The organism is Streptomyces sp. MRC013 (assembly GCF_023614235.1).
Classification (GTDB): Bacteria; Actinomycetota; Actinomycetes; order Streptomycetales; family Streptomycetaceae; genus Streptomyces.
The window spans coordinates 2,453,954-2,510,706 of record NZ_CP094264.1; the positions used below are offsets into that span (position 1 = coordinate 2,453,954).

The window sequence follows — 56,753 nt, forward strand, 5'->3', positions numbered from 1 at the left end:
ACCGCGTCGTCCCGGCGCGGGTCGCGGCAGATGCCGCACCGCTCCTCCTGGGCGACGTTCCCGCAGACGGCGCAGAACCGGACCTTCTCCTTGACCTCCAGCAGCGCGTGCGCCAGCCGGCGCACGTCCGTCGGCTCGGCCTGGAGGACGTGGAAGGCGATCCGCTGCGCGCTCTTGGGACCGACGCCGGGCAGCCTGCCCAGCTCGTCGATGAGGTCCTGGACCACGCCTTCGTACAACGGAACGCCTCTCCGGGAGTGCAGTCTTGCTCGTTACGGTAATCGCTGCGGGTGCGCCGCAGAAGACTCGGCGTGAACCCGCCGCGCCGGCGGGGTGGGCGGCCCGCGCCCGCCGCGTCAGAAGGGCAGGCCCGGCATGCCGCCCAGCCCCTGGGCCAGCGGGCCGAGCTTCTGCTGCTGGAGCTGCTGCGCGTTCTCGTTCGCCGCCTGCACGGCCGCGACGACCAGGTCCGCGAGCGTCTCCGTGTCCTCCGGGTCCACCGCCTTCGGGTCGATGACCAGCCCCCGCAGCTCGCCCGCCCCGGTGACCGTGGCCTTCACCAGGCCGCCGCCCGCCTGGCCGTCGACCTCCGTGCGGGCCAGCTCCTCCTGCGCCCGCGCGAGGTCCTGCTGCATCTTCTGGGCCTGCTGGAGCAGCTGCTGCATGTTGGGCTGGCCACCACCGGGGATCACGGTCACTCCTGCGCGTCGACGATTCTTCGGTCACGGCCGAGCCTACGTGGTCACCGCGCGACGCGCCCCACGCGCATTGGCTCACTCTTTCGGGTGAGTCACTGGCGCGCCCCCTACCTGATCACGGCCCTCTTCCGTGCGGAAAACCCGTGATTCGGCCACCGGTGCCCTCCATTCGGCGGTAGGAAGGGCTCCGCACGATCCGCACCCCCCACCACAGCCCACGTCCGCCGATCCCTTCCCCACACCACCCACGTCATCGCACGTCACGCAGAGTCACGCAGAGCGCAGAGGAGTGCCCCGGTGAGCCAGCCGGAGATGCAGCCCGGGGGGCCCGCCCGGGGGAGGACCTGACGGGACGGCCGTTCCCGCTCGGCGACTGGGGGAGCCGGCCGAGCGGCTGCACGAGCTGTACCGGTGGGTCGAGGCGAACGCCCTGCGCACCACCGACTGGTACCTCGCCGACCGGCTGTGGAAGCGCCGAGGCGCCCGCGCCCTGCGGGCGGGTACGGCGTTGGGCGGTGTCCTGGGCGCCGCGCTGCCGCTGCTGGACCTGACGGGCGCCCTGGACGGCGCGGCCGGCTGGGGCTACCTGTCGCTGCTGCTCTCCGCGGCGTGCCTGGCGTGCGACCGGTACTTCGGGGTGACGTCGGGCTGGATGCGGGACGTGGCGACGGCGCAGGCGGTGCAGCGCCGTCTGCAGGCCCTGCAGTTCGACTGGGCGTCGGAGAGCGTCCGGGAGGTGCTGGGCCCCGCGGAGGGCACGGCCGCCGAGGCGGCGGAGCGCTGCCTGGGAGTGCTGCGGCGGTTCTCCGAGGACGTGACGGAGGTGGTGCGGGCGGAGACGGCGAGCTGGATGGTGGAGTTCCGGGCGGGCCCGGCGTCCCTGGTCACCCAGGCCCTGAACAGCGCGCCCACGCGTTCCGAGGCGGGGTCCGGCCAGACGGGGGGCCGCTTCCCGCTCCCCCCGGCGGCCCGCCCGAACATGCCCCGCCAGCGCCCTCCGGAACCCCGCTGAGCCGCTCCCTCAGCTGAAGACGATCATCGACCCCTGGCCCAGGCTGCGGGTGACCGCCGCGTGCAGGCCCAGCCAGACGTGCCGCTCCCGCGCGAAGGGGTCGTCGTCGTGCGGGACGGGCGCCGCCGGCTCCTCCAGCGACGTCGGGCGGTCGGGCGGTCGGGGCGCGGCCGGCGGGTTGGCCGGGTCGATGCCGATGGACGGGGCCACGTACTCCAGCTCCCGCAGCAGCCCCTGCGCGGAGCCGAGCGGGCCGCCCCCGGCGAGCAGCTCCTCGGTGGAGAGCGGCGCGGGGAAGTCCACCGGCACGTAGGCGCCGGCGTGGTCGTAGTGCCAGACCAGGTGGGACCGCTGGGCGGTCTGCTCGAACATCTCCAGCAACTGCCCGTAGTCGCCGCCCAGTTCGTCGACGGGCGTCACGGCGAGGCCGCAGACCTGGAGCAGGTAGGCGCGGCGCAGGAAGTGCAGGGCGTCGTAGTCGAACCCGGCGACCGGCGCCACGTCGCCCGACAGGCCGGGCATGTAGGCGAAGACGGGCACGGTCGGCAGGCCCGCCCCGGCCAGCGCACGGTCGTACGCGGCGATCTCCTCGGCGAAGGGGTTGTCGGGGCTGTGGCACAGCACGTCGACCAGGGGGACCAGCCACAGGTCACAGGCCAAGGTGGGCTCGCTCTCGGATCGGGGCGTCTGCCGGGGCGGCGGCACAGGCCGGTCCTGTGCCGCGGGCGTAGGGTCACAGTGATACCCGGCGGCACGGCCGCCGAAGCACCGGCGCTACGCGGGGTGTTCGGGCGCCCCGCGGGGCACCGGGAGCTGTTCCAGGTGGTCGGCCCAGCTCAGCGAGTGGGCGTAGTACGCGTCGAGGACGGCGGCGACCCGCCGGGCCGGGCCCGCCGCGACGGCTTCCGCCAGCTCCTCGTACCCGCACCACAGACGGTCCCGCGACCGCCGGTCGCCCCTCAGGTACGGGACGGCGAACACCCACGCCTGAATGTGCAGCCGGTGGAGGAAGTCGGCGATGCAGCGGTTGGCGACGAACCCGCTCAGCTCCCGCCAGAACCGCACGTCGTAGCCGATCAGGACGTCGAGGTCCCCGGCGCGCGCGGCCCGCGCGGCCGCCTCGGCCCGCCGCCGTACGGAGACGAGCACCTCGTCCGGCACGCGCCCCCACCCCGCACCGCCCTCCATGTGGCGGCGCAGGACGCCGTCGACGACCAGGGAGCGGGCCTCGACCATCGCCCGGTAGTCGTCGACCGTGAACCGGTGGACGCGGAAGCCCCTGTGCTGGTCGGAGTCGAGCAGCCCCTGCGCCGACAGGTCGACCAGCGCCTCCCGCACGGGCGTCGCGGACACGCCGTACTGGTCCGCGATCTGCTTGACCGTGAACTCCCGGCCCGGCTGGAGACGTCCCGCGAGCACCTCGTCACGCAGCGCGTCCGCGATCTGCTGGCGCAGGGTGCTGCGGGTCACAGGTCCGCTCACGGGCATGGGCAGGTCCCCTCCGTCCGGTTTCGGACACCTTAAGCCAGCCGACGGGGACCGCCGTGGGAACCGGGTGGAACGGGGCCGCCGCAGCCGGGCCGCGCCGGGGGAGGGAGCGGGTCGGGACACGGGTGGGGCCGGGCGGCCGGGTGGGCCGGGGGAGGGCGGGGCCGGGCCGGGAGTCCCGGTGGGGGCGGTAGGGGCGGGGGCCGGGCGGCTCCGACGGGGCGGCGGGGTGAAAAGCGCTCGCCGCACCGGGAGGGAATCGGGTTTCGTGTGCGGTGAGCGCCAGGCCCGGCACGGTGCCGGGCCGCCCGTTCCCCACGGACGGCACACCACCGCCCGCGCGGTGGGGACGCGGGCACCGGCGCGGCATCCGGGAGGCCTCCGTGACCACCGCCACCGCTCCCCGCGGGACCGTCCACCTCGCCGTCTACGACACGTTCGCCGACTGGGAGACCGGCCACGCGACGGCCTGGTCGGCCCGCGGCGGCTACGCGATCCGCACGGTCGGCCCGACGGCCGGCCCGGTCACCACGATCGGCGGCCTGCGGATCACGCCCGATCTGGCCCTGGCCGACCTGCGCCCCGAGGACAGCGCGATGCTGGTCCTGACCGGTGCCGACCGGTGGGACGAGGGCGACGAGCTGGCCCCGTTCGCGGCGAAGGCCCGCGCGTTCCTCGACGCGGGCGTGCCGGTCGCGGCGATCTGCGGTGCGACCGCCGGGCTGGCCCGCGCGGGGCTGCTGGACGGCCGCCCCCACACCTCGTCCGCCGCGGCCTACCTGGCGGAGACCGGCTACGGGGGCGGCCGGCACTACGTGGAGGCGGACGCGGTGACCTCCGGGGACCTGATCACCGCCGGGTCGACGGAGCCGGTCGCGTTCGCGCGCGAGGTCCTGGGCCGGCTGGGCGTGTTCGAGGGCGAGCGCCTCGACGCCTGGTACCGGCTGTTCCACCACTCCGACCCGGCCGCGTACGAGCTCCTGGACTCCGGGGATCCGGCCGGCGCCTGAGTGGGTGCGGGCGGGGGCGGCCCGGGCGCGCTCCGCCCGGACCGGCCGGTCCGGCCGGCGGGTCCCCGCCGTCGGGTAGGGTGCCCGGGACGCCACGAGGGCGCACGAGGACCGAGGGGTGGGACGCATCGACGCCAGGCAAGGACGGGTGCTCCCCTCCGAGGGCGGTACGGCGATCACGCCGCGGCCGTAACAAGACCGCCGGGAGCACACCGCGTACGCGGCCCCGAGAGGTTTCCACGTGTCCACGACCCCCGCATCCCGCCTCCCCCACGGACGCACTCCCGGTACCGCCCCGGCGCACGGTGCCGCTTCCGCTCCCGGTACCGCCCCGGCGCACGGTGGCACGACCCCGCATCCCGGGCCGGCCGGTGTGGTCGACGCCCTCCGCACCGCCGGGTGCGTGTTCGCCGAGGAGGAGGCGGAGTTGCTGCTCGCCGCCGCCCGGACCCCCGCCGAGCTGACCGCCATGGTGGCGCGCCGCGCCGCCGGGCACCCCTGGAACACGTCGTCGGCTGGGCCGACTTCGGCGGTCTGCGGATCGCCGTCGACCAGGGCGTGTTCGTCCCGCGCCGCCGCACCGAGTTCCTCGTCGAGCGGGCCGCCGCGCTCGTTCCGCGCGCCGGCCGCCCGGTCGTCGTCGACCTGTGCTGCGGTACGGGCGCGCTGGGCGCCGCCCTCGTCGCCGCCCTGGACGGCGCCGCCTGCCTGCACGCCGCCGACATCGACCCGGCGGCCGTGCGCTGCGCCCGCCGCAACCTCGCGCCCCTCGGCGGCCGGGTCCACCACGGCGACCTGTACGGCGCCCTGCCGCCCTCCCTGCGCGGCCGGGTCGACCTGCTGCTGGCCAACGTCCCGTACGTACCGACCGACCAGATCGCCCTCCTCCCCCAGGAGGCCCGCCTCCACGAGTCCCGCGCCGCCCTCGACGGCGGCGCCGACGGGCTGGACGTGCTGCGGCGGGTGGCGGCGGAGGCCGCGCGCTGGCTGGCGCCGGGCGGGAGCCTGCTGTTCGAGACCAGTGACGCCCAGGCCCCGGCGGCCGTCCGGATCGCCGAGGCCTCCGGCGCACTCGCCGCCCGGATCGCGACCTGCGAGGACCGTCACGCGACAGTGATCGTCGCGACCCGGGCGTGAAGCCGACGCCCGGGGGACCGGATTCGGCGCCCGGGGGACCGGCGGTCCCTGCCCAGCCCACCGGTCCCGTCCTGCGTGCCGGTGCCTCGATGGGACCGGCACGCCGGCGGAGCCGGCGAACGAAAGGAGCGACTCGCGCCATTCACCGGGGGTTTCAGGACGACCACCCGGCTTTGTGATCACGCCCACAGGGCGGCGGCCGGAGGCGGACCAGCGCCGGCGGACGACCGCGGGTGGTGGGCGCCGCACCGGGGCCGCGCGGACCGGCGCCCCCGCGAGCCGCGCCCGCGGTCACGCCTCCGCCCACGAGTGACCGGTGAGGACGTGTCCGTGGAAAGCGACAGCACCGCGACCGGCACCACGCCGGCCGCGGCCGTCGGGGGCGCCACCGTCCGCTACCGGACCGTGGTCGCCCTCGACGGGGCGCACGTGGACTTCCGCCCCGGCACCACCGCCCGACCGGCCCGCCCCGCGCGGAGGCGCGACAGGGGGCTCACCCTCCGCCCGGCGAACCGGGGCGGTTCAGCAGCAGCGCCACGACCGCGCTCTGCAGCAGCAGCGGGTGCACGAACCGCCCCGGCTCCGTCGGCGGGCACCGCCACGTCAGCGGCCAGGTGGACCCCTCCAGCGCGGGCACCGGTACGTAACTGATCCGGCCCGCCTCCCCGTTGAACCGCACGGCCACCCCCGGCCAGGGCCGCCGGTGCGTGCTGCCCGGCGGCAGCAGGAAGTACATGTCCTGCCGCCCGTTGACCCGGCGGACGATGGGCCCCGGATCGCCGTCCGTCACGGCCTCCAGGCAGTCGGCCACGAGCCGCCCGCCGAGCCCGTCGAGCCGTACGGCGTCGAAACGCACCCCCGCTTTGTGGAGTTGATGTCCCGAGAGCGGGACCCAATCGAGCTGTTCGCGGCAATTCCTCGAAATCACCAAGCCAGTGAGGTTTTCTCAGCGGTGTTCACTTCCAGATTTCGTTGAGGACGAGGGCGGCTCGGGCGATGTCGCCGATCCGGTTGGGGCTGAGCGTGACGTGCTGCAGGGTGCGCCATCGCTGCTTGAGTTCGGCGGCGGTGCGCTCACCCAGCGCCCTCACGTGCCGTACCAGGGCGTTGAACATGCGGGTGTCGGCGTGGAGTGCCTGTTCCGACTTGCCCTTCGGGCGACGGACGGGGACGCGGATGCCGATACCCGCGCCGGTGTAACCCTTGTCCGCCAGGGTCGGCAGGCCGCTGGCCGCTGCTTTGTACAAGGCGGGCAGGGCGTGGGTGCGGGCGGCGGTGATGTCAGGGGTCGAGCCGGGTTCGACGTCGGAGACCCACAGCGGGGTGCCGTCCGGAGCGGACAGGAACTGGACGTTCCCACCGAATGCCTTGTGCTTCTGGCTGAACCACAGGTCGTTGCCGTTCTCACGGACGCCGGCCACGCGGTCGCAGGGGATGAGCGTCCCGTCGAGGATCACGTGTGTCATGCCGGCGCGTCGGCAGCGGGAGAGGACCTCGTGCAGGTCCGGGGCCTTCTCGGCGAGGACGTCGATGCCTTCGTGCAGGTAGCGGTAGCCGGTGGCCTGGGAGATTGCGGCGTCACGGGCCAGACAGTGCACACACCCCCGCTCGCGAAACCAGCGCAGCACCAGCACGGCCTGGCGGAACGGGCCCAGCGCCCGCGAGCCCTTCGGCGTGCCGATGCGCCGCCGGTGCGCGGCCAGCAAGCGGGACAGATACTCCACGACAGGGCGCGGGACGTCGAGCGTGGCAACATAGGTGACCAACGTAAAGCCTCTGGTTCAGCGGACATGATCTTGGCAGACCTGTTCCTACCAGGGGCTTTACGTCTGTCCAGAGCCGGGGCCGCCTGGCCCGATCCACCCGGACATGCATCGATCAGCCCGCTTCGCGGAGATCATTCCGCTGAGAAAACCTCAGTGTGCGCGCCGGAGCTAGCGTTTCCCCATGACTGCGGAGGAACCGCGGAAACGGTTCCGACCTGGGAAAACACCTTGCCGTGCAGTCGAATTCGGCGGCGATCAGTTGAGATCGGTCGAGACCGGTCGAGTCCATGCGTGGAGCGAATATGGCTGGGCGAGAGAACAAGGAAAAGGCGACCCCGACGGCACAACTCGTCGCGCACATGACGCGCACCCTGCGGAAGCAGAAGGGGCTGACCCAGGAGCAGCTCGGTGAGATGTGCGGCTTCTCCGGAGGGGCGATCAGCGGCGTCGAGACGTGCGCCCAGCCGGCCAGCGACCAGATGCTGGTCAAGCCGGAGGCGGCCATCGGCGACGGGATGGGCTTCTTCGAGGAGGCCCGGTTGTACCTGCGGATCGAGAAGTACCCGGTGCAGTTCAAGGAGTACGCGCTGCTGGAGCGCGCGGCGGTCAATCTGTACCTGTTCGCGACCCCGGTCGTCCACGGCCTGTTCCAGACGGAGGAGTACGCACGGGCACTCATCGCCGGTGGGTTCCCCATCCTCACGGAGGAGCGGGTGGAGGAGCTGGTCGACGCGAGGATCGCGCGGAGGGAGGTCTTCGACCGGGAGCCGCCCACGCTTGTCGAGCTGGTGCTGGACGAGGCGGTACTGCTTCGGCCCATCGGTGACCGGGGCGTCATGCACCGGCAGCTGGAGTTCCTTCTGGAGTGCGCCCGCAGGCGCAACGTAACGATTCAGGTGCTCCCCCTCGACTGCGCGCTGCACGGGGAGTACGCAGGAGCACGTGGCGAGCTCAACGTCCTGGAGACACAGGAGCACGAACACCTGGTTTACCTGGAGATCCAGGACGAGAGCCTCCTGGTCAGTGATCCGGCAAAGGTGAGCACGTGTATGCAGCGGTATGCGAGGATCCGTGGGCAGGCCCTTACCGCACGTGAATCGCTGGGCCTCATCGAGCGGTTGGCAGGAGAACAGCAGTGACCAGCACCCTTCAGTGGTTCAAGTCGAGCTACAGCAGCTCCAGCGGCGGTGAGTGCGTCGAAGTGGCCTTCGACTGGCACAAGTCGTCATACAGCAGCGACGCGGGCGGCAACTGCGTCGAGGTCGCCGCCTGCCCCCACGCCGTTCACGTCAGGGACTCCAAGGTCCCCGACGGCGGTTCGTTCGCCGTCGCGCCCTCGGCGTGGGCGGCGTTCCTCGCGGACGCCACCGCCACGCCGTGAGAACCGTCATCGCCGGGCGGCTGGTCGAGCTGCCCGGCACCATAGCGGCGATCCGGGCGGCCCTGGACGAGGACCGGGCGCGGGCGTTCGACGCGGAGATCCCGCACGTCCCCGTGGCGGAGCTGCCCATCGCGCTCGCCCGGTGGGCGCTCTCCACGACGGACGCCGACCGGGAGGACGCCGAGCTGTTCGACCGCCTGGCACGCGGCGAGGGCGTACGGGAGTGAACTGCTACCGCCTCCAGTACGCGCCCCCGGCAGACCTCGCCCTCGACTCCATGGACACGTCCCTGCGCACCCGGTTCGACGCCGGAATGCACGGCCGGCTGGCCCCGGACCCGTACGGGTCCGGCTCGGTGCCGATAGGCCCGGACGAGGACCGGCGGGAGGCGACCGTATCGGGTGTGGTGATCCGGTACTACGTGAGCCGCGGCGTCTCGACGGTCACGGTCGTCCGCGTCGTGTACCTCTGAGGGGCCCTTTCCTGCGGGCCCCGGCGGGGACGGACGGGCGGGACGGCACTTCGCGCACCTCACCTCCGACTCATCGAAGGACCCACAGGTCACGCCCGTGAGCATCCGTACGACGCATCGAGCTTTGCTGAGCCGCCTGCTGCCCGGTGACAGGACGGACGACCTGGCAGTACGCCAGGGGCAGTTCCACACCGTGGTCATCGGCTCGGACCGTGTCGTGTGCCTGCCCCGCACCCGGGCAGCGGCCGCCCGGCTGCCTCAGCGGGCGGCCGCACTTCACGCGCTCGCCGGCCTCGGCCTCGGCTTCCGCACACCCGAGCCCCTGCTCCGGGGCGGCGCCGAGGAGGTGCCGTTCCTGGTGCTCGGCCGCATTCCCGGGGAACCGCTGGAGGCCGACGCCCTCAACGGTGCCCGGGTGGTCGACACCGTGGCGGCGCAGTACGTCACGCTGCTGTCCGATCTGGTCCGTGCCGGCACCGACGAGACGGTACGAGCGGTTCTCCCCCGGGCACCGGAGGACCGGTGGCGGCGGTTCGCGGGGAGCGTGCGCGCGGAGCTGTTCCCGCTCATGTCCGACAGCGGGCGCCTGCGGGCCGAACGGGAACTCGCAGCACTCGACGGCCTCCCCCGCATCACCCGAGCCGTGGTGCACGGCGACCTCGGTGCCGAGAACGTCCTGTGGGAGTGGACGCACGGCCTGCCGCACGTCTCCGGCGTGCTCGACTGGGACGACGTCGCACTCGGTGACCCGGCCGAAGACCTCGCAGCCATCTGCGCCGGCTACGGACCCGAGTTCCTGGAGCGGGTGCTCGCCCTGGGCGGTTGGTCGGACCGCGGCCTCCTCACCCGCATCACCGCGATCCGCGGCACATTCGCCCTGCAGCAAGCCTTCTACGCCATCCGCGACGGCGACGAGGAAGAACTCGCGGACGGTCTGGCCGGCTACCGCTAAGACACCCCGGCGCCTCCCGCTTCACCAGCACTTCGCGTCGACGGCGGCACGGTGAGCCCGTGCGGTCACGGCGTTGGCGTCGCATCGGACCGCGCCCGCCCGCTCCCACACCCGGGAAAAGGGCCGCTGCGGCCGGGAACACCGCGTAGCCTGCGCGGCTGTGGACAGGGAACGCAGCGCTCGGCAGCTCCGGCTGATCGGTGAGACGGTGGAGATCGCGAAGGCCCTCGGGGTGGAGGTGTGGCTCCGCGGGGGTTGGGCCATGGATTTCTTCATCGGCGAGGTCACGCGTGACCATACGGACATCGACTGGTTCGCCTGGGCGAAGGACGCCTCTCCTCTGACCGCAGCTCTGCTGCGTTCCGGCTATGAGCCCCTGTCCGGGCCACCTGCCGACCAGCAGCTCGATTTCCGCAAGCAGGGCGTGGAGAGCAGCTTCGCGCTTCTGGCCGAGGACGGGCTGGGGCGCGTCGTGGTCGCCGGTGGTCCCTGGGCCGGGGAAGTGTGGCCGGAGGGCATGCTCGACGCTTCCGTCGGCCGCGTCGGGGCGCTGCGGTGCCGGGTCATCAGTCCCCGTGCCCAGATCGAGATCAAGCGGATGATGCCCGTCTGGGTCCCGGGGCTGGTCCGCCGTACGAAGGACGCCGAGGACATCGCCCGGTTGGAGGCGGCCCTGCGCGAGCAGGGCACCGGTCCGGCATGAGGGCTTGAAGGCGCGTGGTCGCCTCCGTCTCCGCGAGGACCTCTCCCCCTTCGGAACACCGCGAGGCCAAGAGGACCGCCGAGTCCGGGCCGACCGGGCACGGTCCGCCCCGGAGCCTGACCGGGCCTGCCGGCTTCCTGGTATCCGGCGGCGCCCGGGGGTTGACCGTACGGGCGCCGAAGCCTCCGGGTGCGGGGCGGACGCGCGGGGCTGGACGGCCGGACGCGAGGGGCCTCGGCGGGGGCGGATGAGCCGGATGAGCGGAAGACCGGAGGGGGCCGGATGAGCGGGGGTGCGGGGGCGCGGGAGAGCGGGGGCGCGGGATAAACCCTGCGGGCGGTCCGGGGGTGCGCTACGGTGCACCCATGAGACGAGACGGTACGTCTCGTCTAGATGGTGATCCGATCACCTCCGAGGGGAGCACCCGTGCACCGTGAGCACTTCGTCGACGCCGCGCCCGGCGTCCGGCTGTGGGTCGAGGAGCGGGGGGACCCCGAGGCGTCCGCGCTCCTGCTGGTCATGGGCGCGCAGGCGTCCGGACTCGGCTGGCCCGACGAGCTGGTGGACGCGCTGGCCGCGCACCACCGGGTCATCCGGTACGACCACCGCGACACCGGCCGCTCCACCTGGTCGTACGAGACGGAGCCGTACGCGATCACCGACCTCGCGGACGACGCGCTGGCGGTGCTGGACGGGCTGGGGGTGGGACGGGCCCACGTCGTGGGCATGTCCCTGGGCGGCATGCTGGCCCAGCTCCTCCTCGCCGACCACCCGGAGCGGGTCCGCACCGCCACCCTCATCGGCACCTGCGCGCTCAGCACCACCCCGTACACCGCGCCGGACGGGACCGCCACGCCCGTCGAGGAGCTGCCGCCCGTCGACCCGCGCATCCTGGAGATGTGGGCCCGCCTGCCCGAGGGCCCCGGCCCGGAGGGCGGTCCGGAAGGCGACCTGGACCGGCGGGTCGAGCACTGGCGGCTGCTGAACGGCGACGCGATCCCGTTCGACGCGGAGGCCGCGCGGGACATGGAGCGGCGCGTGCTCGCGCACACCGGGCACGCCCGGGTCGGTACCGCGCACGGACGGGCCGACCACTCGGGGATGCTCCGCACCGAGGCGCTCGCCGCGACCGACGTGCCGACGCTGGTCGTGTCCGCCCCGGCCGAACCCGTCTTCCCGCCGCCGCACGCGCAGCACCTGGCGCAGGTGATCCGCGGCGCGGAGCTGGTGGAGATCCCGGGCATGGGGCACGCGCTGCCGCGACCGGTGCTGGAGCCGCTGGCGAGGGCCGTCCTGCGCCACACGGCGGCCTGACGGTACCGGCCCCGGCCGGGGCCCCGGCCCCGCGCCGACGGGTCCGCCCGGTCGCGCGGCCGGGGCCGGCGGAGCGGGGGCGCGGGGTGCGGGGCACCCGCCGTGCCGGGCCGGCAGGATGCGCCGGGGACCCGCCGCCCTCGGCGGCCCCGGGCGGAACCGCGAACGGCACGGGACGGCGCGGAGGCGGGCGGCCCCGGTCGTGGGACCGCCCGCGGCCGGGACCGCGGTCCGGCTCAGCAGTACAGGTTGGCGCCCGGGGCCACGCCCAGGATCTGCGCGAACTGCTGGTACTTCGTCACCCGGCTCTGCACCTGCGCCGGGTTCCTCCCGTCGCACTCGAGCGCGCCGTTGATGGAGCGGATCGTCTGGCCGAAGCCCGCGCCGGTCACCATCGCGTTGTGCGGGGTCATCGTGCCGGGGCCGTTCTGGGTGTTCCAGTACCACAGGCCCGTCTTCCAGGCGATGGCCGCCTCGCGTTCGACGCGGTACGGGTTGTTCAGCAGGTCGATGCCGAGCGCGTCACCGGCCGCCTTGTAGTTGAAGTTCCAGCTGAGCTGGATCGGGCCGCGCCCGTAGTAGGCGGCCTGGCCGGCGGGGCAGCCGTAGGGCTGGCTCCGGTCGCAGTAGTGGGGGTAGTTGGCGGTGTTCTGCTCCACGACGTGGACGAGGCCGCCCGTCTCGTGGCTGACGTTGGCCAGGAAGGCCGCCGCCTCCTGCCTGCTGACCGTGGCGCCGCCCGTCGTCGCGAAGGCCGGGTACGCGCCGAGCGCCGCCTTCAGCCCGCTGTAGGTGTAGAACGGGTTCCTGTTCGGGAACATCTGGTTGAACTGCGCCTCGGACACCACGAACCCGGACGGCGACGGGTCCGGTGCGGGCGTCCCGTTCCCGCAGACTCCCTGGTCGGCCCAGACCTCCGCCGTGCCGGGGCGCTCGTTCTGGGTCCACCACTTCGCCTGCCAGTTGTGGCCGCCGTACGAGGCGACGCCGCCGCCCCAGTAGACGGCCGACGAGTTCCAGGGTGTCGCGCAGTCGACGGCGGAGGCGGGGGCGGGCGGCAGGAGGGCCGTCAGACCCACCGCCATGGCGAAAGCGGCCAGCAGGGAGCCTAATCGTCGCGACATGACATCGCTCCTTCGTGTAAGGGAAGACCGCGGCCACTCCACCGCTTCGACGCGAACCCCGTCAAGGACGCCGAACCGGACAGAACGCCCCCGGCGCGGCGCGGAAGGAACGCCCCGGCACGGCACCGGAAGGAGGGCCGGAGCACGGAGCGGCGGAGGACGGCCGGGAACGGCCGGTCGTCCTCCCCGCACCCGGGCACCCGCACCGGGCGCACGCGACGGCATGGCCCCCGGCCGGCGCCCGGACCGCCCGCGGGGGAACACCCCCGGTCGCTGCCCCGACCGCCCACCGGCCCCGGCCCCGCGCGGGCACCCGGTCCGCCCGCCGGGGAGCGGGCTCCGGCCGGGGCCCCGCCGCCGGTCAGCCCGGGATCCGCAGCACCAGCAGCGCCACGTCGTCCTCGTTCTGCTCCGGCCTGGCCCGCTGGAGCAGCTCGTCCGCGAACGCCTCCACGGGCCGGCGCGCCAGCGCGGCGGCGTGCCGGCGCAGCCGGTCCAGGCCCTCGTCGAGCGAGCGGCCCGGCTCCTCGATCAGGCCGTCCGTGTACAGCAGCAGCGTCGATCCGGGCGGCAGCTCCGCCCGCGCGTCCGTACGGGCCGTCCTCCCCCGGTACTCCCCGAGGCCCAGCAGGACGCCGTGGCCCTCGGAGAGGTACCGCGCCATCCCGTCGTGCGTGACCAGCAGCGGCGGCGGGTGCCCGGCGTTGGTCCAGGACAGCTCCCACCGCCCGTCGTCCGACACGGCCATCCGGCCGAAGACCATCGTGGCCATGGTGACCTCCGCGATGTGCAGCGAAGCCTGGTCCAGCCACTCGACGATCTCGCTCGCCGGTCCCTTCTGCGCCCAGGCGTACGCGCGCAGCATGTTGCGCAGCTGCGCCATCCCCGCCGCCGCGTCCAGGTCGTGGCCGACCACGTCCCCGATGGCCAGCGCCAGCACCCCGTCGCTCAGCGTGAAGGCGTCGTACCAGTCGCCGCCGACGTGCGAGGCGTCCGGCGCGGGCAGGTACCGGGCCGTGATCCCCAGCCCGGGCACGGTCGGCATCTGCGGCAGCAGGTGGCGCTGCATGGTCTCCGCGACCTTCCGCTGCCGCTGGTAGAGGCGGGCGTTGGCCAGGGCGAGGCCGGCCCGGCGCGTGATGTCCTCCAACAGGGCCACGTCGGCCGCCGTGAACGCCTCCGACCGCTCGGACCGGCCCAGGGTGAGCGCCCCGAGGATCTCCCGCAGACCGCGGATGGGCGCGATGACCGCCGAGTGCATCCCCGTCGACTCGAACAGGCGGCGCTGCTCCAGCGCGATCCCCGAGTCCGGCGGACCCTGGTACGTCTTCGGGCCCGCCAGCGCCGACGACTCCCCGCGCAGCGCCCGCGACAGGGGCATCGGCGACTCCCCCGGCACCGGGGGCATCGGGCCCTCCAGCTCCTCCACGTGCACCAGGGCGTCGCCCCTCGCGTGCACCACGGCGGTGCGCCACACCTCGTCCGGCTCCCTGAGCAGGTCGATGACCGCCCAGTCCGCGAGCCGGGGCACCACCAGGCCCACCAGCCGGTCGAGGGCCTCGTCCACGTCGAGCGTGGACGTCAGCGTCGTGGTCGTCTCGGCCAGCAGCGCCAGCCGGTCCAGCTCCGACATCGACGCGGCGGGCCGCCGCGGGAACGGGAGGGTCGACGGGGCGGACTCGGAGGCGTCGAAGATCACCAGGGTGGCCGGTTCGCACCCGTCCCGGACCCAGGGCGTGGCCAGCCACGACAGCAGGAGCAGCGACCCGTCGCCGCGTTCCGCCCACTGGCCCGGGCCCTGGGCCGTACGGCCGGCGAGGGCGGCCTGCCGCAGCGCGCAGTGCGCCCTCGGCGTGGGGTCGCCGTGCCGGTCGCGGTGGAGCAGCTCGTGCGCGTCCCAGCCGACGAGCTGCGCGGCGGGCCGGCCCAGGAGCCGCTCGGCCGAGGTGTTGACGGCGGTGATGCGACCGCTGTCGTCCAGCAGGCAGGCGCCCGCCGTGAAGGAATCCAGCACCGGGGCGAGCACTTCCCCCGGGGGGCCGGGAACCCCTCACCGGACACGCCCGCCGTCTCCGCGGCCGTCATCTGCTCGCCTCCGCCCTGCCCGGGGACGCGCCCCGGTGCCTCTTCCCCCACTCTTCCCTACCGCCGGACGCCGACGCCCCGGCCCCTCCTCGGCGGGGACCGGACGCCGGCGCCCGCCTCGACGGAGTCGAACCCCGTACGAACTTACGGCACCGCCGCCCCCCACAGGCCCCATCGTGACCCGACGCATACCGCCGAACATCCGCGGCGGGCGAGCGGAGCGCTCGTGGAGGCCTTCGAGGGCGGACGTGGGTGCGGGGGACCTCCGACGGGGGAGGCGCGGGTGCGGCGACCCTCCGGCGGAGGGTGGGCGGAAGCCCCCCGTCCCGGCGGTCCCGGGGGACCCGCAGCACGGAGGGCTTCGCGCGGGCCGCGCCCGCGATGCCTACAGGAACGAGTTGATCTCGATCGTCTCGGTGCGGCCGGGACCGACGCCGATCGCGGAGATCGGGGCGCCCGACATCTCCTCCAGCGCCTTCACGTACGCCTGCGCGTTCTTCGGCAGGTCCGAGAAGGCCTTCGCCTTGGAGATGTCCTCCGACCAGCCCGGCAGGTACTCGTAGACCGGCTTGGCGTGGTGGAAGTCGGTCTGCGAGTACGGCAGCTCCTCGACGCGCCGGCCGTCGATCTCGTACGCCACGCACACCGGGATCCGCTCCCAGCCGGTCAGGACGTCCAGCTTGGTGAGGAAGAAGTCCGTCAGGCCGTTCACCCGGGTCGCGTAGCGGGCGATCACCGCGTCGAACCAGCCGCAGCGCCGGTCGCGGCCGGTGGTGACGCCCCGCTCGCCGCCGATGCGGCGCAGCGCTTCGCCGTCCTCGTCGAACAGCTCGGTCGGGAACGGGCCGGCGCCGACGCGGGTCGTGTACGCCTTGAGGATGCCGATCACGCGGCTGATCTTCGTCGGGCCGACGCCGGCGCCGGTGCAGGCGCCGCCGGAGGTCGGGTTCGAGGAGGTCACGAAGGGGTACGTGCCGTGGTCCACGTCGAGGAGGGTGCCCTGGCCGCCCTCGAAGAGGACGACCTTGCCCTCGTCGATCGCGTCGTTCAGGATCAGCGTCGTGTCCGCGACGAACGGCTTCAGCCGCTCCGCGTACCGGAGCATCTCCTCCACGACCTTGCCGGCCTCGATCGCGCGCCGGTTGTAGACCTTGGCGAGGAGCTGGTTCTTGACCTCCAGCGCCGCCTCGACCTTCTGGGTGAGGATCGACTCGTCGTAGAGGTCCTGGACGCGGATGCCGACGCGGTTGATCTTGTCGGCGTACGTCGGACCGATGCCGCGACCGGTCGTACCGATCTTCCGCTTGCCGAGGAACCGTTCCGTCACCTTGTCGAGGGTGACGTTGTACGGCGTGATGAGGTGGGCGTTCCCGCTGATCAGAAGCTTGGAGGTGTCGACGCCGCGCTCGTTCAGCCCGCTCAGCTCGGAGAGCAGGACGGCCGGGTCGACGACGACGCCGTTTCCGATCACGGGGGTGCATCCGGGAGAGAGGATGCCGGAGGGGAGGAGGTGCAGCGCGTACTTCTGGTCGCCCACGACGACCGTGTGGCCGGCGTTGTTGCCGCCCTGGTAGCGCACCACGTAGTCGACGGATCCACCGAGGAGGTCGGTGGCCTTCCCCTTGCCCTCGTCACCCCACTGAGCACCGAGCAGCACAAGTGCGGGCACAGGCGTACACCCCTTCCGGGCGGGGCATGTCCAAGGGGCCAGGGGCGGAGGACGTCGTACGGCGGTGTACGACGGCAACCCGAGCCGCTGGACCGGTGCCCCGGAATAGACGAAGCCCCTGGCGCAATAGCGCAAGGGGCTCTTGCACAAAGATGCTACCCGAGGAAGGACCGAGGTGTCGGCTCCCGACCAGCTCCTGGTGGTCATCGACCCGGTCGCGCGCCGCTGCGACGGCGAGTCCGTACGGATCGCGAGGGATGTGCTGTGCGGTGGCGCGGCCGCGCGGGTGTGCCTGCCCGACACCCCGCAGGAGTTCGCGCGGGCCCTGGCGCGGCGGGGCTCCCGGCGCCCCGTGGTGGTCGGCGACGACCGGGCGCTGGTGCGGGCCGTGGCCCTGCTGCACCGGGGCGGCGAGCTGGGCGGGCAGGCCCTGTCGCTGGTGCCGGTGGGGCCGCGCGAGACGGTGTGCCTCGGCGTGTCGCTGGGCGCGCCGCCCGGTGCGGTGACGGCGGCGCGGGCGGTGCTGGACGGGGTGGCGCGGCGGCTCGACCTGCTGGTGGACGACGGGGGCGGGGTGGTCGTGGGCGGGGTGCGCGTCCCGGAGGGGGCCCCGTCGCCGGAGCCCGCGGCGGCGCCCGAGGACCGCTTCCGCCCGTCGGGCGGCCGGGCGCCGGTGCCCTCGGTGTGGGGGACCTGCCGCTCGCTGGTGCGGACGCTGGTGGGGCCGGGTGCCGGGCGGGCGCCGCGGGTGTGGGGGCAGCGGTTGCGGGTGGAGGCGGACGGGCTGCTGCTGGCCGACGGGGACGACCCGGTGGAGGGCGTGACGGTGGTGGCGCGGGACGGGGCGGCGGAGGTCGTGGTGCGTTCCCGGTCGGCCGCGCCCCGGTGGTCGGCCGCCCGCGCGGTCACCGTGTCGGGCCCGGCCGGCACGGGCTTCCGTTACCGGGCGGACGCCGAGCCGGCCGGTCCGGTGCGCAGCCGCACGTGGACGGTGCGCCCGGCCGCCTGGTCCCTGCTGGTGCCGGCGCCGACGTCGTAGGGCGTCCGGGCACGGGACCCGCTCCTCCCGGCCGGGGCACCGCTCCCGCCGGGACGACCGGGGCCGGGCGCGGGACGGCGGGGGCGGGCACGGGACGGCGGGGGCGGCGCCTGCGGCGTGCGTCACGGGGGAGGCTTTGTCCCGTCGCGCCCCCCGCGTCCCGGAACGTCGGCTTCGAGGATCGGGTTCCGGCCTGTGACCGGGGAGGCCGATCCCGGTCCCCCCTTGCTACGTTGGCGTCTGAGAAGGATCTCGCAGGCAGGGACGGAATCGAGCCACGGCACGGGGGAGGCGCCTTCATGGCATGGGACGAGTGGGAGCGGCTCAAGAGCGAGGCCGCCGGCAGACCGTCGACGGCGATGCGGCTCAATCAGGCTCCCCCGGGAGGGGGGCCCGGACCGCAGGGCGACCTCAAGGTCAACCAGCAGGATCTCGCCGCGGTCGGCGACAGCGCGTTCAAGCTGTTCGACAGGCTCGGCAAGCACGGCCGCGACGCGTGGTCCGTGAGCCAGTCCGCGGCCAAGGACCTCACCACGCAGGGCTTCGCCCTCGGCGGCGCCCTCGACCACGTGCAGGAGCGCTGGGAGAAGCAGCTCCAGTCGCTGCTCGACGCCTGCGCGCACATCTCCAACCACATGGACTTCACCCGCAACGCGCACGCCGGCGACGAGTACCACATCGCCACCACGGTCAGCAGCATCGCGACGCTGGACGAGGGCTTCACGGAGGGGACGCGGCGCCGATGAACCTGGACACGCTGCGCAACGGCGACTTCGCCCGGCTCGACCAGGCCATCACCGCCTGGTCCGGCGTGGTGGAGAAGCTCAAGGGGCTGGAGACGGACGCCCGGGACGACATGAAGGCGAAGGCCGACAAGGCGAACTGGGCCGGCGTCAACGCGACGGTCACCCGGGAGTTCGTCGGGAAGACGGCGGGCGAGTTCTCCGACGCCCACACGCAGGCCAAGACCGTCCACGACATCCTCAAGGACACCCGCGACGAGCTCCAGGGCTACAAGGAGGAGCTGGAGCAGGTCCTCTCCCGCGGCCTGAAGAAGAACCTCACCGTGACCCCCGCCGGCAACGGCGGCTTCACGGTCACCATGAACATCCACCCGGACCGGGCCGCCGAGGGCCACGAGGTGCCCGACCACTCCCAGCAGGACGTGGACCACCTCCGCGACGACGTGGCGCGCATACTGGGCCGTGCCACCGAGAGCGACGAGTCCGCGGCGCGGGTGCTGCGCGCCATCGTCGACCAGGCCGAGCACGGCTTCTCCGGCGCCGGGTACCGGGACCGCGACACCGCGGCCGACGCCCTGAGGAAGGCGGAGGAGGCGGCGAAGCTCATCGCGGAGAAGGGCGACGAGATGTCGCCGGAGGAGTTCCGGAAGCTCAACTCCACCCTGTCGCTCTACAAGGACGACCCGCTCTTCCAGGAGAAGTTCGCCACCGCGCTCGGCCCCAAGCGCACCCTGGAGTTCTGGGCCGACCTCTCCAGCCCCGACAGCCCCGGCGAACTGTCCCGCACGCAGCTCGACCAGCTCGGCGACTTCCAGAAGAACCTGGGCGTCGTCCTGGGCGGCGCCACCCAGTCGGACAGCCCCGCCATGCGGCAGTGGGAGAACGACATGGTGAAGCTGGGCGGCGAGCGGTTCAACTCGCGCCACGGCGACGCCTACGGCTTCCAGATCATGAGCAACCTCATGCGCACGGGCGACTACGACGACCGGTTCCTCAACAGGTACGGCGCCGAACTGGTCGCCATGGAGAAGAAGATGAGGATCCCGGACCGCTTCTACCAGATGGAACCGGTCCCGAAGATGAACTTCATAGGCGACGCGGAGTTCGGCCGCGACCCGATGACCGGCTTCATGACCGCCCTCGCCAACAGCCCCGGCGCCGCGACGGACTTCTTCAACGCGAAGGAGCCGCAGGACAACGCGGAGTGGGTGCTGAAGGAGCGCCCCTCGTTCGACGACTCGCCCCTGAAGGACGGTCCGAACGAGGCCCTCGACGCGACGGGCAGGGCCATGTTCGCGGCGGTGTCGGGCGTGTCCGACCCGAAGGCGCCGAACGTCGAGTTCCCGCCGCACTCGCCGGAGCACCGGGAGGCGATGAAGCGGACCCTGGGCATTCTCGCCGGCGCGGGCAACGACTTCCCGCCCGAGTTCCGCGACGACATGGCACTCGCCCTGGGCAACCACGGCGACTGGGTGCACAGGGCGATGAGCGACCCGGTCGGGCGGCACGAACTGGACGCGGGCCATCTGATGGAGGTCAGCAAGCAGATCTCCCGGAACCGGGACGACTACCAGACCCTCACCCAGGTCATGCACCAGTCGATCGTGTCCGACATCATCACCGAGAAGACGCATCCCGAGGACAGCCTCGACCGTGCCGGACGCACCGTCGGCTTCCTGGAGGAGGCCCGCTACCAGGCGACCAACGGCGAGAAGGGCGAGAAGCTCGCCGACGCCTCCTGGGAGAAGTCCTGGCGCTACCACATCGTGGGCGGTCTCGTCACACCGTGGCACCCGGCCGGCGACGCGCTGCAACGTGGTGTGGACCTGGTCACCGCGAAGATGCTGGAGGACGAGCAGAACAGGATCAACGCCCAGGCCACCGCAGACCACACCGAGACCTACACCCAGCGCAGCGGGGAGCTGCGCATGCTCGCCGACGTCTGGTACGAGAACAACAAGGAGTGGGCGGAGAACCCGAACCACGAGGGCTTCTCGAACCAGCACGGCGTCTACGGGAAGATCGAGTCGGCCGCGAACGACGGCAACAAGAAGGGCGAGGGGGTGGCGGGAGTCCAATGAGCGCGAACCCGTGCCGTGTGGCCGCTTCACTGGCCGCCGCATGCCTGGTGGCATCCCTCGCCGGGTGCGGCGGCGGACGCGCGTACACCGTACCGGCGGAGGCGTGCGGCGTGCCGATCGACGCGAAGAGGATCGAGCCGTTCCTCTTCGACGGCCGGAAACTGGAGGTCGCCGGCGGTTCCGTGATCGACACCGGGGAGAAGAGCTGGGGCCGGTGCTGGATCCGGGTCGACGGCAGGCAGGTCGTCGGTCTTCAGGTCGAGAAGGTGGACCGGCTCCACGACCCGATGGACGAGTCGGAGGAGTTCCGCTTCCGCAACCGGACGAAGATGGCGGACCTGCCGTTCCCCGGCCTCGGCGCGCTGGGTGACGCCGTCTCCATGGTGAGCACCGCCTGCGCCGCCCCGAACGCCGACCACCTCATCACCTACGTGCACGTCGACGGGGAAAGCGGCGGGGACGTGGCTGAGCGGCGCAAGGACCTCCGGGCGCTCACCCTCGACATCGTCCCGAAGGTGAAGAAGGCCATGGGCTGCACCAAGTGACCGGACGGGCCGCCGCCCCGCCGCCTGGGCGGAGGGGCGGCGCCTCCCCGCACGACGAACGCCGTCAGCGGCGCCGGACTGCACGAGTCCTCCGGCGCGCCCGGGAGCCGCAGGGGACCGCGGACACCCGGTACCAGCAGAACCAGGAGTGGGCCGAGGACCCGGCCCACGAGTGCTACTCGAAGGAGCGCGGCATCCACCAGCAGATCGACGGGGCCGCCGACGACGGCGACGAGAAGGCCGAGGGGGACGCGGGCGTCCGGTGAACGGGAGGACGACTCGTCTCGTCACCGCGTCCGCGCTGGCCTGCCACCTGGCCCTGGCCCTCACCGGGTGCGGCGGGGGACGCCAGTACACGACGCCGCCGGAGGCGTGCGGCGTGCCGGTCGCCGAGGAGTCGCTGGACCCCTTCCTCGTGGACGGCGAGGAGGTCGGGGCGGTGGGCGATTCCCTGGCCGACCCCACCGGGACGTATCCGGGGAACTGCGAGCTGCGGGTGGACGGCCGGCTCGTGTTCGGCGCCCATCTCTACGCGGAGGAGGAACTCGTCGACCCGATGAGCGGCGGTCCCTGGACCCGGCGGTTCGACGCCCCCCAGAAGATGGAGAACCTCCCCTTCCGCGGCCTCGGGGCGGTGGACGGCCGCAGGGCCATGATCAGCGCCGCCTGCGGCGCCCCTGCGGTGGACCACCTCGTCCTGGACCTCTACACCAGTCCCAGGGCCGGGGGTGACGAGGCCGAGCGCCGCAGGGACGTCACGGCCCTGGCCCTCGGCCTCGTCCCCGAGATGAAGAAGCGGCTCGGCTGCACCGAGTGACCCGGCGGGCCGCCGCCCCGCCGCTCAGGCGGAGGGCGGCGCCTCCTCCCCGCGCCGCCGCCATCGGTCCATGATCTGCCGCAGCTCCCCGTGGAGGAACTGGAAGAACTCCGCCGTCTCCGCCAGCCGGGCCCCGGCCGCCGTGTCCGGCCCCAGCGCGTCCGCGCCCTCGCGGGCGGTCTTCTGCCAGCGGTTGAGGAACTCGTCCCGGCGGGTGAACACCTCGTACCACATGCCCTCGTGGAGCACGTACCGCTCGCGCCGGGAGCCCGGATCGCGCTCGCGGCCGATCATGTCGACCTGCGCCAGGTAGCGCACGGCGCCCGAGACGGCGGCCGGGCTGACCTTCAGCCGCTCGCCCAACTCGGCGGCGGTCATGGCCGCCTCCTCGGAGACGAGCAGCGCGGCGAAGACCCTGGCCGCCATCCGCTGCATCCCGGCCTGCGCCAGCTCCCCGGCGAAGCGCTCCACGAAGCGGCCCACCGCCTCCTCGTCGCGTTCCGGCCGCTCCGCGAGCCCGTCGTCGGTCCCCATGCGTCCATCGTCTCCCGTCGTCCTGCGTCCGGCCGATTTTATACTCTTTCTTAACTTCACAAATCTGTGAAGGAAGGCGTAGCGTCGAAGCATGACGAACGCCATCAGCGTCACCGGACTGCACAAGTCCTTCGGGCGCGCCCACGCCCTCACCGGGCTCGACCTGACCGTCGCGGCCGGCGAGGTCCACGGCTTCCTCGGCCCCAACGGCTCCGGCAAGTCGACCACCATCCGGATCCTCCTCGGACTGCTCCGCGCCGACTCCGGCACCGCCCGCCTCCTCGGCCGCGACCCCTGGCGGGACGCCGTCGAACTGCACCGCCACGTGGCGTACGTCCCCGGTGACGTGACGCTCTGGCGCAACCTCTCCGGCGGCGAGGTGATCGACCTGTACGGCAGGCTGCGCGGCGGCCTGGACCGGACGCGCCGCGCCGAGCTGGTCGAGCGGTTCGAACTGGACCCGACGAAGAGGGGCCGCACGTACTCCAAGGGCAACCGGCAGAAGGTCGCCCTCGTCGCCGCGTTCGCCTCCGACGTGGACGTGCTGATCCTCGACGAGCCGACCAGCGGCCTCGACCCGCTGATGGAGGGCGTCTTCCAGGCGTGCGTGCGCGAGGAGCGCGACCGGGGCCGCACGGTGCTGCTGTCGTCGCACATCCTCAGCGAGGTGGAGAGCCTCTGCGACCGGGTGAGCATCATCCGCAAGGGCCGCACCGTCGAGTCCGGCTCGCTCGCCGAGCTGCGCCACCTCACCCGCACCACCGTGGAGGCCGAGCTGGCCGCCCCGCCGAACGGGCTCGCGCACCTGCCGGGCGTCCACGACCTGCGGGTGGAGGGCACCCGGGTGCGCCTCCAGGTCGACACCGACCGGCTCGACCCGGTCCTGCGCTCCCTCACCCAGGTCGGGGTCCGCTCCCTGACCAGCGCACCGCCCACCCTGGAGGAGCTGTTCCTGCGCCACTACGAGGACCGGGCGGTGGCCCGGTGAGCGCGGCCGCCACCGCCGGTGCCCGCACCGGGGGCGCCCGCCACCTCGCCGGCACGGGCCCGCTGCTGCGGCTCGCCCTGCGCCGCGACCGGGTGATGCTGCCCGTGTGGGCGCTGGTCCTGGGCACCGTGGTCACCGGCGGCGCGGGCTCGATCGACGCCCTCTACGGCACGGTCGCCGAACGCGCCGAGGTCGCCGCGTCCATGACCGCCAACGGCTCCCTGCGGTCGATGTACGGCCCGGTGTTCGGTGACTCGACGGGAGCGCTCGTCGCCTGGCGGTTCGGGGTGTTCGCCTCGGTCCTCGCCGCCGTGATGAGCCTGGTCGTCGTCGTCCGGCACACCCGCGAGGAGGAGGAGACGGGCCGGCAGGAGATGCTGTCGGCCGCCGTGGTCGGACGGCGGGCGCCGCTGACCGCCGCGCTGCTCGCCGCGCTCACCGGCAACACCGCGCTCGCCCTGGCCGTCACCGCCGGACTGGCCGGCCGGGGCGCCGGCGGCGCCCTCGCGCTGGGCCTCGCGGTCGGCCTGACCGGCATGGTCTTCGCCACGACGGCGGCGATCACCGCGCAGCTCACGGAGAGCGCCCGGTCGGCGAAGGGCCTCGCGGCGGCCGTGCTGGGCGCCGCGTTCGTGCTGCGCGCGGCGGGCGACGCGGGCCGCGCCGACGGTGGTTCGGTCCTCACCTGGCTGTCGCCGGTCGGCTGGGCCGAGAACGTCCGGGCGTTCGCCGGGGACCGCTGGTGGGTGCTGCTCCTGCCGGTCGCCGCCGCCCTCGTCCAGGGCTTCGCCGCGTACGCGCTGGCCGGGCGCCGCGACCTCGGCATGAGCTTCCTGCCCGCCCGGCCCGGCCCGGCCGAGGGGCGGCTCGCCACGGCCGGCGCGCTGGCGTGGCGGCTCCAGCGCGGCTCGCTCGCCGGGTGGACGGCCGGGTTCCTCACCGCCGGGGTCGTGTTCGGCGGGATGGTCGAGGGCGCCGCCGACCTGGTCGGGGACGACCCGAAGGCGCGGGAGGTCTTCGAGCGGATGGGCGGCGCGCAGGCCGTCGACGACGCCTTCCTCGCCGCCCTGCTGGGCCTGTTCGGGATGGCCGCCTCGCTGTACGCGGTCGGGTCGGTGCTGCGGCTGCACGGCGAGGAGGTCTCGCAGCGCGCCGAACCGGTGCTCGCGGGCGCGGTGGGGCGGCTGCGCTGGGCCGCCGGGCACCTGGCGGTCGCGTTCGCCGGCTCCGCCCTGCTGCTCCTCGCGGCCGGGCTCGGCATGTACCTCTCCCACGGGCGGGACCCCGGCGCCGTACTGGGCGCGGCCGCCGTCCAGCTGCCCGCCGTGTGGTTCCTCGGCGCGCTGGCGGTGCTGCTGTACGGCACCCTGCCGCGGGCGGCGGCCGCGGCGTGGGGCGCGGCCGGGCTCTCCCTGGTGATCGGCTGGGTCGGGCCGGCGCTGGACCTGCCGCAGGCCGTGCTGGACCTGTCGCCGTTCGGGCACCTGCCGAAGCTGCCCGGCGCCGACATGGCGTGGCCGCCGGTGCTGGCCCTGTCGGCCGGGGCGGCGCTGATGGTCGCGGCGGGGCTCGCGGGACTGCGGCGCCGGGACGTCGTCACGGGGTGACCGGCGGCTCCCCCGGGCCGCGGCCACACCGCCCGGCCGGCCCGCCCGGCGGCTCCCCGGGCGGCGCGGCCCTCCGGGAGCGGGGGGCCGCCGCGGGCCCGGGGCCCCCGGGCGCGGGGGCCGGCAGGGGAGCCGGGGCCCGGGAGCGGGGCTCAGCGCGGGGTCACCAGGCGGGCCTCGTAGGCGAAGACCGCGGCCTGGGTGCGGTCCCTCAGGCCCAGCTTCACCAGGATCCGGCTCACGTGCGTCTTGATCGTGGACTCCGCCACCACCAGGCGCTCCGCGATCTCCGCGTTCGACAGGCCCCGCGCGATCAGCACCAGGACCTCCGTCTCCCGGTCCGTCAGGTCGCCGACCCGGGACAGCGCCGCCGCCCTCGGCGACTCCACGCGCTTGGCGAACTCGGTGATCAGCCGCTTCGTCACGGCGGGCGCCAGCAGGGCCTCCCCCGCCGCCACCACCCGCACCCCGTCCGCCAGCTGCCGCGCCGACGCGTCCTTCAGCAGGAACCCGGACGCCCCGGCGCGCAGCGCCTGGTACACGTACTCGTCGAGGTCGAAGGTGGTCAGCACGAGCACCTTCGCGTCGCCGTCCGCCGCGACGACCTCCCGTGTCGCGTCGATGCCGTTCATCTCCGGCATGCGGATGTCCATCAGCACCACGTCCGGCCGCAGCGCCGCGGCCTGCGCGACCGCCTCCCGCCCGTCGACCGCCTCGCCGACCACCTCGATGCCCGGCATCGCGTTCAGCAGGACGGAGAAGCCCTCCCGCACCATCACCTGGTCGTCCGCGACCAGCACCCGGATCGTCACGCCGCCCCGTCCCTCGCCACCGGTACGAACACCGCCACCTCGTACCCGCCGTCGTCCGTCGCGCCCGCCGTCAGCTCGCCGTCGAGCATCGCCACCCGCTCCCGCATGCCGGCGATGCCGTGCCCGGCGCCCGGCGACGGCTTGACCGGGCCGCGCGGCGGGCCGTTCACCACCCGCAGCCCCAGCCCGCCCAGCACGTAGCCGACCTCCACGCGGGCCGCCGCGCCCGGCGCGTGCCGCAGCACGTTCGACAGCGCCTCCTGCACGATGCGGTACGCGGACAGCTCCACGCCCTGCGGCAGCACCCGCACCGCGCCGGTCACCGCCTTGTCGACGTCCAGCCCGGCGTCGCGGACGTTGGCGATCAGCGCGTCCAGGTCGGCGAGGGTCGGCTGCGGGGCGTCGGGCGCCTCGTAGTCCTCCGCGCGGACGACGCCGAGGACGCGCCGCAGCTCGGCCAGCGCGGCCACCGCGTTCTCCCGGATCGTCAGGAACGCCTGCTCCAGCTCGGGCGGCGGGTTCTCCACCCGGTACGGGGCGGCCTCCGCCTGGATGGCGACGACCGACATGTGGTGGGCCACCACGTCGTGCAGCTCCCGCGCGATCGTGGTGCGCTCCTCCAGCAGGGTGCGCATCGAACGCTCCTGCGCGGTGGCGGTCCGCTGCGCCGTCACCTCCTCCCGCGCCGCGCGCCGCACGTGCCACACGGTGACCGCGAGCAGGGCGAGCGCGGCGGCGAACAGCAGCTGGGCCGTGGCGTCGCCGTCGTCCCCGTCGCCGAGCACGGCCCCCGCGGACAGCCCGTACACGCCGGTGACCACCCACATCCACGCCGCCGCGCGCGGCCGGGTCCGGGCCGCGACGAGCGTCACGACGACGAGGTGCGAGAGGAAGGCGGCGGGCGACCACACCCCCCAGCCCCCGGCGACGACCGCGTACACCGACGTGGCCAGCAGCGACGCCCAGAAGGCGGCGACGGGCCGGACCAGCGTGAGGAGCACGGGCACCACCGGGACGAGCGCGGTGGGGAGGAAGCCCGTCGTGCCGTACCCCGCGGCGAGGACCAGCAGCGCGGCCGCGGCGACCACGAGGTGCGGCACCCACAGCAGCCGCCGGCGTATCCGCTCGGGCAGCCGCCGGGCGAGGGGGCCGTCCGGGGGCGCGGGAGGGAGGGGCCGGTAGGCGAGGGCGTCCTGCACGAGGTCCTCCCGCAGGCCCCGGAGCAGTCCCACCGCGTGGTGGAACTCGGGGCTGCGGCCGGCCGGGGCGATGCGCTGCGTCGTCTCGGTCACGACAACCACCGTACGGACGCGGACGCCGCGGGGCGTCGGACCGGAGGGGGTTTCCCGGCGTCCGTCCTGAGTACTACGGCGGCACCGCGGCGCGCCCGCACCGACCTCGCGGCGGGCCCGCACCGGCCCCGCCCCGTCCCGGGACCTGCCGGGCACGTCCGCACCCGCGCCGGGCGCGGGGGCGCGGGGGCGCGGGGGGCGCGGGGGCACCGCGTCACCAGGCGAGTTGGGCGATCTCCTCCGCGACCACCGCGCAGGCGTCCGCCGCCGGGTCGATCAGCGGGAAGTGCCCCACCCCGTCCAGGACGGTCAGCCCGACCGTCTCGCCCGCCCGCGCGGCCGCCTCGGCGTACGCCTCGGCGACCGGCAGCGGCACCACGCTGTCCTCGCGGCCCTGCACGACGGTGGTGGCGATGCCCGTGGGCAGCAGGGCGGCCGGGTCCGCCGAAGCGGCCCGCTCCGCGAACCGGTCGCCGCCGCCCAGGAGCTGCGCCACGGCGCCACCGCACACGTCCAGCTCCACCGCCCGCCCGAAGTGCGCGATCGGCGCGAGCGCGACGACCCCGCGCAGCTCGGGCGGCTCCGGCCGCCGCCACGGCGAACCGGCCGGCAGGACGTGCCGGGCGGCGGCCCACAGCGCGAGGTGGCCCCCGGCGGAGTGGCCGGTGACGACCGTGCGGCGCGGATCCGCCCGCGGCAGGTGCTCGGCGGCCAGTGCGGGCAGCGCGTCCAGCACCGCCGCCACGTCGTCGAACGTCTCGGGCCACCGCCCCGCCACCGGTTCCGTGCCCCCGGGCGCGGGGAGGCCGGCACCGCGCCGGTACTCGACGCTGGCGACGGCGAACCCGCGGCGGGCGAGGTGGTCCGCGAAGGGGGAGACGTGCCGCCGGTCGTACCGCGTCCGCCAGGCACCGCCGTGCAGGACGACGACGAGCGGGACCCGGCCGCCCCGGCCCCGGGGCGCGTGGAAGTCCACGACCTGGTCGGGGTGCGCGCCGTACGAGGCGGTGGAGTCGGGGTCGACGGCCGGGTGCGACAGGGCCGACGCCTCCTCGGCGGCGTCGCGGGCGGCGGGGTCGGGCATGCTGCTCGGCCTTTCGGTGAGGGGCCGGACCGGCCCGGCCTGCGGGGACCGTACCAGGGCGGAGGTCCCCGCAGGCCGGCTCGGACGGCGGCGCTACCGCCCGGCGCACACCTCCGCGAGCACGCGGGCCGCGCGCTCGGTGTCGGCGAAGCCCACGTACAGCGGGGTGAAGCCGAAACGCAGCACGTCGGGGCGGCGCAGGTCGCCCACGACGCCGCGCTCGATCAGCCGCGCCATGACGGCGGGCGCGTCCTCGCAGGCCAGCGCGACCTGGCTGCCGCGCTCCGCGTGCGCGGCCGGGGTGAGGGAGGTGAGCCGCCCCTCGGGGACGTACGCGCGGACGCACTCCAGGAAGAAGTCCGTCAGCGCGAGGCTCTTGGCCCGCACCTCGTGCACCGACACCCCGTCCCACACGTCGAGCGCCGCCTCCAGCGCCAGCATCGACAGGATGTCGGGCGTACCGACCCTGCCGCGCCGCGCGCCGTCCGCCGCCGCGTAGCCGGGGGACATCGCGAACGGGTCCGCGTGGGAGTTCCAGCCGGGCAGCGGCGAGTCGAAGCGCCGCTGGTGGCGCTCGGCGACGTACAGGTACGCGGGGGCGCCGGGCCCGCCGTTGAGGTACTTGTACGTGCAGCCGACGGCCAGGTCCACGCCGTTGGCGTCCAGGTCGACGGGGAGGGCGCCCGCGCTGTGGCACAGGTCCCACACCGCGAGGGCGCCCGCCTCCCGCACGGCGGCGGTGATGCCGGGCAGGTCGTGGAGGCGGCCGGTGCGGTAGTCGACGTGGTTGACGAGCGCGGCGGCCGTGCGCGGGCCGACCGCGGCCGGCACGTCGCCGGGTGCGACGGGCACCAGGCGGCGGCCGGTCATCCGGGCGGCGGACTCGGCGATGTACCCGTCCGTGGGGAACGTCGTCGCGTCCACGACGATCTCGTCCCGGCCGTCGCCGGCCAGGCGCACCGCCCCGACCAGCGCCTTGAAGACGTTCACGCTGGTCGAGTCGCCGACGACGACCTGACCGGGCGCCGCGCCGACGAGCGGGGCGATCCGCTCGCCGATCCGCTCGGGCGCGGTCCACCAGCCGCTCTCCTCCCACGAGCGGATGCGCAGCTCGCCCCACTCGTGGGCGACGACGTGCGCCATCCGGGCCGGTACGTGGCGGGGCAGCGCGCCGAGCGAGTTGCCGTCGAGGTAGACCACGCCGTCGTCGAGCGCGAACAGGTCGCGCCGCTCCGCCAGCGGGTCGGCGGCGTCCAGCTCGGCGGCCCGCGCCGCCGGGGCCGGAGCGGTCGGGGCCGGGGTGTCGCGGCCGTCGGTGTTCCGGATGAGGTCAGACATGGCTGCGGGCCGTCCACAGCTCGGGGAACACGTTCCTGCCGGCCCGCTTCTCCAGCCAGGCGACCCCGGCGGAGCCGCCCGTGCCGGTCTTGGAGCCCATCGCACGGCGGGTGGCGACCAGGTGGTCGTTGCGCCAGCGCCACACGAGCTCGGCCACGTCGGTGAGCGCCTCGCCCAGGTCGACCAGGTCACGGTGGTCCTCCGGGGCGGCGTACAGCTCGGCCCAGACCTCCTCGATCCGCTGCGACGGCTCGTACCGCTGCGTCAGGTCCCGCTCCAGGACCTCCGCCGGCACGGGCAGGCCGCGCCGCGCCAGCAGCCGCAGCACCTCGTCGTACAGGCTGGGCTCGGCGAGCGCCTTCTCCAGCTCGGCGTGGACGCGCGGCGCGCCGCGGTGCGGGACCAGCATGGAGGCGGACTTGTCACCCAGCAGGAACTCCATGCGGCGGTACATCGCCGACTGGAAGCCGGAGCCCTCGCCGAGCGCGGACCGGTACCGGTTGAACTGCCCGGGCGTGAGGCGGGCGATCGGGTTCCAGGAGGCGTTCAGCGCCTCCAGCTCGTGCGCCGAGCGGCGCAGGGCGGCCATCGCGTCGGGGATCCGGTCCTCGCGCAGCGCGCGGCCCGCGGTCTCCCACTCGTGGACGATGACGGTGAACCACAACTCCATCACCTGGGTGGTCACCAGGAACACCATCTCTCCGGGGTCGTCGGAGCGCGGGTGCTGGAGGTGGGTGAGGACGTCCGCCCGGACGTAGTCCTCGTAGGGCGTGGTGCCCGCGAAGTCCAGGTTCGGCGTGTCCGAACCGGTCTCGGGGCCGGCAGGGGTGGTAGGCGAAGTAGACATCGCTGTCTCCGTCAATGCGTGCTACCGGGTAGCGGTCCGCTCCTTCCGTGGGTGAGGGAGCCCCGGTCCCCTCGGGACCGGGCGTGATCCACGCCGTCGGTCCCGATCGCATCATGACACGAACACCTCTGCGGTGTAACGGCCGCCTTCGCGGGCCTGACACCGCCCCCGGCCTGCGGGGGCGGCGGGACGTCAGCCCAGGGTGTCGGCGGCGAGCGGGGAGGAGTCGCGCAGGAACGCCGAGCAGCGCTCGTACTCCTCCTGCTCGCCGATCTCCCGGGCCGCCCGCGCCAGGGCGTGCAGCGAGCGCAGGAACCCCCGGTTCGGCTCGTGCTCCCACGGGACGGGTGGAAGGTGTACCCCCATGGCAGGAGTGGCCGGACAGCCTCGCGACCCGGTTGCCGGAGCGGAACCCGGAGCGGGCGGGGGCCCCGCCAGGGCCTGCTCACGGAGTGGACGGGCCGGAAGCCCCTGACGGGCGAGGCGCGCAAACCCGCCAGGACACGTGCCGCTGTGCACGACGGCGGCGACCCGAGGGCCGCCGCGTCGGGGCGGTGGAGTGCCGGGCTTCCGCCCAGACCGACGGGATCCGAACTCACGGGTTCCTTCGCCCCGCACGCGGTTCGGTCCCGATCCCTGCCTGCGGGGTTACCGTTTCGCCCGGTCACAGCGCTGGTGTGTGGTGGGTTCGCACGATGTTGCGGAGGCGTGGCGGCGGGGCGGCTCGCGGGTGCCTCCACGTGGTGCAGATTTGTTGCACCTGCTTCGAAAACACCACCGGGTCTGCGCCGCAAGCCCGGGAATCAGCGCCGCTCAAACAAGTCATTTGCCGCCCCGCCTGCGGAGGCACCCTCCGGCGTGGTGGCATTGCTGGACGTCGGGATACCCGTGTCGACCGCTGCTCGCCGCTCCGAAGGGCATGGATGAGACACACCTTTCGCCATCTGTTCAGGACCCTTCCCCCGCTGTCTCGGCGGCACGTACGAGCCGTGGCCTGACCGACGCGGCCAGGCGGTGTCCAACGCGGACCGACCCGCGACAGAGACAGGCCGGACCACCCTTCGAACCATCGGGTGGACGAGGGTGGTCCGGTGGGTCCGGCTCCTGGTCAGTCTGCGGCCGGACGCCAGTGGGAGGCACCTCGCGCCGATGACCAGGCCCCACATCCCCAGATTCCAGCACTGAGGATCAGCACGCCACCCATGAGGTAGCCGAGTACCGGCCACGACAGCTGTGCGCCGACCACAGGGTCTGTGTAGGGACCGGAGAGCCAGAGGTACACGACCGCCCCGATGACGGCCGCGAGAACGGTGGGCATGAGCAGGACCCACGCCGCGACCGAGACAAAGAGTCCGCGACGCCCCGTGAGTACGCCGAGCGGGGCGAAGGACCTGCTGTGACGGAGGAACTCGGCGATGCTGTTGAGACCGATGGCCAGACCAACGACGATCAGCGCGAAGCAGCCGAGAAGCATGATCCAGTTCACCCGGGACTCGCGGAGCAGGGAGCTGCTCAGCCAGCCCCCGCCGGGAGCCTCCACCACGGTCGCCATGGCGAGGTGGCGGTTGGCCGCCCGCTTCACCGCGGCGACATCCAGGTCCTTCCCCGACACCGACATGAGCACCAGTTGGCTGGATTCCTCGGCTGACACCTTGCCGAGGAGCGGACCTTCCCTCAGCTGGATCTGCCCACTGGGGGCGTGCCACCGTGCGAGTTCGGCCAGCCTGTTGTCACGGTCCACGACTGTTGCCGGGGAGCTGTTCTTGCTGCACGCCCGGTGGATGACCCGGAGCTGCTCGCATGGTGCCTGAAGCACGGACTGTACGGTTCCGTCGGGAACCGGTCCAGTACGTAGGGAGAACACCGCCACGTCCTTGGGTACGTCAGCGAGAAAGGCCGGCGTGCGGGTGTCGCCCCGCGGTGTCGCGACGGTGACGACGCTCGTGCCGACGCGTTCGGCTGTCGCCTTGGCTGCGATCATGGGCTCGCTCAAGCGACTCGTGTTGAGCTGGACCTGGCCGATCAGACCGATGGCGACGACGAATCCGGCGACCAGCCGGGCGGTGACACCGGGTTGTGCGACCAGCCACCGTCCGGCGATCAGAGTGCCCCTGCCGCCGTACCGGCGTCCGATCCGCGTGAGAAGTCGTCCCAGGGCAGCGGCTGCCAGAGCGAGAACGGACGGCAGGGTAGCGAACACGGTCAGCACTCCCACGAAGTAGACGGCCAGGAACAACCTCGGGCTGTCGGCCGCGAGGAGTCCGGGACCTCTGGTCGCGAGCAGTAGTGCCACCGGAAAGAGCGCGGGCCACCAGCGGGGCATCCTGCGGCTTCCACCTCCGGGTCGGGTGGTGGGGTGCGACGTGTTGTGCCGGTGCAACACGATCACTACGAGAAGGACCAACAGAACGCACGCGAGGGCCGTCAGCACCAGCGGTACGGTGGCGGTGCGGGTGGTCTCGGCGGGGACGACGAAATCCGTGAACGGAAGGGTGGCACCCGCTGCGACCAGGGCCACGAGCCCTCCGAGGCCGAGCGCCGCGCCGAGGACGACCGGAAGCCCCGCTTCGCCCAAGTTGACCAGCGCCCGGGCCGTCGAACTGGCGCCGAGAGCGTCCAGCAAGGCCGCCCTTCGGTCCCGCGCCTCGCCGCCCACCCTGGCCGCGATCACCACGAGCACTCCGGCGGGGAAGATCATGAGACCGACGACGGCGAGCGCGAACAGCTCCAGGGGCTCGACGAACAGGGGATCGCCCACGAGGGGGCCCGGGGCACCGTAACCGGTGATCGTGAACATCCCCTCCTCGTCGACCAGGGGCTCGGAGGGTCGAACGTAGGCCAGTCGTTCCGAGGGGGTGGAGAGACCGGCCTCGCTGATTCGACCCGCGTCTCGTCCCAGCCGGTCCGTGATCCCTTCCACCGCGCCGACCTCCGCAAGGGCCGGTGACAGCACTGCCTCGCCTGGGCCGGGCCAGGCCTTCACACCGGGTGGCGGAGGGGCATCAGCGGACAGTGGAACCACCGAAATCACGGAGTACTGCAGGCCGTCCACCACATCGAAGCCCGGCTTCCACAAGGCGATGGGCTTCTCGGCGGGATGCCCTTCAAGCACACGCGGGCTGCGCGCTTCTGACTTCCGCGTCATGTCTTCGTACACGGCAGTAGCGGTGACGAGTGCTCCTCCGCCCAGCACGAGGGCCGCCGCCGCGCACAACAGTGCGACGGCTCTGATGAGGCCTCCGCGCGAGCCCGCGCCCGCGGCCCGGCCGACCCGCAGTAGCTGTACGCCCAGTCGTTTGCCCCCCATCACGCCTCACCGCCGGCCTCGTCGGTCAGGATCAGGCGCCCGTCCGACAGTACGAGACAACGATCAGCCCGGTTGGCGATCTCGATGTCGTGGGTGACGACCAGAAGCGCGCAGCCCCAGCGGTGGGGAACCGAGAAGAGCAGCTCGGCCACGGCATCTCGGTTGCGGATGTCGAGGGCACCCGTCGGTTCGTCCGCGAGGAGAATCGTGGGCTTGTTGATCAGAGCTCGCGCCACTGCGACTCGTTGTCTTTCTCCCCCGGAGAGCTGAGCCGTGGGAGTGCTGTCAGCGGGGACACCGAGCTCCTTCAGCAGTGTTGCTGCGTGGGCGTACGCCTCGGTGTGCGGAACGCTCGCCAGCAGTGCGGCCAGCGCCACGTTCTCCACCGGTGTGAGCTCCGGCAGCAGTTCACCGAACTGGAACACCACACCCATGTGGTCGCGCCTGTGTCGCGCCAGCTCGCGCCGACCCAGGCCGGTGATGTCCGTGCCCGCCACACTCACGGTTCCCTCCTGGGGCTTGACCAGCCCCAGAAGACACGCAAGCAGAGTGCTCTTGCCGCTCCCGCTGGGTCCCATGACCGCTACGGACTCACCGACCGCCACGTCGAATTCGGCGCTCTCGAGCAGTTGCCGGTCCCCGATCCGGCAGGACAGTCCATGCACGTCGAGGGAGGGCCTACCCGTTCCCTCCGTGCTCCGGCTCATGGCCGTAACGGCGGCCCCTCTGTCTGACATCCCAACCTCATTCGCGTGAACGGAATCGGGCCGACCGCTGAATGCGGTCGGCCCGATGACTTGAGCAGGCGGAGCCGATGATTACAACTTACGGCAATCAGCTCCGGCCACGATCACGCAGCCCAGGGGCCGCAGGTGTCGGACGCCCACTGTTCCTGACGGCACGCGCGAATCTGGTAGATCGACGTACCCCCGGTCGAGGACACGACAGTACCGGCACCACTTTTGTTCCAGAGAGTCTTGGTGACGCCCGGATCCGCCTTGCGGTAGTACTCCCCGTAGGCGGAGCGGCTGTCACCGCTCGTGTCCTTTACATTGGCGGTGTCATTGGACACGCTCTTCGTCGAGGTGTACGCGTAGGAGCCGGCCGTCGACGAGCTCAGCGCGAACGCCGGGGCGCTACCCAGAACGGCCACCGGGCCAGCGCCGGCTACCGCGAGGCGTGCAATTCTCTTGTTCATCTCGTTCCCTCCCTGAGGCCCTGACGGGCCTCCTGTGACGGGCTCTCGCATGAGAACCCCGGAGAGGGGTCGAACACTTTGCGGGGTCGAATATCCACCGCAGGCGAAGCCATTGACTGAAACGTTTCTCCAACTCGACTTCAATGACTTAAACATGATCTTGGAATGGGAACGTCCGCTCGTGCGTGCAGGAGGCACCGCCCGCCTTCGGCCGAGTGTCACCTTGCACGCCGTTGGCGGGGTAATCGCGGCCCAGGAAGGCGGCACGTTCCTCTCCTGTCGACATTTGACCGCGTGAACAGGCCGTCAGCTGGCAGGCCGACGCGGCTCGACGGCCGTGGGCCGTTCGTGGTTCGAATGTTCGTCGGGGGCGACTCCATCGCGCGGCTGACGCGTGCATCTCACCAGGCTGGTTCCGGCTGTGTTGCCAAAGAGCCTTTTCCATCCTCAGTTCGTGCTGGTGAGGTGAAGGGTGAGGACTGCCTGGACGAGGCGGGTGATGCGGGTGGTCGAGCAACGTATCTTGCGCAGGAGGCGCCAGGTCTTCAGACCCGCGATGGCAGGTTCGACAAGGGCCCGGATCTTCGCGTGGGACCGGTTGACGGCCTGCTGACCTGCAGAGGGCCGCTCCCAGCGGCCCCAGATGGGGACACGGACTGCAGCTCCGGCTCCTCGGTAGCCCTTGTCCGCCCAGCAGGGGACACCGGCTTCGGCGAGAGCCTCGATGATGCCGTGCTCGCGGGCGGCGCGGATGTCGTGGATGGCGCCTGGCAGGGCCGGTGAGGCCCCCAGGAGTCTGCCCGCCGGGTCCGTGAGGATCTGCACGTTCATGCCGTGCTTCTTGTGCTTTCCGGAGTAGAAGGGCCGGTCCACAGCGGTCCGGTCGATCGGCAGCAGCGTCCCGTCCAGCAGTACGAACGCCTTCGACGATGCGGTCCGTACTGCTTCGGCAAGGCTGGGAGCGAGTGCGGCCAGGACCTCCACGGCCTCGGTGATGTACCGGTAGGCGGTCGTGGTCCCGATATCGAACCCGGCCGCGAGGTGGGCGTACGGGTGGCCGTGGCGCAGGTGGGCGAGCGCGAGCAGAGCCTGCCGGCCGGCGTTCAGCCGACGCCACCGGCTGCCGATCGCACGGCGGCGTTCACGAAGACGGGCGGTGAGGAAACGAAGATGCGCGCTGGACAGGTCCAGTCCGGACGGGTAGACAAGCATGTGAAGCCTCTGGCGGAACAGGTGATCTTGGTCGTGAACCCGTCTACCAGGGGCTTCGCTCGTTTGTCACGCCAACCGCCAGACTGGATCCGCAGGTTGGAAAGGGCTCACTGACGTTTTCTCAGCGAAATAATCTTCGGGAAGTGGGTTGATCAGGGCGTTAAGGGTTGGGTCGGACAGCGGTGGCCCGGGTGCGGACAGACGTGAAGCCTTTGGTAGGACGGTTCTCACCACAAGATCGTCCGTTGCACCAGAGGCTTCACGTTGGTCACCTATGTTGCCATGCTCGACGTCCCGCGCCACGTGGTGGAATACGTGGCCCGGCTGCTGGCCGGCCACCGCCGCCGGATCGGCACCCCGAAGGGCTCCCGGGCGTTGAGCCCGTTCCGGCAGGCCGTCTTCGTGCTGCGCTGGTTCCGCGAGGCCGGCTGCGTGCACTGCCTGGCCCGCGATGCGGGAATCTCGCAGGCCACCGGCTACCGCTACCTCCACGAGGCAATCGACGTCCTGGCCGACCAGGCCCCCGAGCTGCATGAGGTGCTGGACCGCTGCCGCGCGCGGCAGATGAGCCACGTGGTGCTGGACGGCACCCTGGTCTCCTGCGACCGTGTCGCCGGGACTACCGAGAAGGGCAACGACCTGTGGTACTCCGGCAAGGCTCGGCACTTCGCCGGGAACATCCAGTTCGTGGCCGCACCCGACGGCACCCCGCTGTGGGTCTCCGACGTCGAACCCGGATCCGTCCACGGCCTGCGTGCCGCCCGCATCCATGCCCTGCCCGCCTTGTACGCGGCGGCCCGCGCCGGTCTGCCGACGCTGGCCGACGTCGGCTACACCGGCGCCGGCAAGGGCATCCACACCCCGTTCCGTCCGCACCCCGACATCGCTTCCCCGCTCGCGCCGGACAACCGCGCCCACAACCGGCTCCTGCGCGGCATCCGGGCCCTGGGCGGCATCCGGGCCCTGGGCGAACGGGCCGCCGCTGAACTCAAGCAGCGCTGGCGCGCGCTGCAGCACGTCACGCTCAGCCCCAGCCGGATCGGACGCATCGCCCAAGCCGCACTCGTCCTCAACAACTCATGGAAGTGACAACCGCTGAGAAAACGTCACTGTGCGATCTGACTCCTTGTCCTGCCAGGAACATACAATCGATGCCCGCCGGACTCCTTCCAGGAAGTCTCTACCGCCTTACGGAAATCGTCGATTTCTTCCGCAACCAGCGTCCTGCGGCCCCCGCAGTTCCATCCGTACGGTGCCCGGCCGCCGGGGAGCCTACCCTGCGTCGCCGGCCCCAGGTGCTTGCGCGTCGTACGTCGTGAGGCGCCCGCCGAGGACTTGTCGACAACGGTGACCTCGATCCGTGCGACGAACCGGCCGCTCTGCGTGGAGAGGTCGATGTTCGACGCGGAGACGGAGTCGAAGACGAGGTGGTACTTCCGCGCTCGGCGTCCCCGTACTCGTGGACCCGTGCCTCCGGTTCGCGCGACCGGCGTGTGAAACGATCGATGTCCCAGACGACGACACCGTCGATCCACCCGACCTTCAGGTCTTCCAGCATCTGCCAGGACTCGGGGCGTACCGTCGTGTGCTTGTACGCGGAGAGGTCGTTGCCCTCGTAAATCCTGGTGACATCCCGCCTCGGGCAACGCAGTACAGTCGGCGGTCCTCCTCTTTCCTCGCGACGCCCGGCCCTTCAGTCTCGCCACCCTTGCTGATCCGGATGCGAACGCCCACTTGTACGGCCACGGAAGTCCCCCGCCGTGCCGCCATGCGCCGGACCGTCGCATATCGCCACCGGTTGCGCCCGGCGTCGTTCCCATCTCCACTTGGACCACGGCCGATTCTCCTTGCGGGCACTCCGGACACCCGCCCCCGGGTGGCAGACTGCTTCCATGACGACGCACAAGAACCTGCTCGGTGGCCCGGAGCCGACCTACCTGCCGGAAAACGAAGAGGCGTACCGCCTCCTGAATGAGGGATCCCGGTCACCGGTCGAAGTGGTGGCGAAGGACCCCACGTTCTCGCTCGCCTGGGCGATGCTCGCCGACGATGCTTTCGAGGCGGGCCGAGTGATCGAGTCGTACGCGTACGCGCGCACCGGTTACCACCGTGGTCTGGACGCATTGCGCCGGGCCGGTTGGAAGGGGCACGGCCCCATCCCTTGGGAGCACCGGGCCAACCGCGGGTTCCTGCGCTGCCTTGCCGCCCTCGCCCGTGCCGCCGGCGAGATCAACGAGAAGGACGAAACGGAGCGGTGCTGGCAATTCCTCAAGGACAGCAGCACCGAGGCATACGCCGAGCTGAAGCGGTAACGATCACCGCAGTCGGGATATCCGTGCCTCTGTCGCTCAGGAAACGGCGGCATGGAACGGGGAAGGCGCACGATCACGCGTAGTGCTGTGCTCCCACGGCACGGGGCCGTGGCCCTTCCAGCCGCTGCGGCGCAGCGTCCAGGCCCCGGTGGTAGCCGGTGCGGGCGTACGCGTACGACTCGACGGTGCGGCCGCCCTGGTACGCCGCGTCCGCGAGGTGTGCCCAGGCGAGCGAGGACGCAGGGTGCTTCGCGGCCACCTCCTCGGGCGCGGTGCCGGACGCCAGCAGCTCGCGCGGCTCCGGGCCGTTGGGCAGGTGGGTGAGGGGTCGGTCTCCCCAGGAGGTTCTCGTGAATGGCCATCCCAGTCTCCTACGGCCGGCCGGGCCGCCACACGGGTCGGGGTGCGGACCACCGCGTCGGCCCCGCGGGCGGCCAGGGCTGATCCGCGCGGAGCCCTTCGCCGTGTACGCGTGTCAGGCCGGACGGGGCGAGGGCCGGCCGTCTCCGACGTCCGCGCTGCGGCGGCGCGCCCACCGGTCCCTCACGGTCTCCGGGACGGCCAGCACACCGACGGTCGGTGTGGTCGGACACGCCCCGCTCGACGCGTGGGCGGACCCCTGCCCGGCACCTCGGGCGCCGGGCAGGGGTCCGTGCCGCAGACCGTGGGCGACCCCGGGTCCGGCACCCCGTGCGGCTCGGGCGGTGGTCCCACCGGAAGGAGCCGGTGCCGCGTGGCACGCCCGCCGCACCGAATCCGTACGTGGTGCCGCGTGCCGTGGGGCTCCTGCGGAGCGGGCCCGATGGGCGGTGCCGGGCCCGGTGCCGTGGTGCCCTACTTCAGCTTCGTCCCCGCGGAGCGCAGCGCCCGGCACGCCTCGACGACGCGCTCGGCCATGCTCGCCTCGGCGAGCTTGCCCCAGCTGCGCGGGTCGTACGCCTTCTTCGAACCGACCTCGCCGTCGACCTTCAGGACACCGTCGTAGTTCCTGAACATGTGGTCCGCGACCGGGCGGGTGAAGGCGTACTGCGTGTCGGTGTCGATGTTCATCTTGACGACGCCGTTCTCCAGCGCCGTGGAGATCTCCTCCTGCGTGGAGCCGGAGCCGCCGTGGAACACGAAGTCGAACGGGTCGGCCTTGCCGAAGCGCTCGGCGACACCCTGCTGGAGGTCCTTCAGCAGCTCGGGGCGGAGCACGACGTTGCCCGGCTTGTACACGCCGTGGACGTTGCCGAAGGAGGCGGCCAGCAGGTAGCGGCCCTTCTCGCCCAGCCCGAGGGCCTCGGCGGTGCGGATCGCGTCGTCGACGGTCGTGTACAGCTCGTCGTTGATCTCGTGGGAGACGCCGTCCTCCTCCCCACCGGTCGGCGTGATCTCGACCTCGAGGATGATCCTGGCGGCGGCGGCCTGGGCGAGCAGCTCCTGGCCGATGGCCAGGTTGTCGGCGAGGGTCTCGGCGGAGCCGTCCCACATGTGGGACTGGAACAGCGGGTTCTCCCCCTTGGCGACGCGCTCGGCGGAGACGGCGAGCAGCGGGCGCACGTAGCCGTCGAGCTTGTCCTTGGGGCAGTGGTCGGTGTGGAGCGCGACCGTGATGCCGTACTTCGCGGCGACGACGTGCGCGAACTCGGCCAGGGCGACCGCGCCGGTCACCATGTCCTTGTTGTGCTGTCCGCCCAGGAACTCCGCGCCGCCGGTCGAGATCTGGATGATGCCGTCGCTCTCGGCCTCGGCGAAGCCGCGCAGGGCGGCGTGCAGGGTCTGCGACGACGTCACGTTGATGGCCGGGTAGGCGAACTTGCCTGCCTTCGCCCGGTCGAGCATCTCGTTGTAGACCTCGGGGGTTGCGATGGGCATCTGTCCGCTCCTTGTGATCTGCGGTTGCGTGCGTTGCTGATCCCTGACCTGGGGGGCGACGTCATCGTCGCACCCATCTTCCCAGACGGGCTCCGAGGCTCCTTCCCCCGGACGCCCTCCGATGATGCGCGAGGCGTGCGCCGTTTCACGTGAAACGGCGCACGCCTCGCGGGTCGTGAGCGGGTCAGGCCAGGCCCAGCTCCTCCAGCGCGTACGCGTACCGGTACGGCACGCCGGCCGTCCCGCTGATCCTCTCGCCGGCGCCGGTCGCCCGGTCCACGATCGTGGCGACCGCGACGACCTCGGCACCCGCCTCCCGGACCGCCTCGACGGCCGTCAGCGGGGAGCCGCCGGTGGTGGAGGTGTCCTCCACCACCAGGACGCGGCGGCCCTTGACGTCCGGTCCCTCGACGCGGCGCTGCATGCCGTGCGCCTTGGCCGCCTTGCGGACGACGAACGCGTCCAGCGTGCGGCCGCGCGCGGCGGCCGCGTGCAGCATCGACGTGGCGACCGGGTCGGCACCCAGGGTCAGGCCGCCCACCGCGTCGTAGTCGAGGTCGGCGGTCAGGTCGAGCATGACCTGACCGACGAGCGGCGCGGCGGCGCCGTCCAGCGTGATCCGGCGGAGGTCGACGTAGTAGTCGGCCTCCAGACCCGAGGAGAGGGTCACCCTGCCGTGCACCACGGCCTTGTCCTTGATCTGCTGGAGCAGATCCGCTCGTACGTCCATGCCCCGAGCTTAAGCCGCGCCGGACGGGCCACACGTCAGAGGCGGCGCCACGTCCAGACCGACGCGACCTCCAGCGGGTCGATGGGGGTGACGAGGCGCGGCGCGGTGTTCAGTCCGTTCGGCGGGCCCGACTGGGGCTCCACGCACACGGCGGCCTCCTGCTCGTCGTACACGACGACCCACGGGACGCGGCTGGTCACCTTCAGCTCCAGCCGCCCCGGCCAGGTGAGGGTGGTGTCCACCCCGTCCGGCGTGCCGAAGCAGTCGTCCCACGGGCCGGGTCGGGGCGCGATGCGGCGGCCGGTGGGCAGGTGGTCCTCACCGCGCTCCTCCTGCCACTCGGGCGAGAAGTCGATCTCGACCGCGCTGCCGTCGAGGACGCGGTTGAACCACGGGTGCCAACCGGCCTGCGCCGGGAAGGAGTCGCCGTACGTCTCGATCCCCAGCCCCAGGGTGAGCGAGGTGCCGCTCAGCTCGAAGGTCTGGGTGACCCGGCCGGGGTACGGCCACGGGCCGGCCAGGTCGTACGTGAACGCCGCCTCCGACCGGCCGGCGCGGACCGTGCGCCAGGCGGTGTCGCGGCCGGTGCCGTGGATGGCGTGCGGTGGGGCGTTGAGCGGCAGCCGGTGCCACGTCGCGCCGTTCAGGAAGCGCCCCCGGTCGGTCCGCCCGCACCAGGGCACCATCGGGAAGCAGCCGTACCGCTCGCCCTGGCGCAGCAGTTCGGTACCGGCCACGCGCAGGCTCGCGATGCGGCAGCCGTTCTCCGGCGTGATGGTCAACTCGACGTCTCCGGCGTCCAGCCGGACCTCTTCGCTCATGCTCACACCGCCCGACCCTACGTGCGCCGGGGCCGCTTCCGGCGGTGCAGTACGCGGCCGAGGACCATCACCGAGGCGAGGACGAGGACGGCGGCGGGGACGAGCCAGCGCAGCACACCGGCCCCGGCGGACGTGTCGGGACCGGGTACGGGCGCGTACCGGCCGCGCGGCGGGGCGTGGTCGACCTCCTCGGCGCTGCGCCCGATCATCGTCCGGCGGGCGTGCGCGGCCTCGGCGGGCGGCTCGACGTCGTCGACCGGGAAGTCGTCCGCGGCGAACGGGTCCGGTGAGGACGGCGGGACGGGCGCGTCGAACACACCGGGCCGCTCGACTCCGGCGGAGCCGGCGCCCCCCGTGTCCTCTCCGTCCCCCGTGCCGTCGAGGTCCGCGCCGGCGGCGGCACGCGGGCCCTCGTCCGGGGCGGCCTCCTCGACGGCGGTGCCCGTCCCGGCCGTGGCCGCGTCGTCGCCCGGGGTCCGGTACGCCTCCTCCGCGAGGGCCTCGCCGAAGCGGTCCAGGAGGCGGCGCGCCGTCGTCGCGAGCGTGTCGCCGGGGAGTTCGGCCAGGCGGCCCTCGGCCCTCGCGGTGCCGGTGAACGCCAGGCCGGTGCCGCCCTCGGCGGGGGCGAGCCGGGCGGTGAGCGTGACCTTCACACCGCCGCCGCCGCGCGCCCTCCACGCCCTCGCCCTCCACGTCGTACCCGCCGTCGTCCCGCACGGCGAGGCGCAGCGTGCCCCGGTAGGTGATGGTCTGCCCGCCGGTGCGCACCCTGAGGCGGCCCGCCAGCGGGTCCGCCGACGCGTCGGCGTCCTGCTGGAGCCCCGGGACGCAGCGGGCGACGCGCACGGGGTCCGTCAGGACGGACCGGAGGAACGGCACGGGGACCGGGACGAACACCTCATGCTCCATGGCAGCCGAGCCTACCCACGCCGGGCCGTCCCGTACCTCCACCGCGCGCGGCCCGTCGCGAACTCGGCGGCCGGAAGCGGGGACGGTCCGCACGGCGACGCGCCGGGACCGGACCCCGCCCTCCTCACGGCACCCTTCGAGGAGGGCGGGACCGACGGCGTGCGGGGGCGCCGCGAGCGTGTCCCCGGCCCCGGCGTCCGCCCTCACTCACACGGGCGCCGCCGGCTCCGGTCCCGCAAGGCGAACCCGACGCTGGTCCGGGTCACCACCAGCTGCCCCTCCTGGGGGTACGCGTGCCAGGTGCGCCACCGCACCCGGCCTCCGTCCCGCCGCGCCAGCATGGCCGTGAACGCGTACGGCGAGCCCGGGAACGTCCCGGCCAGGGCCTGCGGGTGGTCGGCGACCAGCCCCAGCAGCTCCTGCGCCCGTTCCGCGAACACCCCGGGCGCCAGGGTCTCCACGTGTGCCGCGAACTCGTACTCCCACCCTCCGACCCGCCTGGACACGCCCAGGGGAAGCGGCGTGCTGCTGCCGGGCATGCAGGCGACCGTCTCCGAGCAGCCGACGCCCCCCTCCTCCAGCAGTACCTGGTGGGACGCCCCGAGGAGCCTCATCTGGAGCCTGGTCCCGCCCAGTTCGAGATCGAGCACGGCGAGGGCGGGCAGGGCCTCCTTCCCCAGCGTCCAGGCCAGATCGGCCGCACGCGTGTCGGTGTACGCAGTCTGAAGGGTGGTGAGCATGGGACAGCTCCGCAAGCACGGTGACGTGACGGTGGACCGGGGGGTGGCGTCGCCCCCGCGAGACGTTCCGGGGACTCGAGGTACCGGCTCGATGTCCGCGCGGGTCCGAGGGCTCGAGGTACTCGACTACGAGCGAATCACGAACCGGCGATGCTCACAGCGTCTTGGGCCAACTCGGTTGCGAATACATCCCCTCGGGGGCATGGGGGCTCAACTGTTCACCCTTCCAAGGAAGATGGGGCGCCCGTTCTCAAACAAGGCGGTGCCCGGCGGGTGTTGGAACCCGCCGGGCCTCCGTCGCCACCGGCTCGGCCGGCGGGCCGGCCGCCCCTCGTCAGCCGCCTCCCCACCCGCCGTCCCCGCCGCGGGAACCCCCTCCCCCGCCGCGGGAGCCCTCTCCCCCGCCGCGGGACGCTCCACCGCCGGAGTCGGCCCATGGGGTCCCCCCGCCGGCGTCACCGGCCGTGCCGCCTCCACCGCCGTCGCCGCGACCGCGCGGGGAGCGGCCCCCCGTGAGTGCCATGAACCCCGTCAGGAGCAGCAGCACCGCGCCGGACACCACGATCGTCCCGGACATGTCGGCCACCTCCCTCCCTCAGGAGCCCCCGCCGCAACCGCCGCCGCCACCGCCACCGCACGACGACGAGCTTCCCCCGCTCCCGCACGACGACGACCCCCCGCCGCACGAGGAGCCGCCCCCGTCCCACCAACCGCCCCCGCTGCTTCCTCCGCCGTCGCGCGACGACGAGGCGTGCCGGCGGCGCCCGCTCCCCCCGCCCGCCGCACGCGCGACGGCGAGGACGATCCCGAGGATCCCCACCAGCACCGCCATGCCGATGATCACAGCCAGTACCATCCCGTGCCTCCTCCCCCGTGTGGTGTGTGCCTGGGGGATGCCCCTCCCGGCGACGCGCCCAACCCGGACTTGAGGAACTTCAGAGGTTTCGTCCGCCCGCGCGCGCCCGTGCTTGAGGCGGCGCCCCGTTTGCCCGCAGGATGGCGCCATGACCAGAGCACCGCTCAACCGCCGCCTCACCGGGTTCGGTACGACGATCTTCGCCGAGATGTCCGCCCTCGCGGCCGCCACCGGCTCCGTCAACCTCGGGCAGGGCTTCCCCGACACCGACGGCCCCGAGGAGATCCGCGAGGCGGCCGTGCGCGCCCTGCGCGAGGGGCGCGGAAACCAGTACCCGCCCGGCCCCGGCGTCCCCGAGCTGCGCACCGCGATCGCCGACCACCAGCGGCGGCGGTACGGCCTCGCGTACGACCCCGACACCGAGGTCCTGGTCACCGCGGGCGCGACGGAGGCGATCGCCGCGTCCCTGCTGGCGCTGGTCGAACCGGGTGACGAGGTGGTCGCCCTGGAGCCGTACTACGACTCCTACGCGGCGTGCGTCGCCATGGCGGGCGGCACGCGCGTCCCCGTCCCGCTGCGCCCCGACCCGGCGGGCGGCCGGTTCGTGCTCGACCTGGACGAGCTGCGGGCGGCCGTCACCGACCGCACCCGGCTCCTCCTGCTCAACACCCCCCACAACCCCACCGGCACCGTCCTCACGCGCGAGGAGCTGGCCGCCGTCGCCGCGCTCGCGGTCGAGCGGGACCTGCTGGTCGTCACCGACGAGGTCTACGAGCACCTGGTCTTCGACGGGGCGGAGCACGTGCCGATCGCGACGCTCCCGGGGATGCGGGAGCGGACGGTGACCATCTCGTCCGCAGGGAAGACCTTCTCGTTCACGGGCTGGAAGGTCGGCTGGCTGACCGCGCCGCCCGCGCTGACGGCCGCCGTGCGCACCGCGAAGCAGTTCCTCACGTACGTGGCGTCGGGGCCGTTCCAGTACGCCGTCGCGGAGGCGCTGCGGCTCCCGGAGTCGTACTTCGACACGCTGCGGGCGGACCTGGAGGGCAAGCGGGACCTCCTCGCCGCGGGGCTGGCGGCGGCCGGTTTCGAGGTGTACCGGCCGCGGGGCACGTACTTCGTCACCGCGGACGCCGCGCCGCTGGGCGAGGAGGACGGCGTGGCGTTCTGCCGGGCGCTGCCCGAGCGGTGCGGGGTCGTCGCCATCCCCAACGCGGTCTTCTACGACCACCCGGAAGCGGGGCGGACGCTGGTCCGGTTCGCGTTCTGCAAGAAGGAGGCGGTGCTGCGGGAGGCCGCCGACCGCCTCGCCCGCCTCCGGCCGGAGCCGCCGGACGCGCGGCCGGGGCGGTGACTCGTACGGTCACCGCCCCGGCCGGATCGCGCCCGCGGGGGCCGCGGGGCCGCTCAGACCTCGTCGCCCTCGGCGCCCTCACCGGGCTCCAGGCCCAGCTGCTCCACCATCCACTTGTCGAACTCGATCGACGCGCGGACCCAGCTGACGGTCGACGACACGAAGTGCTCCAGGCTGACGCCCATGCCGATGAGCATCTGCGCCTCGCCGATGAGCCGGACGGTGGCGCCGCCCTGCTCGTCCTCGTGGAGGTGGGTGTAGATCTTGGGCCACAGGGTGCGGCGGTTCCAGTCGTCGATGGTCTCCAGGATCTTGGTGCGGTCCTCGACCGGGTGCGGGCGGTCGTAGAACGTGCGCACGGAGAAAACCTGCTGCTCCGCCTCGCCGCGGAACATGAAGTAGGTGCGGAAGTCCTCCCACGGCGCCGCGAGGTCACCCTCGTCGTCGACGACGTACTTGAGCTCCATCTGCTCCAGGAGCTGCTTCACCAGGTCCTGGTCGGGGACGACGGGGCCCGCCGGCCCCGCGGCCTGGGGCTGGGGCTGTCCCCCGAAATTCGGAATCGAGGACGGGTCGATGCTCACCGGGTACTTCCCTTCGTACGGATAGCCGCCATCCTCCCCCATCCGGACCCGTCGGTGGCAAGCCCGACCGGCCGCGATCCGCTGCGGGCTGATCCGGCCGCGCCCCCGCCGGGGCGGGGCGCGGCCGGATCCGGCGGGGTCACCGCACCGGCGCCACCGAGAGGTCGCCGTCCACCCGGTCCACGCGGACCGTGTCGCCGTCCCGGATCCCGCCGGACAGGATCTCCCGCGCCAGGCGGTCCCCGATGGCCGTCTGGACCAGGCGGCGCAGCGGCCGCGCGCCGTACGCCGGGTCGTTGCCCTCGTCGGCGAGCCACTCCAGGGCCGCCGGGGCGACGTCCAGCGTGAGGCGGCGCTCCGCGAGGCGGCGGGCCAGCCTGCCGACCTGGAGCCGTGCGATGCGGGCGAGCTCGTCGCGAGTGAGCGCCGAGAAGACCACGATGTCGTCCAGCCGGTTCAGGAACTCCGGCTTGAAGGAGGCGCGGACCACCTCCAGGACCTGCTCGCGCTTCTCCGCCTCCGTCGTGGTCGGCTCCATCAGGAAGTGGCTGCCCAGGTTGGAGGTGAGCACCAGGATCGTGTTGCGGAAGTCGACCGTGCGGCCCTGTCCGTCCGTGAGCCGGCCGTCGTCGAGGACCTGGAGGAGGACGTCGAAGACCTCGGGGTGGGCCTTCTCCACCTCGTCCAGCAGGATCACGCTGTACGGGCGGCGGCGCACCGCCTCCGTCAGCTGGCCGCCCTCCTCGTAGCCGACGTAGCCGGGGGGCGCGCCGACGAGGCGGGCGACGGAGTGCTTCTCACCGTACTCCGACATGTCGATGCGGACCATCGCCCGCTCGTCGTCGAAGAGGAAGTCCGCGAGCGCCTTGGCGAGCTCCGTCTTGCCCACGCCGGTCGGGCCCAGGAAGAGGAACGAACCGGTCGGCCGGTCGGGGTCCGCGATGCCGGCGCGCGTGCGGCGCACGGCGTCCGAGACGGCCCGGACGGCCTCGGTCTGCCCGATCAGGCGCCTGCCGAGCTCCTCCTCCATGCGGAGCAGCTTCTGCGTCTCGCCCTCCAGAAGCCGCCCGGCGGGGATGCCGGTCCAGGAGCCGACCACGTCCGCGATGTCGTCGGGGCCGACCTCCTCCTTGACCATCTTGTCCGTGCCGCCGGTCGTCTTGGCGGCCTCCTCCTCGGCCTCCGTCGCCGCGGCCAGCTCCCGCTCCACGGCCGGGATCTCCCCGTACAGCAGCTTGGACGCGGTGTCGAAGTCGCCGTCGCGCTGGGCGCGCTCGGCCTGCCCGCGCAGGTCGTCGAGGCGCTCCTTCAGCTCACCGACGCGGTTGAGGCCCTGCTTCTCCTTCTCCCAGCGGGCGGTCAGGCCGCGCAGCTCCTCCTCCTTGTCGGCGAGGTCGCGGCGCAGCTTCTCCAGGCGCTGCACGGAACCGGGGTCGGTCTCGCTCTTCAGCGCCAGCTCCTCCATGCGGAGGCGGTCGACGGCGCGCTGCAGCTCGTCGATCTCCACGGGCGACGAGTCGATCTCCATCCGCAGCCGGGACGCCGCCTCGTCGACGAGGTCGATCGCCTTGTCGGGGAGGAAGCGGGAGGTGATGTACCGGTCGGAGAGCGTCGCGGCGGCGACCAGCGCCGAGTCCGCGATCTGCACCTTGTGGTGGGCCTCGTACCGGCCCTTCAGCCCGCGCAGGATGGCGATCGTGTCCTCGACGGTCGGCTCCGCGACCAGGACCTGCTGGAAGCGGCGCTCCAGCGCCGGGTCCTTCTCGATCCGCTCGCGGTACTCGTCGAGCGTGGTCGCGCCGACCATGCGCAGCTCGCCGCGGGCCAGCATGGGCTTGAGCATGTTGCCCGCGTCCATGGCGGAGTCGCCGCCGGCGCCCGCGCCGACGACCGTGTGCAGTTCGTCGATGAAGGTGACGACCCGGCCGTCGCTCTCCTTGATCTCGGAGAGGACGGTCTTCAGCCGTTCCTCGAACTCGCCCCGGTACTTCGCCCCGGCGACCATGGCGCCCAGGTCGAGGGCGACGAGCCGCTTGTCGCGCAGCGACTCGGGGACGTCGCCCTTGACGATGCGCTGGGCGAGGCCCTCGACGACCGCCGTCTTGCCGACGCCGGGCTCGCCGATGAGGACGGGGTTGTTCTTGGTGCGCCGCGACAGCACCTGCACGACGCGGCGGATCTCCTGGTCGCGGCCGATGACCGGGTCGAGCCTGCCCTCGCGGGCGGCGGCGGTGAGGTCCGTGCCGAACTTCTCCAGTGCCTTGTACTGGCCCTCCGGGTCCTGGGTGGTGATCCGGCGCGTACCGCGGGAGGCGGTGAAGGCGGTCAGCAGCTTCTTCGCGTCGGCGCCCTGCCGGGTGAGCAGCTCGCCGGCCGGTCCGCCCTTGGCGGCGATGCCGACGAGCAGGTGCTCCGTCGACAGGTACTCGTCGCCGAGCTCGCGGGCGCGGGCCTGGGCGTCGGCGATGACGGCCAGCAGGTCGCGGTTGGGCTGCGGCGGGGCGACGGTCGACCCGGTGACGCTCGGGAGGCCGGCGAGGAGCCGCTCGGCGCCCGAGCGCACGGCGGCCTGGTCGGCCTCGACGGCGGCGAGCAGGTCGGTGAGGTTCTCGTTGTCCTGGCCGGAGAGCAGCGCCAGCAGCAGGTGCGCCGGGGTGAGGTCCGGGTGTCCGTCGGACACGGCGCGGTTGGTGGCGGCGGTGAGAGCGTCCCGGCTCTTGTTGGTCAGCTCGGCGTCCACTTGTGCTTGGTCCTCCTCGGTTGCCGGTGTGGGTGCCCACCGGACATGACTCAGCCAACGTCCATAAAATTGAGTCTATTCCACTCAAGGTGGTGAGGGCCAGCGACCACCGGTAGGTTCCGGCCCATGGCGATCGACCTGCGCAACCCCGGCGCCTCCTACGTCAGCTTCTGGCGGGAGCGGCACATCTGCACCCTGACGACCCTCCGCCCGGACGGCACCCCGCACGTCGTGGCGGTGGGCGTGACGTACGACCCCGAGGGGGGCGAGAAGGGCGTCGCGCGCGTGATCGCCAACAAGAACAGCCGGAAGGTGGCCAACGTCCTGGCCGCCGGCCCCGGCGGTGCGCGGGTCGCCGTGTGCCAGGTGGACGCCGGACGCTGGGCGACGCTGGAAGGACGCGCGGTGGTCCGCACCGAGCCCGACGCCGTCGCGGACGCCGTCGCCCGGTACGCCGAGCGGTACGGGCGCACACCGGCGCCGAACCCGGACCGGGTCGTGGTCGAGATCGCCCTCACCCGGGCGATGGGCCGCGCCTAGGGGAGCGCGCGGCCCGTGGGCGGGGTCCGTTCCGTGCGCGCGCAGCACAGCGGCGCCATCGTGTTTCAGGTCCACGATGGCGCCGCTGTGTGGGGGGAAGCGCCTGAACGATCTGTAACGACGGGGGAATCGCTCAGGCGCTGCGGGGGTGGCGGAGGTGGTCTGGGCCTCGACGAGCTGGTGGTCCCGCTGGTCGAGGTTGACGAAGATCATTCCGTAGCGGACCGCGCAGCGGACGGGCTTCGGCGCGCCGCGCGGCCGGCGGAGGCACCGGTAGGCGCGGATGTCCTCGTCCTCCCCGCGGGTGATGACGATCGGCTCCCCGAAGAGGGTGACCATCAGCGAGTCGCCACCCTGCGGCACTGCGGTGACGAGGTCGATGAAGTGCCACCCGGACCGGTAGGCGGACGCCATCTCGCGGCGGAAGCGGGGGTCGTCGGGGACGTTCATGCGACGGCACCCGCCGACGCGGATCCGGTGCCCTCCGAGGAGCGCCCGCCGGAGACCGGCAGAGGGGCGACCTCCCACGAGGGCTCACCCGTCCTCGTCGGCTCGGACTCCCACGAGGGCTCACCCGCGCTCGCCGGCTCGGACTCCCACGAGGGCTCACCCGCGCTCGCCGGTCCGGACTCCCACGAGGGCTCACCCGTCCTCGTCGGCTCGGACTCCCACGAGGGCTCACCCACCCTCGCCGGTCCGGACTCCCACGAGGGCTCACCCACGCCGGCACTGCCCGCGGACACTGTTTCCCACGACGGTTCGCCGCTGAGGTCGACGACACCGCACGCAGCCGCCGCGGCGACAGCTATGACGCTAAGTGCACGAACCATCCTGGTCATGGACGATCTCCACCTCTTTTTGTCCTTACCTCCTCCCCCGCGTTTACGACGATGGCTCACTCCGAACGCTTCCACCAGCCGATACAGGCATCATGTTCCTGAAATACAGGACCCTGAGGGGGGTGCAGATGCGGCCAGAATCGGACAATCCGGAAACCGGGCACAGTCACGACGAGCCGTGCGAAGCCGGAAGGCGCCTGTACGCGGCCGCCCTGCGCGACGGTCGGATAGCCCGTTCCGAGATCGAGGCGGCACCCTGCCTCATCGACCTCGCCCTGCTGCATCCGGATCCGGACGACCCGCAGTGGCTGCGGCCCGTACCCCCGTCCATCGCCCTCAACCAGTTGATCCACCCCATCGAGCGGGAGATCCAGCAGCGGCGGCAGCGGGCGCTGTCGCTGACCGACGCGTTCGAGCCGTTCATGACGATCACCGCGGCGGCCCCCCGCACCAGCGACGCGATCAACGTCCTCGAGGGACTGGCCGTCATCAACGCCGAACTCGACCGCGTGACGGACGAGTGCGCGGTCGAACTCCTCACCATCCAGCCCGGCAGCGGGCGCAGACCCGAGAACGTCAAGGCCGCCCTGCGCCGGGTGGAACCCCTCCTCGGCCGCGGCGTCCGGATGCGGACCCTCTACCAGCACACGGCCCGGCACCACTCGGCGACCATGGGGTACGTCGAGCGGATCACCCCGTACGGCCTGGAGGTGCGCACGCTCGAGGAGATCGTCGACCGGCTGATCATCATCGACCGCAAGGTCGCCTTCATCCCGGCCCGCAGCGACCGCCAGGTCGCGCTGGAGCTGCGCCACGAGGGGCTGGTGCAGTACCTCGTCGGCGTCTTCGAGCAGTTCTGGCTGCACGGCATCCCCTGGGAGGAGGAGATCGTCACGTACACGCCCGCCCTCGACGGGATAAGCGGCACCCAGCGTTCCATCGCCAAGCTCCTCGTCGAGGGCCATGTGGACGAGGCCATCGCCCGCCGCCTCGGCATGAACGTCCGCACCTGCCGCGCCCACATAGCGAAGCTCGCCTCCGTCCTCGGCAGTGGCAGTCGTGCCCAGCTCGGCTACCTCATCGCCCGGTCCGGGATCCTCGACCAGGAGCAGTGCCCGGAGTCGGAGTGCGGCCAGGGGCAGGACCGGGAGCAGGTGCCCCGCCACGGCTGACCGGCCGCCCCTCCCTGGTCACCCCGCCACTCCGCCGAGCGCTCCGCCGCCCGGCCGTCCCGGTGCGGCACCCCGTCGCGCCGTGCCCGGACCTCCCGCCGCCGGGCCCCCCGCCGTCCGGCCCCTCGATGCCCCGCCCCGCCCCGGTGCCTCGCACCCGGCCGCCCCGCCGCTGCCCGCCGCCCCACCGGGTGCCTCGCCGGCGCCCCGGGCGTTCGGCGTGCGGCCTCCACCGCCTCGGCGCCGCCCTCTGATCCGGCGGGCCGCCGTACGGGACCGCCGTACGGGGCCGCCCGTCCGCGCGCCGGCTCCCGGCCGGGTACGACACACCGGTACGTGCCGCCCGCCGCCGTGGCGTCCGTCCGCGCCCCGTGTCCCGCCACGGGAACACCGCCGGGACCGCCTTCCCCTCCGTGCGCGTCAGGGTGCCGCCACATGCGCGAAGCCCCTCCGGAGAGGGGCCCCGCGCCGGCCTCCGGTGCTCCCCGCACCCTCCGCCGCGTACTACTCGCCGCCGCGCCTGCCGCTCGGCCGCCACACCACCAGCGCGCTCGTCTGCTGGACGTCCTGGTAGGGCACCAGGTCCCGCCGGTACGAGGCGTGCACCTGCGCCTCCCGCTGACGCATCGCCACCGCCGCGCCCTCCAGGGCCGAGGTCAGCTCGGCCACACGGGCCTCCAGGGCGGTGACCTGGTTCTCCAGCTCGATGATGCGCTTGATCCCGGCCAGGTTGATGCCCTCGTCCTGCGACAGCTGCTGCACCTGGCGGAGCAGCTCGATGTCGCGGGCCGAGTAGCGCCGGCCCCGGCCGGCCGTACGGTCCGGGGAGACGAGCCCCAGCCGGTCGTACTGGCGCAGCGTCTGCGGGTGCAGCCCGCTGAGCTGCGCCGCCACCGAGATGACGTACACCGGGGTCTCGTCGGTCAGTTTGTACGGGTTGCGTCGGCGTGCGTCCATTACCTCAAGCCCCCTTCGCGGCTTGGAACAGATCCGCCCGCGGGTCCTCGCCCGCGGTGGCTCGACGGTACGCCTCCAGAGCCTCGCGCGCCTCGCCGTCCAGCTCCTTCGGCACGGCGACCTCGACCGTCACCAGCAGATCGCCGCGTGTGCCGTCCTTGCGGACCGCGCCCTTGCCACGGGCCCGCATCGTGCGGCCGTTGGGCGTACCGGGGGGATCTTCAGCGTGACCGGTGGCCCGCCGAGGGTCGGCACCCTGATCTCACCGCCGAGGGCCGCCTCCGGGTAGGAGACGGGCACGGTGACGGTGAGGTTGTCGCCCTTGCGGCCGAAGACGGGGTGCTCGCCGACGTGGACGACCACGTACAGGTCGCCGGCCGGGCCGCCGCGCTCACCGGGCGCGCCCTTGCCGCGCAGCCTGATCCGCTGCCCGTCGGAGACCCCCGCCGGGATGCGGACCTGCATGGTGCGCGACGACTTGGCGCGGCCGCTGCCGTGGCACACGTCGCACGGATCCTGGGCGATCAGTCCGCGGCCCTTGCAGTCCATGCACGGGTCGGTCAGCGAGAAGCCGCCGCCCGAGCCCCGCGACACCTGGCCGGTGCCGACGCACGTCGGGCAGACCCGGGGCGTGCCGTGCTTGTCGCCCGTGCCGGAGCAGGCCCGGCAGGGCTGCTGGCTGGACATGCGCAGCGGAACGGTGGCCCCGTCGACCGCCTCGGTGAAGCTGAGCCTCACCTCGGACTCCACGTCCTGGCCGCGGCGCGGCTGCGTGCGCGCACCGGCGGCGCCGCCCCGGTTGAACAGGCCGCCGAAGACGTCTCCGAGCCCGCCGCCGAAGCCGCCGGCGCCGCCCGCCCCGCCCTGGCCGCCGAACAGGTCGCCCAGGTCGAAGTTGAACGTGCCGCCCGCGCCGCCGGGACCGGGCCGGAAGCCGCCGTTGCCGAAGAGGGCGCGCGCCTCGTCGTACTCCTTGCGCTTCTTGGGGTCGCCGAGGACGTCGTTCGCCTCGGAAATCTCCTTGAAGCGGGTCTCGGCGGCGGTGTCGCCCTTGTTGGCGTCCGGGTGGAACTCGCGGGCGAGCTTCCGGTACGCCTTCTTGATCTCCGCCTCGGTGGCGTCCTTGGGGACGCCGAGGACCTTGTAGTAGTCCTTCTCGACGAAGTCCTTCGTGCTCATCGACGTCCCTCCTCCCGGACGGCCACCATGCCGGCTCCGGGGCCGGCGGTCCCGTGACCGCCGGCCCCGCTGATGTCAGCCCTCCTCGGGGCCACCGCTCTCCTCGTCGGCCGACTGCTCTTCCTTCGAGGCCGGCGCGGCACCCGGCTGGGGCTCGGCGACGGCGACACGCGCGGGACGGATGGTCCGCTCGCCGATCCGGTACCCCGGCTGGAGGATCGCCACGCAGGTCGTCTCGGTGACGTCCGGCGCGTACGAGTGCATCAGCGCCTCGTGCACCGTCGGGTCGAAGGGCTCGCCCTCCTTGCCGAACTGCTGGAGGCCCATCTTCGCGACGGTGGTCTCCAGCGACTCGGCGACCGACTTGAAACCGCCGACCAGCTCGCCGTGTTCCCGCGCCCGGCCGATGTCGTCGAGCACGGGCAGCAGTTCGGACAGGAGGTTCGCGATGGCGACCTCCTTCACCGCGACCCGGTCCCGCTCGACCCGGCGGCGGTAGTTCTGGTACTCGGCCTGAAGCCGCTGCAGGTCTGCGGTGCGCTCGGCGAGCGCGGTGCGGGCCTGGTCCAGCTGGGCGGTCAGGCCGACCGACTGGTCCGTCTGGTTCGCGTCCCCGGCCGGGGCCGCCGCGCCCTCCTCGGCGGAAGGGCTCTCGGCGGCCTCGACGGCGTCGTCGGAGGCGGCGCCGGAGGGGACGTCGGGCTTCTCCTCGAAGCCCGGGGTCTCCTCCGTCATGCGGCCCCACCCTTCGGCTTCTCGTCGTCGACGATCTCGGCGTCGATCACGTCGTCGTCGGCCTTGGCGCCCTCGGCACCCTCGGCGCCCGCCTGGGCGCCGCCCGCCGCCTGACCGGCCTGCGCGTCGGCGTACATGGCCTGGCCGAGCTTCTGGGAGACGGCCGCGACCTTCTCGGTGGCGGTGCGGATCTCCGCGGTGTCCTCGCCCTTCAGCTTCTCCTTGAGCTCGTTCACCGCCGCCTCGACCTCGGACTTGACCTCGCCCGGCACCTTGTCGGCGTTGTCGGCGAGGAACTTCTCGGTCTGGTAGACGAGCTGCTCGCCCTGGTTGCGGGTCTCGGCGGCCTCGCGGCGCTTGTGGTCCTCCTCCGCGTACCGCTCGGCCTCCTCGCGCATCCGGTCGACCTCGTCCTTCGGGAGGGAGGAGCCGCCGGTGACGGTCATCTTCTGCTCCTTGCCCGTGCCGAGGTCCTTGGCCGTGACGTGCATGATGCCGTTGGCGTCGATGTCGAAGGAGACCTCGATCTGCGGGACGCCGCGCGGGGCCGGCGGGAGGCCGGTCAGCTCGAACATGCCGAGCTTCTTGTTGTACGCGGCGATCTCGCGCTCGCCCTGGTAGACCTGGATCTGCACCGACGGCTGGTTGTCCTCCGCCGTGGTGAAGATCTCGGAGCGCTTCGTCGGGATCGTGGTGTTGCGCTCGATGAGCTTGGTCATGATGCCGCCCTTGGTCTCGATGCCGAGGGACAGCGGGGTCACGTCGAGGAGCAGGACGTCCTTGACCTCGCCCTTGAGGACACCGGCCTGGAGCGAGGCGCCGATCGCCACGACCTCGTCCGGGTTGACGCCCTTGTTGGCCTCCTTGCCGCCGGTCAGCTCCTTGACGAGCTCGGCGACGGCCGGCATGCGGGTCGAGCCGCCGACGAGGACGACGTGGTCGATCTCGGAGAGCTGGATGCCCGCGTCCTTGATGACGTTGTGGAACGGGATCTTGCAGCGCTCGAGCAGGTCGGCGGTGAGCTGCTGGAACTGGGCGCGCGTCAGCTTCTCGTCCAGGTGCAGCGGGCCCTCGGCGGACGCCGTGATGTAGGGGAGGTTGATCGAGGTCTCGGTGGACGAGGACAGCTCGATCTTCGCCTTCTCGGCGGCCTCGCGGAGGCGCTGGAGCGCCATCTTGTCCTTGGAGAGGTCCACGCCGTGACCGCTCTGGAACTGCTTGACCAGGTAGTCGACGACGCGCTGGTCCCAGTCGTCACCACCGAGGTGGTTGTCGCCGTTGGTGGCCTTCACCTCCACGACGCCGTCGCCGATCTCCAGCAGCGAGACGTCGAAGGTGCCGCCGCCGAGGTCGAAGACGAGGATCGTCTGGTCGTCCTTGTCGAGGCCGTACGCCAGGGCGGCGGCGGTCGGCTCGTTGACGATGCGCAGGACGTTCAGCCCCGCGATCTCGCCGGCCTCCTTGGTGGCCTGGCGCTCGGAGTCGTTGAAGTACGCCGGGACGGTGATGACCGCGTCCGTGACCTTCTCGCCCAGGTACGCCTCGGCGTCCCGCTTCAGCTTCTGCAGGATGAACGCGGAGATCTGCTGCGGGTTGAAGTTCTTCCCGTCCAGCTCGATCTTCCAGTCCGTGCCCATGTGGCGCTTGACCGAGCGGATGGTCCGGTCGACGTTGGTGACGGCCTGCCGCTTGGCGACCTCACCCACGAGGACCTCGCCGTTCTTGGCGAAGGCGACGACGGACGGCGTGGTCCTGGCGCCCTCGGCGTTGGTGATGACGGTGGGCTCGCCGCCTTCCAGAACGCTGACGACGGAGTTAGTCGTGCCCAGGTCGATGCCGACCGCACGTGCCATTTCGATTCCTCCAGCTGACTTGAGCGGAACAGACTCAAGGATGCACCACTCGCCTGCCGCGGTCAACGGACCTGAGTCGGCCGGGCTCAACTTTTATCCGGCCCTTATGCGCAACGGGCGGCGCGTCGGACCGGGCTCGGGCAGCCGCCCGCCCTATCCTTCACCGCACCGGACCATTCCAACCATCCACACCTTCCTCGCCTTCCACATCTTCCGCACCTTTCACCCCACGCCGTCCGGGCCCCGCGACGGCGCCACGACGCCCCCACCGCCCCGCCACGGCCTCCCAGAACGTCAGGTGTCGCGCCATGCACCCCAAG

At 72.9% G+C, this 56,753-nt stretch carries 52 protein-coding genes and 6 pseudogenes (2 of these 58 running past the window's edge); 24 read left to right on the top strand and 34 right to left on the bottom strand.

The features are described from left to right. A protein-coding gene (gene recR, locus LUW75_RS11215; protein WP_010470411.1) for a recombination mediator RecR crosses the window boundary here: on the bottom strand, nt 1-239 show its 5' end (the start). Its footprint begins 361 nt before the window's first position; only the first 239 of its 600 coding nucleotides appear in the window; it begins with the start codon at nt 237-239; its stop codon lies beyond the left edge, outside the window. A gap of 117 nt (nt 240-356) precedes the next feature. After that, nucleotides 357-692, bottom strand: coding sequence for a YbaB/EbfC family nucleoid-associated protein (locus LUW75_RS11220; RefSeq protein WP_250335491.1), 336 nt, complete (start codon nt 690-692; stop codon nt 357-359). Between the two features lie 318 nt (nt 693-1,010). On the opposite strand from LUW75_RS11220, the pseudogene LUW75_RS11225 reads away from it, so the two are divergent. Next, nucleotides 1,011-1,710, top strand: a pseudogene (locus LUW75_RS11225) (SLATT domain-containing protein). A 9-nt stretch (nt 1,711-1,719) separates the two neighbouring features. On the opposite strand, the gene LUW75_RS11230 reads toward LUW75_RS11225, so the two are convergent. Both LUW75_RS11230 and LUW75_RS11235 read right to left on the bottom strand, forming a co-directional pair. Beyond that, nucleotides 1,720-2,370: a hypothetical protein gene (locus LUW75_RS11230; RefSeq protein WP_250335492.1), complete on the bottom strand. Its 651-nt coding sequence runs from the start codon at nt 2,368-2,370 to the stop codon at nt 1,720-1,722. A gap of 114 nt (nt 2,371-2,484) precedes the next feature. Next, entirely contained in the window at nt 2,485-3,198 is a 714-nt protein-coding gene (locus LUW75_RS11235; RefSeq protein ID WP_250335493.1) for a GntR family transcriptional regulator, read from the bottom strand. A 383-nt stretch (nt 3,199-3,581) separates the two neighbouring features. On the opposite strand from LUW75_RS11235, the gene LUW75_RS11240 reads away from it, so the two are divergent. Then, nucleotides 3,582-4,208, top strand: a complete 627-nt coding sequence (locus LUW75_RS11240; RefSeq protein ID WP_250335494.1) for a DJ-1/PfpI family protein — start codon at nt 3,582-3,584, stop codon at nt 4,206-4,208. A 469-nt stretch (nt 4,209-4,677) separates the two neighbouring features. Further along, nucleotides 4,678-5,345 (top strand): annotated as a pseudogene (locus tag LUW75_RS11245) (putative protein N(5)-glutamine methyltransferase). Between the two features lie 493 nt (nt 5,346-5,838). Here LUW75_RS11245 and LUW75_RS11250 read toward each other — a convergent pair. Together LUW75_RS11250 and LUW75_RS11255 are read right to left on the bottom strand one after the other, a co-directional pair. Then, complete coding sequence (locus LUW75_RS11250) at nt 5,839-6,201, bottom strand: hypothetical protein (protein WP_250335495.1); 363 nt, start codon at nt 6,199-6,201, stop codon at nt 5,839-5,841. Between the two features lie 100 nt (nt 6,202-6,301). After that, nucleotides 6,302-7,111 carry a transposase family protein gene (locus tag LUW75_RS11255; protein ID WP_250333783.1) on the bottom strand — a complete coding sequence of 270 codons (810 nt, stop codon included), beginning with the start codon at nt 7,109-7,111 and terminating at the stop codon, nt 6,302-6,304. Between the two features lie 302 nt (nt 7,112-7,413). On the opposite strand from LUW75_RS11255, the gene LUW75_RS11260 reads away from it, so the two are divergent. The 7 genes from LUW75_RS11260 to LUW75_RS11290 all read left to right on the top strand — a co-directional run bounded on the left by LUW75_RS11260 (nt 7,414) and on the right by LUW75_RS11290 (nt 11,933). Continuing rightward, nucleotides 7,414-8,250 (top strand): helix-turn-helix domain-containing protein, encoded by an 837-nt coding sequence (locus LUW75_RS11260; protein WP_250335496.1) that lies wholly within the window; start codon nt 7,414-7,416, stop codon nt 8,248-8,250. Next, nucleotides 8,247-8,492, top strand: a complete 246-nt coding sequence (locus tag LUW75_RS11265) for a DUF397 domain-containing protein (RefSeq protein WP_250335497.1) — start codon at nt 8,247-8,249, stop codon at nt 8,490-8,492. Before LUW75_RS11260 ends, LUW75_RS11265 begins: the two co-directional genes overlap by 4 nt. Continuing rightward, nucleotides 8,489-8,719 carry a hypothetical protein gene (locus LUW75_RS11270; RefSeq protein ID WP_250335498.1) on the top strand — a complete coding sequence of 77 codons (231 nt, stop codon included), beginning with the start codon at nt 8,489-8,491 and terminating at the stop codon, nt 8,717-8,719. Before LUW75_RS11265 ends, LUW75_RS11270 begins: the two co-directional genes overlap by 4 nt. Then, nucleotides 8,716-8,964, top strand: coding sequence for a hypothetical protein (locus LUW75_RS11275; RefSeq protein WP_462933718.1), 249 nt, complete (start codon nt 8,716-8,718; stop codon nt 8,962-8,964). The genes LUW75_RS11270 and LUW75_RS11275 overlap by 4 nt, the downstream gene beginning before the upstream one ends. Nucleotides 8,965-9,061: 97 nt before the next feature. Then, nucleotides 9,062-9,916 (top strand): viomycin phosphotransferase, encoded by an 855-nt coding sequence (vph, locus tag LUW75_RS11280; RefSeq protein WP_250335499.1) that lies wholly within the window; start codon nt 9,062-9,064, stop codon nt 9,914-9,916. 160 nt (nt 9,917-10,076) lie between these two features. Beyond that, a complete protein-coding gene (locus tag LUW75_RS11285; RefSeq protein WP_250335500.1) occupies nt 10,077-10,619 on the top strand; it encodes a nucleotidyltransferase domain-containing protein in 543 nt (180 codons plus the stop codon). 393 nt (nt 10,620-11,012) lie between these two features. Beyond that, nucleotides 11,013-11,933, top strand: a complete 921-nt coding sequence (locus LUW75_RS11290; RefSeq protein WP_250335501.1) for an alpha/beta fold hydrolase — start codon at nt 11,013-11,015, stop codon at nt 11,931-11,933. A gap of 236 nt (nt 11,934-12,169) precedes the next feature. Here LUW75_RS11290 and LUW75_RS11295 read toward each other — a convergent pair whose 3' ends face one another. The 3 genes from LUW75_RS11295 to LUW75_RS11305 all read right to left on the bottom strand — a co-directional run bounded on the left by LUW75_RS11295 (nt 12,170) and on the right by LUW75_RS11305 (nt 16,811). Beyond that, a complete protein-coding gene (locus LUW75_RS11295) occupies nt 12,170-13,057 on the bottom strand; it encodes a glycoside hydrolase family 19 protein (RefSeq protein WP_250335502.1) in 888 nt (295 codons plus the stop codon). 361 nt (nt 13,058-13,418) lie between these two features. Next, nucleotides 13,419-15,071: a SpoIIE family protein phosphatase gene (locus tag LUW75_RS11300; protein ID WP_250335503.1), complete on the bottom strand. Its 1,653-nt coding sequence runs from the start codon at nt 15,069-15,071 to the stop codon at nt 13,419-13,421. Nucleotides 15,072-15,527: 456 nt separating this feature from the next. After that, the gene (locus LUW75_RS11305) at nt 15,528-16,811 is read right to left on the bottom strand and encodes an adenylosuccinate synthase (protein WP_250335504.1); all 1,284 of its coding nucleotides are present in this window, start codon (nt 16,809-16,811) and stop codon (nt 15,528-15,530) included. A 175-nt stretch (nt 16,812-16,986) separates the two neighbouring features. Between LUW75_RS11305 and LUW75_RS11310 the strand changes: the two genes are divergently transcribed. The 6 genes from LUW75_RS11310 to LUW75_RS11335 all read left to right on the top strand — a co-directional run bounded on the left by LUW75_RS11310 (nt 16,987) and on the right by LUW75_RS11335 (nt 22,036). Continuing rightward, nucleotides 16,987-17,850 carry a diacylglycerol kinase gene (locus LUW75_RS11310; protein ID WP_250335505.1) on the top strand — a complete coding sequence of 288 codons (864 nt, stop codon included), beginning with the start codon at nt 16,987-16,989 and terminating at the stop codon, nt 17,848-17,850. 299 nt (nt 17,851-18,149) lie between these two features. Next, nucleotides 18,150-18,596, top strand: coding sequence for a hypothetical protein (locus LUW75_RS11315; RefSeq protein WP_250335506.1), 447 nt, complete (start codon nt 18,150-18,152; stop codon nt 18,594-18,596). Then, the gene (locus tag LUW75_RS11320) at nt 18,593-20,674 is read left to right on the top strand and encodes a hypothetical protein (RefSeq protein WP_250335507.1); all 2,082 of its coding nucleotides are present in this window, start codon (nt 18,593-18,595) and stop codon (nt 20,672-20,674) included. The genes LUW75_RS11315 and LUW75_RS11320 overlap by 4 nt, the downstream gene beginning before the upstream one ends. Next, nucleotides 20,671-21,219, top strand: coding sequence for a hypothetical protein (locus LUW75_RS11325; RefSeq protein ID WP_250335508.1), 549 nt, complete (start codon nt 20,671-20,673; stop codon nt 21,217-21,219). The genes LUW75_RS11320 and LUW75_RS11325 overlap by 4 nt, the downstream gene beginning before the upstream one ends. Then, nucleotides 21,216-21,485, top strand: a complete 270-nt coding sequence (locus tag LUW75_RS11330) for a hypothetical protein (protein WP_250335509.1) — start codon at nt 21,216-21,218, stop codon at nt 21,483-21,485. Before LUW75_RS11325 ends, LUW75_RS11330 begins: the two co-directional genes overlap by 4 nt. Then, complete coding sequence (locus tag LUW75_RS11335; protein WP_250335510.1) at nt 21,482-22,036, top strand: hypothetical protein; 555 nt, start codon at nt 21,482-21,484, stop codon at nt 22,034-22,036. The genes LUW75_RS11330 and LUW75_RS11335 overlap by 4 nt, the downstream gene beginning before the upstream one ends. Nucleotides 22,037-22,060: 24 nt before the next feature. On the opposite strand, the gene LUW75_RS11340 is transcribed toward LUW75_RS11335, so the two are convergent. Continuing rightward, a complete protein-coding gene (locus LUW75_RS11340) occupies nt 22,061-22,570 on the bottom strand; it encodes a GbsR/MarR family transcriptional regulator (RefSeq protein ID WP_250335511.1) in 510 nt (169 codons plus the stop codon). Between the two features lie 91 nt (nt 22,571-22,661). Here LUW75_RS11340 and LUW75_RS11345 point away from each other — a divergent pair, with 91 nt between their 5' ends. Next, nucleotides 22,662-23,558 (top strand): ABC transporter ATP-binding protein, encoded by an 897-nt coding sequence (locus LUW75_RS11345; protein ID WP_250335512.1) that lies wholly within the window; start codon nt 22,662-22,664, stop codon nt 23,556-23,558. Beyond that, nucleotides 23,555-25,165, top strand: coding sequence for an ABC transporter permease (locus tag LUW75_RS11350; RefSeq protein ID WP_462933719.1), 1,611 nt, complete (start codon nt 23,555-23,557; stop codon nt 25,163-25,165). Before LUW75_RS11345 ends, LUW75_RS11350 begins: the two co-directional genes overlap by 4 nt. A 152-nt stretch (nt 25,166-25,317) precedes the next feature. Here LUW75_RS11350 and LUW75_RS11355 read toward each other — a convergent pair whose 3' ends face one another. The 10 genes from LUW75_RS11355 to LUW75_RS11400 all read right to left on the bottom strand — a co-directional run bounded on the left by LUW75_RS11355 (nt 25,318) and on the right by LUW75_RS11400 (nt 36,255). Beyond that, the gene (locus LUW75_RS11355; protein WP_284453826.1) at nt 25,318-25,977 is read right to left on the bottom strand and encodes a response regulator; all 660 of its coding nucleotides are present in this window, start codon (nt 25,975-25,977) and stop codon (nt 25,318-25,320) included. After that, nucleotides 25,974-27,269, bottom strand: a complete 1,296-nt coding sequence (locus LUW75_RS11360) for a sensor histidine kinase (RefSeq protein ID WP_250335513.1) — start codon at nt 27,267-27,269, stop codon at nt 25,974-25,976. The genes LUW75_RS11355 and LUW75_RS11360 overlap by 4 nt, the downstream gene beginning before the upstream one ends. A 214-nt stretch (nt 27,270-27,483) precedes the next feature. Further along, a complete protein-coding gene (locus tag LUW75_RS11365) occupies nt 27,484-28,353 on the bottom strand; it encodes an alpha/beta hydrolase (RefSeq protein WP_250335514.1) in 870 nt (289 codons plus the stop codon). Nucleotides 28,354-28,446: 93 nt separating this feature from the next. Beyond that, complete coding sequence (gene kynU, locus LUW75_RS11370) at nt 28,447-29,691, bottom strand: kynureninase (RefSeq protein WP_250335515.1); 1,245 nt, start codon at nt 29,689-29,691, stop codon at nt 28,447-28,449. Then, nucleotides 29,684-30,538: a tryptophan 2,3-dioxygenase family protein gene (locus tag LUW75_RS11375; protein WP_250335516.1), complete on the bottom strand. Its 855-nt coding sequence runs from the start codon at nt 30,536-30,538 to the stop codon at nt 29,684-29,686. The genes kynU and LUW75_RS11375 overlap by 8 nt, the downstream gene beginning before the upstream one ends. Nucleotides 30,539-30,730: 192 nt before the next feature. Beyond that, the gene (locus tag LUW75_RS11380; RefSeq protein WP_462933720.1) at nt 30,731-30,904 is read right to left on the bottom strand and encodes a DUF3151 family protein; all 174 of its coding nucleotides are present in this window, start codon (nt 30,902-30,904) and stop codon (nt 30,731-30,733) included. A gap of 742 nt (nt 30,905-31,646) precedes the next feature. Continuing rightward, nucleotides 31,647-33,695: an FtsX-like permease family protein gene (locus LUW75_RS11385; RefSeq protein WP_250335517.1), complete on the bottom strand. Its 2,049-nt coding sequence runs from the start codon at nt 33,693-33,695 to the stop codon at nt 31,647-31,649. 149 nt (nt 33,696-33,844) lie between these two features. Next, on the bottom strand, nt 33,845-34,582 hold the full coding sequence (locus LUW75_RS11390; protein ID WP_349816413.1) for an ABC transporter ATP-binding protein: 738 nt from the start codon (nt 34,580-34,582) through the stop codon (nt 33,845-33,847). Between the two features lie 113 nt (nt 34,583-34,695). Further along, entirely contained in the window at nt 34,696-35,043 is a 348-nt protein-coding gene (locus LUW75_RS11395) for a hypothetical protein (protein ID WP_250335518.1), read from the bottom strand. Between the two features lie 447 nt (nt 35,044-35,490). Further along, entirely contained in the window at nt 35,491-36,255 is a 765-nt protein-coding gene (locus LUW75_RS11400; protein WP_250335519.1) for a transposase family protein, read from the bottom strand. A gap of 264 nt (nt 36,256-36,519) precedes the next feature. On the opposite strand from LUW75_RS11400, the gene LUW75_RS11405 reads away from it, so the two are divergent. Continuing rightward, nucleotides 36,520-37,344, top strand: coding sequence for a transposase family protein (locus LUW75_RS11405; protein WP_250335520.1), 825 nt, complete (start codon nt 36,520-36,522; stop codon nt 37,342-37,344). 91 nt (nt 37,345-37,435) lie between these two features. On the opposite strand, the gene LUW75_RS24635 is transcribed toward LUW75_RS11405, so the two are convergent. After that, nucleotides 37,436-37,906, bottom strand: coding sequence for a recombinase family protein (locus tag LUW75_RS24635; RefSeq protein ID WP_349816464.1), 471 nt, complete (start codon nt 37,904-37,906; stop codon nt 37,436-37,438). A 241-nt stretch (nt 37,907-38,147) separates the two neighbouring features. Here LUW75_RS24635 and LUW75_RS11410 point away from each other — a divergent pair, with 241 nt between their 5' ends. Continuing rightward, nucleotides 38,148-38,567 (top strand): DUF3151 domain-containing protein, encoded by a 420-nt coding sequence (locus LUW75_RS11410; protein ID WP_250335521.1) that lies wholly within the window; start codon nt 38,148-38,150, stop codon nt 38,565-38,567. A 75-nt stretch (nt 38,568-38,642) separates the two neighbouring features. Here LUW75_RS11410 and LUW75_RS11415 read toward each other — a convergent pair. The 6 genes and pseudogenes from LUW75_RS11415 to LUW75_RS11440 form a co-directional block, all read right to left on the bottom strand. Continuing rightward, a pseudogene (locus tag LUW75_RS11415) lies at nt 38,643-38,929 on the bottom strand (DUF3151 domain-containing protein); the annotation flags it as partial. 472 nt (nt 38,930-39,401) lie between these two features. After that, entirely contained in the window at nt 39,402-40,442 is a 1,041-nt protein-coding gene (gene fbaA, locus LUW75_RS11420) for a class II fructose-bisphosphate aldolase (RefSeq protein WP_284453876.1), read from the bottom strand. 166 nt (nt 40,443-40,608) lie between these two features. Next, nucleotides 40,609-41,154 carry an orotate phosphoribosyltransferase gene (pyrE, locus tag LUW75_RS11425; protein WP_250335523.1) on the bottom strand — a complete coding sequence of 182 codons (546 nt, stop codon included), beginning with the start codon at nt 41,152-41,154 and terminating at the stop codon, nt 40,609-40,611. Nucleotides 41,155-41,189: 35 nt separating this feature from the next. Beyond that, nucleotides 41,190-41,981 (bottom strand): aldose epimerase family protein, encoded by a 792-nt coding sequence (locus LUW75_RS11430; RefSeq protein ID WP_250335524.1) that lies wholly within the window; start codon nt 41,979-41,981, stop codon nt 41,190-41,192. Nucleotides 41,982-41,992: 11 nt separating this feature from the next. Beyond that, a pseudogene (locus LUW75_RS11435) lies at nt 41,993-42,884 on the bottom strand (SRPBCC domain-containing protein). 203 nt (nt 42,885-43,087) lie between these two features. Next, complete coding sequence (locus tag LUW75_RS11440; protein ID WP_250335525.1) at nt 43,088-43,624, bottom strand: DUF2617 family protein; 537 nt, start codon at nt 43,622-43,624, stop codon at nt 43,088-43,090. Between the two features lie 1,004 nt (nt 43,625-44,628). Between LUW75_RS11440 and LUW75_RS11445 the strand changes: the two genes are divergently transcribed. Further along, nucleotides 44,629-45,834: a pyridoxal phosphate-dependent aminotransferase gene (locus tag LUW75_RS11445; RefSeq protein WP_250335526.1), complete on the top strand. Its 1,206-nt coding sequence runs from the start codon at nt 44,629-44,631 to the stop codon at nt 45,832-45,834. Nucleotides 45,835-45,887: 53 nt separating this feature from the next. Here the strand turns inward: LUW75_RS11445 and LUW75_RS11450 are convergent, their stop codons facing one another. Further along, nucleotides 45,888-46,418, bottom strand: coding sequence for a type III secretion system chaperone family protein (locus LUW75_RS11450; RefSeq protein WP_250335527.1), 531 nt, complete (start codon nt 46,416-46,418; stop codon nt 45,888-45,890). A 139-nt stretch (nt 46,419-46,557) separates the two neighbouring features. After that, entirely contained in the window at nt 46,558-49,158 is a 2,601-nt protein-coding gene (clpB, locus tag LUW75_RS11455) for an ATP-dependent chaperone ClpB (RefSeq protein ID WP_250335528.1), read from the bottom strand. 126 nt (nt 49,159-49,284) lie between these two features. On the opposite strand from clpB, the gene LUW75_RS11460 reads away from it, so the two are divergent. Then, nucleotides 49,285-49,698, top strand: a complete 414-nt coding sequence (locus LUW75_RS11460; protein ID WP_250335529.1) for a pyridoxamine 5'-phosphate oxidase family protein — start codon at nt 49,285-49,287, stop codon at nt 49,696-49,698. 144 nt (nt 49,699-49,842) lie between these two features. Here the strand turns inward: LUW75_RS11460 and LUW75_RS11465 are convergent. Next, a pseudogene (locus LUW75_RS11465) lies at nt 49,843-50,148 on the bottom strand ((2Fe-2S)-binding protein); the annotation flags it as partial. 481 nt (nt 50,149-50,629) lie between these two features. Between LUW75_RS11465 and LUW75_RS11470 the strand changes: the two are divergent. Further along, entirely contained in the window at nt 50,630-51,709 is a 1,080-nt protein-coding gene (locus tag LUW75_RS11470; protein ID WP_349816414.1) for a helix-turn-helix transcriptional regulator, read from the top strand. Between the two features lie 504 nt (nt 51,710-52,213). On the opposite strand, the gene LUW75_RS11475 is transcribed toward LUW75_RS11470, so the two are convergent. From LUW75_RS11475 to dnaK, 4 genes and pseudogenes are all read right to left on the bottom strand, one after another. Further along, nucleotides 52,214-52,666 (bottom strand): heat shock protein transcriptional repressor HspR, encoded by a 453-nt coding sequence (locus tag LUW75_RS11475; protein ID WP_250335530.1) that lies wholly within the window; start codon nt 52,664-52,666, stop codon nt 52,214-52,216. Between the two features lie 4 nt (nt 52,667-52,670). Beyond that, nucleotides 52,671-53,845, bottom strand: a pseudogene (gene dnaJ, locus LUW75_RS11480) (molecular chaperone DnaJ). A gap of 75 nt (nt 53,846-53,920) precedes the next feature. Next, nucleotides 53,921-54,580, bottom strand: a complete 660-nt coding sequence (gene grpE, locus LUW75_RS11485) for a nucleotide exchange factor GrpE (RefSeq protein ID WP_250335531.1) — start codon at nt 54,578-54,580, stop codon at nt 53,921-53,923. After that, on the bottom strand, nt 54,577-56,433 hold the full coding sequence (dnaK, locus tag LUW75_RS11490; protein ID WP_250335532.1) for a molecular chaperone DnaK: 1,857 nt from the start codon (nt 56,431-56,433) through the stop codon (nt 54,577-54,579). Before dnaK ends, grpE begins: the two co-directional genes overlap by 4 nt. Nucleotides 56,434-56,741: 308 nt before the next feature. Between dnaK and LUW75_RS11495 the strand changes: the two genes are divergently transcribed. Continuing rightward, nucleotides 56,742-56,753 carry the 5' portion of a sugar transferase gene (locus LUW75_RS11495; RefSeq protein WP_250335533.1) on the top strand. The gene runs 531 nt beyond the window's last position, so 12 of the gene's 543 nt are visible here — the first part of the coding sequence; its start codon is at nt 56,742-56,744; its stop codon lies beyond the right edge, outside the window.

What these genes read in the sequence shown, in the direction of transcription:
- LUW75_RS11260 (WP_250335496.1), top strand. Translation starts at nt 7,414, where the DNA reads ATGGCTGGGCGAGAGAACAAGGAAAAGGCGACCCCGACGGCACAACTC.
- LUW75_RS11235 (WP_250335493.1), bottom strand. Translation starts at nt 3,198, where the DNA reads ATGCCCGTGAGCGGACCTGTGACCCGCAGCACCCTGCGCCAGCAGATC.
- LUW75_RS11315 (WP_250335506.1), top strand. Translation starts at nt 18,150, where the DNA reads ATGGCATGGGACGAGTGGGAGCGGCTCAAGAGCGAGGCCGCCGGCAGA.
- LUW75_RS11475 (WP_250335530.1), bottom strand. Translation starts at nt 52,666, where the DNA reads ATGGACGCACGCCGACGCAACCCGTACAAACTGACCGACGAGACCCCG.
- kynU (WP_250335515.1), bottom strand. Translation starts at nt 29,691, where the DNA reads ATGTCTGACCTCATCCGGAACACCGACGGCCGCGACACCCCGGCCCCG.
- pyrE (WP_250335523.1), bottom strand. Translation starts at nt 41,154, where the DNA reads ATGGACGTACGAGCGGATCTGCTCCAGCAGATCAAGGACAAGGCCGTG.
- LUW75_RS11460 (WP_250335529.1), top strand. Translation starts at nt 49,285, where the DNA reads ATGGCGATCGACCTGCGCAACCCCGGCGCCTCCTACGTCAGCTTCTGG.
- LUW75_RS11470 (WP_349816414.1), top strand. Translation starts at nt 50,630, where the DNA reads ATGTTCCTGAAATACAGGACCCTGAGGGGGGTGCAGATGCGGCCAGAA.
- LUW75_RS11395 (WP_250335518.1), bottom strand. Translation starts at nt 35,043, where the DNA reads ATGAACAAGAGAATTGCACGCCTCGCGGTAGCCGGCGCTGGCCCGGTG.
- LUW75_RS11325 (WP_250335508.1), top strand. Translation starts at nt 20,671, where the DNA reads ATGAGCGCGAACCCGTGCCGTGTGGCCGCTTCACTGGCCGCCGCATGC.
- LUW75_RS11440 (WP_250335525.1), bottom strand. Translation starts at nt 43,624, where the DNA reads ATGCTCACCACCCTTCAGACTGCGTACACCGACACGCGTGCGGCCGAT.
- LUW75_RS11400 (WP_250335519.1), bottom strand. Translation starts at nt 36,255, where the DNA reads ATGCTTGTCTACCCGTCCGGACTGGACCTGTCCAGCGCGCATCTTCGT.
- LUW75_RS11290 (WP_250335501.1), top strand. Translation starts at nt 11,013, where the DNA reads ATGGTGATCCGATCACCTCCGAGGGGAGCACCCGTGCACCGTGAGCAC.
- grpE (WP_250335531.1), bottom strand. Translation starts at nt 54,580, where the DNA reads ATGACGGAGGAGACCCCGGGCTTCGAGGAGAAGCCCGACGTCCCCTCC.
- LUW75_RS11295 (WP_250335502.1), bottom strand. Translation starts at nt 13,057, where the DNA reads ATGTCGCGACGATTAGGCTCCCTGCTGGCCGCTTTCGCCATGGCGGTG.
- dnaK (WP_250335532.1), bottom strand. Translation starts at nt 56,433, where the DNA reads ATGGCACGTGCGGTCGGCATCGACCTGGGCACGACTAACTCCGTCGTC.
- LUW75_RS11320 (WP_250335507.1), top strand. Translation starts at nt 18,593, where the DNA reads ATGAACCTGGACACGCTGCGCAACGGCGACTTCGCCCGGCTCGACCAG.
- LUW75_RS11345 (WP_250335512.1), top strand. Translation starts at nt 22,662, where the DNA reads ATGACGAACGCCATCAGCGTCACCGGACTGCACAAGTCCTTCGGGCGC.
- LUW75_RS11375 (WP_250335516.1), bottom strand. Translation starts at nt 30,538, where the DNA reads ATGTCTACTTCGCCTACCACCCCTGCCGGCCCCGAGACCGGTTCGGAC.
- LUW75_RS11390 (WP_349816413.1), bottom strand. Translation starts at nt 34,582, where the DNA reads ATGTCAGACAGAGGGGCCGCCGTTACGGCCATGAGCCGGAGCACGGAG.
- LUW75_RS11365 (WP_250335514.1), bottom strand. Translation starts at nt 28,353, where the DNA reads ATGCCCGACCCCGCCGCCCGCGACGCCGCCGAGGAGGCGTCGGCCCTG.
- LUW75_RS11380 (WP_462933720.1), bottom strand. Translation starts at nt 30,904, where the DNA reads ATGGGGGTACACCTTCCACCCGTCCCGTGGGAGCACGAGCCGAACCGG.
- LUW75_RS11410 (WP_250335521.1), top strand. Translation starts at nt 38,148, where the DNA reads ATGACGACGCACAAGAACCTGCTCGGTGGCCCGGAGCCGACCTACCTG.
- LUW75_RS11340 (WP_250335511.1), bottom strand. Translation starts at nt 22,570, where the DNA reads ATGGGGACCGACGACGGGCTCGCGGAGCGGCCGGAACGCGACGAGGAG.
- LUW75_RS11445 (WP_250335526.1), top strand. Translation starts at nt 44,629, where the DNA reads ATGACCAGAGCACCGCTCAACCGCCGCCTCACCGGGTTCGGTACGACG.